This window comes from Rathayibacter sp. AY2B5 (assembly GCF_002931645.1).
Lineage (GTDB): Bacteria > Actinomycetota > Actinomycetes > Actinomycetales > Microbacteriaceae > Rathayibacter.
This window is the reverse complement of sequence record NZ_PSUE01000017.1, coordinates 1-56,234: the sequence shown is the minus strand read 5'-3', so window position 1 is coordinate 56,234 and position 56,234 is coordinate 1. Positions and strand designations below refer to the sequence as shown.

Below are 56,234 nucleotides of genomic sequence, written 5' to 3'. Positions count from 1 at the left end.
CCCTGGGAAGGACGCCCGATGCTCCACTCCACCCGGACTCCCGCCGAGAAGCGCCGCCTCTTCCGCGAGCGCCTCGCCTCGGGCGAGCTGCTGCAGCTGCCCGGCGCGTTCACTCCGCTCTCCGCGCGCCTCATCGAGGCGAAGGGCTTCGACGGGATCTACGTGTCGGGCGCCGTGCTCTCGGCCGAGCTGGGGCTGCCGGACATCGGGCTCACCACGCTCAGCGAGGTGGCTGGCCGCTCGCAGCAGATCGCGCGCCTGACCGACCTGCCGGTCCTCGTCGACGCGGACACCGGCTTCGGTGAGCCGCTGAACGTCGCGCGGACGGTGCAGATGCTCGAGGACGCCGGAGTCGCGGGGCTGCACATCGAGGACCAGGTGAACCCCAAGCGGTGCGGGCACCTCGACGGCAAGGCGGTCGTCGACGAGGCGACCTCGGTGCGGAGGATCGTGGCCGCCGTCGACGCGCGCCGCGACTCCGACCTGGTGATCATGGCCCGCACCGACATCCGCGCCCTCGACGGCCTGCCGGCCGCGATCGACCGCGCCAAGCGCCTCGTCGACGCCGGAGCCGACGCGGTGTTCCCCGAGGCGATGCGCGACCTGTCCGAGTTCGAGGCCGTGCGCGCCGCGATCGACGTGCCGATCCTCGCCAACATGACCGAGTTCGGCAAGAGCGAGCTGTTCACCGCGCAGCAGCTCGCCGACGTCGGCGTGAACGTCGTGATCCACCCGGTCTCGCTGCTCCGGATCGCGATGGGCGCCGCGATGCGGGCTCTCGACGCGCTCAAGGCGGAGGGCTCGCTCCGCTCGGAGGTCCCGGGCATGCAGACGCGCGCCGAGCTCTACGAGCTCCTCGACTACGCCTCGTACAGCCGCTTCGACGAGGGCGTCTTCGACTTCTCGCTCGCCGACCACTACGGCGCCTGAGCGCGCCGACCCGCATGAACCGGCGGCGCTCCCCGGCGCCGCCGCCCGCCTCTCGCGAAGGAGCGAAGGATGAGCACGACCGATCAGGACATCCGCAAGGGACTCGTGGGGGTCGTCGTCGACACGACGGCCGTCTCGAAGGTCGACCCGTCGTCGAACTCGCTGCTCTACCGCGGCTACCCCGTGCAGGAGCTCGCGGCGGGGACCTCGTTCGAGGACGTGGCCTGGCTGCTCTGGCACGGCGAGCTCCCCACTGCGGAGGAGGCGGCCGGGCTGGCCGCCGTGGAGCGGGCCCACCGCGCCCTGGCCCCCGAGGTGCGCACCGTGATCGACCTGCTGCCGCTGTCGGCGCACCCGATGGACGTGGTGCGGACGGCGGTGAGCGTCCTGGGCGCGCTCGAGGAGGATCCGGACGCCGACGCTCCCGAGGCCGTGCTGGAGCGCTCCGTGCGGCTCTGGGCGGCACTGCCGGCGATCGTCGCCTACGCCCAGCGCCGCCTGCGCGGCCTCGAGCCGATCGAGCCGCGCGACGACCTCGACTACTCCGAGAACTTCCTCTGGACGACCTTCGGCGAGGTGCCGGAGCCGGTCGTCGTCGACGCGTTCCGCGTCTCGCTGGTGCTCTACGCCGAGCACTCCTTCAACGCCTCGACCTTCACGGCCCGCGTCGTGACGTCGACGCTGTCGGACGTCCACTCCGCCGTGACCGCCGCCGTCGGAGCGCTCAAGGGACCGCTCCACGGCGGGGCGAACGAGGCCGTGCTGCACGTGCTCGACGAGGTCGGCACCGGACCGGAGGCGGACCGGCGGTCCCGCGAGTGGCTCGCCGAGGCGCTCGGGCAGCGCCGGAAGGTCATGGGGTTCGGCCACCGGGTCTACAAGTCGGGCGACTCGCGGGTGCCGACCATGGACGCCGCTCTCCGGCGGCTCGCCGAGCACGAGGGGGCCGGCGAGATGATGGAGCTGTACGACGCCCTGGCCGCGGCGATGGCCGAGCGGACGGGGATCCTGCCGAACCTCGACTACCCGTCCGGCCCCGCCTACCGGCTGATGGGCTTCGACACCGGGATCTTCACTCCGCTGTTCGTCGCCGCGCGGGTGGTGGGCTGGACGGCCCACGTGATCGAGCAGCGGGGCTCGAACGCGCTCATCCGGCCGCTGTCCGCCTACGACGGGCCGGAGCGCCGCTCGGTCCCGCAGCGCTAGGCGCCGGGAGCGGGGAGAGCCGTCCGGTCCCGCAGCGCCGAGCGCCGGGGACCGGGCGGCTCATTGTCAGCCCCGGGTGTCGCGCTCCTGGGCGCGGAGCGCACGCTCCACGCCGGCCAGGTTCTCGATCACGAGTCGGCGCAGCGCCGGGACCTCCGGGTTCGCGTCGAGCCAGGCGCGGGTGGCGTCGACGATTTCCTGCGAGGGCGTGGCGGCCGGGTAGAAGCCGACGACCAGGTACTCGGCGATCTTGTAGCTCTTCGACTCCCAGAGGGAGCGGAGGGCGTCGAAGTAGACCGGGACCATCGCGTCGAGCAGGCGCGGGTCGGCGGCGCGCTGGAAGCCCAGGCCCGTCGAGCGGACGATCGTGTTCGGTGCCGAGTCGTCGGCCGTGACGGAGTCCCAGGCCGCGCGCTTCGCCTCCGCGGTCGGCAGTGCGGCACGGGCGTGCGCGGCCGACTGCTGGCCGGTCGCCGTGTTGTCCGAGGCGAGCGCCGCGTCGATGTCGTCCGCACCGGCCCGCCCGCCGGCGACGAGAGCGATCAGCAGCTCCCAGCCGAGGTCGGTGTCGATGTCGAGGCCGCCGAGGGCGGTGGAGCCGTCGAGCAGCGCCTGCACGGCCTCGAGGTGCGCCGGGGTGGACGCGATCGCGGCGAAGAACTTCACGAACTGGAACTGCGCGTCGCTGCCCGGCTCGGCGCTCTGCGCGAGCGTCCACAGCTGATCGCCCGCCTCCTCGACGACCTCGGCCCGGTACTCCGGAGCGACGTACTGGGTGGCGGTGGCGACGAGCTGGTTGAGCACCGTCCGCAGGGTCGTGGACTCGGTCTCGGTCGCGACGTTGCCCAGGACGAGGCGGACGAAGTCGCGCGGCGCCGACTCGGCGTCGCGAGTCGAGTCCCAAACCGAGCCCCAGACCAGCGAGCGGGCCAGGGGGCTGTCGATGCTCGCGAGGTGCTCGACGGCCACGGCGAGCGAGGCGTCGTCGAGGCGGACCTTCGCGTAGGCGAGGTCGTCGTCGTTGAGCAGCACGAGCGCCGGACGGGTGCGGCCGATCAGCTCGGGCACCTCGGTGCGCTCCCCGTCGACGTCCAGCTCGAGGCGGTCGACGCGGACGAGGCGCTCGCCCTCGAAGTCGTACAGGCCGATCGCCAGGCGGTGCGGGCGGATCGTCGGGTACTCCTCGACCGCGGTCTGCAGGATCGCGAAGGACGCGATCGCTCCGCTCTCGTCGACCGCGATCTCGGGGCGGAGCGTGTTCACGCCGGCCGTCTCGAGCCACTGCGCCGACCACTCGGTGAGGTCGCGCCCGCTGGTGGCCTCCAGCTCGACCAGCAGGTCGCGCAGCTCCGTGTTCGAGAAGGCGTGCTTGACGAAGTACTCGTGGACGCCGGCGAGGAACTCCTTCTCGCCGACCCACGCGACGAGCTGCTTGAGCACCGAGGCGCCCTTGGCGTAGGTGATGCCGTCGAAGTTGACCTGGACGTCCTCGAGGTCGTTGATGGTCGCGACGATCGGGTGGGTCGAGGGCAGCTGGTCCTGGCGGTAGGCCCAGCTCTTCTCCATCGCGGCGAAGGTGGTCCACGCCTCGGTCCACTCCGTCGCCTCCGCGGTGGCGAGGGTGGAGGCGTACTCGGCGAACGACTCGTTGAGCCAGAGGTCGTTCCACCACTTCATCGTGACCAGGTCGCCGAACCACATGTGGGCGAGCTCGTGGAGGATCGTGACGACCCGGCGCTCCTTGATCGCGTCCGTCACCTTCGAGCGGAACACGTAGGTCTCGGTGAAGGTCACCGCTCCCGCGTTCTCCATCGCGCCGGCGTTGAATTCGGGGACGAACAGCTGGTCGTACTTCGCGAACGGGTACGGGACGCCGAACTTCTCCTCGTAGAAGGCGAAGCCCTGCTTCGTCTTCTCGAACACGTAGTCGGCGTCGAGGAAGGGCGCGAGCGAGGCCCGGGCGAAGACCCCCAGCGGGATGGTGCGGCCGTCGGAGGAGACGAGCGAGTCGGTCTCGACCACGTAGGGTCCGGCGACGAGGGCCGTGATGTAGGAGGAGATGCGCGGGGTGGGCTCGAAGCTCCAGGTCGCGATCCCCTCGCCCGCCGGGACCGGCTCGGGAGTGGGCTGGTTCGACACGACCTGCCACTGCGCGGGTGCGGTGACGGTGAAGCGGAACTCGGCCTTGAGGTCCGGCTGCTCGAACACCGCGAAGACGCGGCGGGAGTCGGGCACCTCGAACTGCGAGTACAGGTACACCTCGCCGTCGACGGGGTCGACGAAGCGGTGCAGGCCCTCGCCCGTGTTGGTGTAGAGCATGTCGGCGACGACGGTGAGCTCGTTGTCCGCAGCCAGGGAGTCGAGGCGGATCCGGACGCCGTCGGCGACGTCGGCGGGGTCGAGCTCCGCGCCGTTGAGGGTGACGGAGTGGACCGTGCCCGTGACGGCGTCGATGAAGCTCGAGGCGCCCTCGGTGGCGGAGAAGCGCACCGTGGTGGTGCTGAGGAAGGTCTCGGCTCCCCGGGTCAGGTCGAGGGCGATGTCGTAGTCGTGGACCTGGATCAGCGAGGCGCGCTCCTGCGCCTCGCTCCGGGTGAGGTTGTCTCCTGGCACGGGGGTGCTCCATCCGTTCGTCTCGGGCGCTGCCGCGGGCGCCGGGGTGCGGGCGCCGCCGATCCACCCTAGAGCTGCCGGGACCCGCCGTGGAGCCCCGTGGCGCCGATCCTGCGGAGCCGCCGGGGAGCGCGGACGCGGCCCCGGCGAGCGGCGTAGCGTGTCCCCATGACCTCTGTGGACTTCTGGTTCGACCCCTCCTGCCCGTGGGCCTGGATGACCTCGCGATTCGTGGACGAGGTGACCCCCGCGCGCGACCTCGACGTGCAGTGGCACATCATGAGCCTCGCCGTCCTCAACGAGGACAAGGACGTGGACGACTCGTACCGCGCCTTCCTCCCGCGCGCGCTGCGCTACACGCGCCTGGTCGCCGCCGTCGCCGAGCGCGAGGGCCGCGAGCACGTCAAGCCGCTCTACGACGCGCTCGGCACCCGGATCCACCCGGGCGGGCGCACCGACGTCGACGCGGTGATCGCCGAGTCGCTCGCCGAGCTCGGCCTGCCCGCGGAGCTCGCCGCCCACGCCGACTCGGACGAGTACGACGAGCCGATGCGCGCCTCCCACTTCGACGGGATCGAGCGGGTCGGCCAGGACGTCGGCACCCCGGTCATCGCGATCGGCGACGTCGCCTTCTTCGGCCCCGTCATCTCGCCGATCCCGAGGGGCGAGCAGGCGCTGACCCTCTGGGACGGCATCGTCGCCGCCGCCTCCTTCGACGGCTTCTTCGAGCTCAAGCGCTCGCGGACCCGCGACCCGCAGTTCGACTGAGCCGACCCGCGGTACTCTGGCTCCCGGCCCGGGCACCGCGGGTCCCAGACGGCTCTTCCGGAGGAGTTCTCTCGTGCGCATCCACATCGCCACGGACCACGCAGGGCTGGACTTCAGCCGTCACCTGATCGAGCACCTCGGCGCCGCCGGTCATGACGTGATCGACCACGGCCCCACGTCCTACGACCCGCTGGACGACTACCCGTCCTTCTGCATCAACGCCGCCGCCGCGGTCGTCCGCGATCAGGAGGCGGGGGTCGAGGCTCTCGGCGTCGTCTTCGGCGGCTCGGGCAACGGCGAGCAGATCGCGGCGAACAAGGTCGCGGGCGTGCGCGCGGCGCTCGTGTGGAATCTGAGTACCGCCGTGCTGGCCCGCCAGCACAACGACGCGAACGTCATCTCGATCGGGGCCCGCCAGCACTCCGTCGAGGAGGCCACCGGCTTCATCGACGCGTTCGTCGCCGAGCCCTTCACCTTCGAGGAGCGGCACGTGCGCCGCATCGCGCAGCTCGCCGAGTACGAGGCCACCGGCGACATCGCCGGCCGGGTCGTCGACTCCGCCGCGAAGGAGCGCTGAGTGCCCGAGGGGCACTCCGTCCACCGGATCGCCCTGCAGTTCGAGCGCGACGTCGTCGGGCACCGCGTCGCGACCAGCAGCCCCCAGGGTCGCTTCACCGAAGGAGCCGCGCTCCTCGACGGGCGCGAGGTCCTCGAGTCCACGGCCGTCGGCAAGCACCTGCTGCTGCGCTTCGAGGGCGACCTGACGCTGCACGTCCACCTCGGCCTCTACGGTGCGTGGGACTTCCTCGGGCACGTCTCGCCGCTGTTCCCGGACGGCAAGGCCGGCAGCAGCATCGGCGCTCCCCGGCGCCGCCGCGCCGTGCGCCTCTCCGAGACGGAGCACGAGACCGACTCCGACCTCGACGAGTTCCCGCCGCCGCCCGTGGGCGCGGTGCGCGTGCGCATCATGACGGAGGAGACGGTCGCCGACCTGCGCGGCCCCACCGCCTGCGAGGTGATGGACCCCGCCCAGGTGGAGGCCCTCCTCGCCCGCCTCGGTCCGGATCCGGCCGTCGACGACTCCGACGAGGCGCGCGACCGCTTCGTGAACCGGCTCCGTAGGACGGCGACGCCGGTCGGGCTGGTGCTGATGGACCAGTCCGTGGTCAGCGGCATCGGCAACATCTACCGCGCGGAGCTGCTCTACCGCGCCGGCCTCGACCCGCACACTCCCGGCAAGCAGGTGCCGCTGGAGCTCGCACAGGAGCTGTGGCGGGACTGGGCGGACCTGCTCGAGGACGGCATCCGGACCGGGATGATGATCACGCGCCGCGGCCTGACGAAGACCGAGCGCTCGAAAGCCGTCCGCAGCCGCGCCGAGCGCAACTACGTCTACAAGCGCGAGGGTCTGCCCTGCCGCGTCTGCGGCACGAACGTGCTGCTCGAGGAGATCGGCGCGCGCAAGCTCTACTGGTGCCCGGTGTGCCAGTCGTGAGCGCCGGTGGAGAGACGCCGGCCCGGTCCCGCGCCCGCCGAGCCGTCCGCCCCGCGCTCCGCGAGGCCGCCCGATGACCGGCGGTGTCCTTCTTCGGGGCGCCCGCCTCCTCGGCTCGTCCCGACCCGGTGCCGTGCTCCTGCGCGACGGCCGCGTGGAATCTGTCGGACCGGACGCCGCCGCCGCCCCGGGCGACGAGGTGCGCGACCTCGATGGGCGCTGGGTGCTCCCCGGCCTCTGGGACGAGCACGTCCACTTCTCCCAGTGGGCGATGACGGCACCGCGCCTGGACGTCTCGTCAGCCGACTCGGCCCGCGGAACGGCGGACGCGGTCCGACGTCGCCTGGCGGAGGAGCCCGGTACCGGCACGCTGATCGGCTTCGGCTTCCGCGACGGCCTCTGGCCGGAGCCGCCCACGACCGCGCTCCTGGACGAGGTCTCTCCGGAACGGCCCGTCGTGCTGATCAGCGGCGACCTGCACTGCGCCTGGCTGAACTCCGCCGCGTACCGGCGCTACGCCGTCGCTCCCGAGCCCGAGCTGCTGCGCGAGGACGCCTGCTTCGAGCTCGTCACCGCACTCGGCGCCCTCGGCGACGACGAGCTCGACGCACTCGCCGACGCGGCGGCGCGGCGGGCTGCGGCTCGCGGGGTGGTCGGCGTCGTCGACCTCGAGATGCGCTGGAATGTGGGGGACTGGCCCCGTCGCGTCGCTGGCGGAGCACGCTCCCTCCGCGTCGACACCGGCGTCTACCGCGACCACCTCGACCGCGCCCTCGCTGAGGGACTGCGCACGGGCGACGAACTCGACGGCGGTGACGGCCTGCTGCGGATGGGCCCGCTCAAGGTCCTGATCGACGGCTCCCTCAACACGAGGACCGCCTACTGCGCCCACCCCTACGCCGACCACGACGGCAACGGCGTCCTCACCGTGGAGCCCGCCGAGCTGGACGAGCTGCTCGCCCGCGCGGCCGCCGGGGGCATCCGCTCCACCGTGCACGCGATCGGAGACGCCGCGGCGACGCTGGCTCTGGACGCGCTCGGCCGGGTCGGCGGGGGCCGGATCGAGCACGCTCAGCTGCTCGCGGAGACCGACCTTCCGCGGTTCGCCGCGCTCGGCGTGGAGGCCGGAGTGCAGCCCGCGCACGCGCTCGACGACCGCGAGGTGGCGGAGCGGTACTGGCCGGGACGCACCGGCCGGGCGTTCCCGCTGCGCTCGCTGCTCGACTCCGGGGCCCGCGTGGTGCTCGGCTCGGACGCTCCGGTCGCTCCGCTCGACCCGTGGGTCGCGATCTCGGCCGCGGTCGCGCGGGCGCTGCCGGGCGACGAGCCCTGGCATCCGGAGCAGCGGGTGAGCGTCGAGGAGGCGATCGTCGCCTCGACCCGGGTGCGCCGGCTCACGCCCGCGGCCGGCGATCCCGCCGATCTGGTGGTGGTCGACCGCGATCCGCTCGCCGCCGATGCAGGAGCCCTCCGATCCATGCCGGTCGCCGCGACCCTCCTGGCGGGCCGCTTCACGCACGGCGGCTGACCCGCGCCCGTCGCGACTCCGGCTGCTCCGGATCGCGCGGACGGGCCGGGAAACGACGACGGCCCGCGGGATCCGAGGATCCGCGGGCCGGTCGAGGCGTGGTGCTCAGCTCTCGCTGACGTGGGCGAAGAGGAACCAGCGGTCCTTCTCGAGGCCGCGGCCGATCTCGATCGCGACGTCCTGGCTGCTCGCGTCGATCTCGGCGAGCTCGGCGATCGCCGTGTTGACGGTCGCGATGGCGACGTCCATCTGGCGGATGATCTCGACGATCGCGTTCTCGGAGCGCTGGAAGCCGGGGGTGAGGGGTTCGGACTGCGTCGCCGAGGCGACGGTCTGGATGCGGGCGTCGACCGGGAGGCCGAGGGCGACGACGCGCTCCGCGGCGAGGTCGGCCCACTCGATGGCGCGGCCGACGATCGCGTCGAGCAGCTCGTGGACGCCGATGAAGTTGGCGCCGCGGACGTGCCAGTGCGCCTGCTTGCCGTTGACGGCGAGCGCGGTCATCTCGACGACGACGGGGCTGAGGAACTGGGCGACTCCGGATGCGACATCCGGGTTCGACGAGGTGAGCGACGTGACGGACGTGGTGGACATCGTCTGGTCCTTTCGAGAGGGGGTGACTGATCGTCAACAGTACGCAGATCCCTCGGCGCCGCAAGGAAGCGCAGGCTCGGCTCATTCCGGTGAAGGACAGGCTCACCTCTGTCGCGGAGGGGCGTCACGGGGGCTTCCCCCCGGGTGCCCGGAGCCGTGCCGCCGGTACGCTCGACCGGGTCGCGGCGGCGGCGGGAGCGGACAGGAGGCGCGGATGAGCGGAGCATCGACGGCCCTCGGCGAGGCCTCGCGGGCCTACCTCCGGCTCTGGCGCGGACTGCCCCGGGAGGTGCTCGCGCTGGTGGCCGCGATCCCGGTCGCGCTCCTCGGCGCCTTCTGCGCCGGCGTCGCGCTGGCCGTCGCGCTCGGGCTCGTCGGAGTCCTGATCGGCCTGGTGTTCCTGCCCGCCGCCCTCTACACGGCGCGCTTCTTCTCGCGGGCCGCCGTCGGCCTCGACGTGCTGGCCGGACGGCCCGCCGTCCCCCGGCCGCAGTGGCGGCGACCGCCCTCCGCCGTCACTCCCTCGACCTTCGCCCTCTACGGTCCGGTGATCGACGGGCACTACTGGCTCGCTCTCCTGCACACGCTCGTCGTGGCTCCGGTGCTCGCGCTGCTGTCCGGACTGCTCCTCGCGCTGTGGACCTGGGCGGGCCCGGGCACGGTGGCCGCCGCGCTCACGGGGGCCCCCGGTCCGGCCCGCCTGCTGGCCGAGAGCGGAGCAGCTCTGCTGGGCGCCCCGCAGCCTCCGGCGGGACTGGTCGCCGCGGCGACGGTCGCCACGACCGTCCTCTTCGTCTCGACCCTGCCGTTCGCCACCCGCGGCCTCTCCCTCCTGCACTGGCTGGTCGACCGTCTCCTGCTCGGCCCGTGGGAGTCGGAGGCGCTCCAGCGCGAGGTCGCCGAGCTGAGCGCCTCCCGCGGCGCAGCCGTCGCCGCCGAGGACCGCGCGCTGCGCCGGCTCGAGCGCGACATCCACGACGGCCCGCAGCAGCGCCTGATCCGGGTCCAGATGGACCTGGCCTCGGCCCGCAACCGACTCGCCGCCGACCCGGAGTCCGCCGCCCGCCTGGTCGACGAGGCTCGCGAGCACGTGCGCGCCGCGCTCGACGAGCTGCGCGCCCTCTCCCGCGGAGTGGCGCCGCCGATCCTGCAGGACCGGGGCTTCGAGGCGGCGGTGCACTCGCTCGCCGAGCTCAGCCCGGTGCCGGTCGAGGTCCTCACCGAGCACCCCGTGGCGGACGTGCCGCCCGAGGTCGAGCGCAGCGTCTACTTCGTCGTCGCCGAGCTGCTCGCCAACGTCTCCAAGCACTCCGGTGCCCGATCGGTGCGGGTGCATCTCGACACCCGCGACTCCGGCACTCCGGGGGAGCGCTGGCTCGACGCCTGGGTGGTCGACGACGGAGTCGGCGGGGCGTCGCCGGTCGCCGGTCACGGTCTCGAGGGGGTGGGCGGGCGCGTCCGGGGCCTGCGCGGGATCCTGAGCGTGGAGTCGCCGGTCGGCGGGCCGACCACGGTCGGGGTGCACGTCCCCTACCGCCCGGCCGCCCTATCCTGAGGGCGTGCCCGTGATCCGCGTCGCCATCGCCGAGGACTCGGTCCTCCTGCGCGAGGGCCTGGTCCGCCTCTTCGAGGACGCGGGGTTCGCCTCCGTCGGCGCCTTCGGGGACGCGGACGCCCTGCTCGCCGATCTGGCGCGGGACCCGGCCGGGGTCGACGTCGCCGTGCTCGACGTCCGGATGCCGCCGACCTTCCGCGACGAGGGCGTCCGCGCGGCGCTGGAGATCCGCCGGCGCTACCCGCAGGTGTCGGTTCTGCTGCTCAGCCAGTACGTCGAGGTCACCTACGCGCAGGAGCTGCTCGGCTCCGGCGACGGCGGACTCGGCTACCTCTTGAAGGACCGGGTCGCCTCCGTGGAGGAGCTGCGCGACGCCGTCGAGCGCGTCGCAGCGGGCGGAACAGTCCTCGACCCGCAGGTCGTCGCCTCGCTCCTGCAGCGCAACCGCGACCCGCTCGCCTCGCTGACCCCGCGGGAGCGGGAGGTGCTGGAGCAGATGGCCCAGGGGCGCACGAACGCGGGCATCGCCTCCGCTCTCTTCGTCGGCGTGGGCGCCGTGGAGAAGAACGTGACCGCGATCTTCCAGAAGCTCGGGCTCGAGGACTCGGGCTCCGACCACCGGCGGGTGCTGGCGGTCCTCGCCTTCCTGCGCGCCGGGCGCTGACCACCGGAGAAGAGGAGAACCCGATGCCGTCGAGTCCTGCGGAGGGCGCCCGCGTCCTCGCCCTGACCGGGGGACGCGCCCCGGAGATCGCCGACACCGCGTGGGTCGCTCCGGGCGCCACCGTGATCGGCTCCGTGCGCCTGGGGGAGCGGGCGAGCGTCTGGTACGGCGCCGTCCTGCGCGCGGAGCACGCGCGGATCGAGCTCGGCGCCGGCAGCAACCTCCAGGACGGCGTCGTCGTCCACGTCGACGCCGACTACGACGCGGTCATCGGCGCCGGAGTCTCGGTCGGGCACAACGCCGTGCTGCACGGCTGCACCCTCGAGGACGACGTGCTGGTCGGCATGAGCGCGACCGTCCTGAACGGGGCCGTCATCGGCACCGGCTCGCTGATCGCCGCGGGCGCCGTCGTCCTCGAGGGGACGGTCGTCCCGCCGGGCTCGCTCGTGGCGGGCGTCCCCGGGAGGGTCCGGCGGGAGCTGACGGAGGAGGAGCGCGAGGGCATCCGCCGGAACGCCGCCTCGTACCTCGCCCTGACGGAGGAGCACCGCGGCGCGGTCGGCTGAGCACGCCCGGAACGCCTCGGAACGACGAAGAGCCCCGGACGTCCGGGGCTCTTCGAGAGGAGAGGGGCTGACGAGAATCGAACTCGCATCATCTGTTTGGAAGACAGAGGCTTTACCACTAAGCTACAGCCCCGAATCGATGGTCTGACGACCGCGAACCGGTGCGACCGGGTCTCTCGACCAGGCACCAGGACAGCGTAGTACATCGCGCGAGCACCGTGGACACCCCGGTCGTCCTCCGCCGCGCGGTTCCGGTCGCCGCTGCCGCGGTGCAGTACACTTGCGAAGGCCATTTCGGCGTGTCGCGCAAGCGCACGTGCGGGGACGGCTCGACGAGAGTCTCACGCACGGTGCCCAGGCCCGCGCATCCGGGGCGTAGCTCAGCTTGGCTAGAGCGCCCGCTTTGGGAGCGGGAGGTCGCAGGTTCGAATCCTGTCGCCCCGACCACGAGTACTCATCGTGACGACATCGACCCGTGACGACCGTCATCCGGCGCCGACACCAACCAGCACAGGAGATCCCCTCACGTGAAGACCACGGTAGAACAGCTGAGCCCGACCCGCGTGAAGCTCGCGATTTCGGTCACCCCGGACGAGCTCGGCCCCAGCATCACGCACGCCTACGGCCACATCGCCGAGCAGATCAACGTCCCCGGCTTCCGCAAGGGCAAGGTCCCGCCCGCCATCGTCGACCAGCGCGTCGGCAAGGCCGCGGTGCTCGAGCACGCGGTCAACGAGGGCCTCGACGGCTTCTACCGCGAGGCCGTCCGCGAGACCGAGGTCCGCCCCCTGGGCCGCCCGCAGGCCGACATCGTCGCCTGGCCGAGCGACAAGGACTTCACCGGCGACCTCGAGCTCGCCATCGAGGTCGACGTGCGCCCCGAGATCACCGTCCCGGACTACGACGGCATCGAGCTCACCGTCGAGGCGGCCGAGGTCACCGACGCCGACGTCGACGCCGAGCTGGACAAGCTCCGCAGCCGCTTCGGCACCCTGGTCACCGTGGACCGCCCGGCGAAGACCGGCGACTTCGCGCAGATCGACCTGGTCGCCTCCATCGACGGCGTCGAGGTCGACACCGCCAACGCCATCTCGTACGAGCTCGGCTCGGGCGAGCTGATCGAGGGCATCGACGAGGCGCTCGACTCGCTCACCGCGGGCGAGAGCACCACGTTCACCGCTCCGCTGCTCGGCGGCGACCACGCCGGCGAGCAGGCCGAGATCGCCGTCGCGCTCACCGCCGTCAAGGAGCGCGAGCTCCCCGAGGCCGACGACGACTTCGCGCAGATCGCCAGCGAGTTCGACACCATCGCCGAGCTGCGCGAGTCGCTCAAGGAGCAGGCCGCTCAGCAGAAGACCTTCGGCCAGGGCGGCGAGGCCCGCGAGAAGCTCGTCGAGGCGCTGCTCGCCCTCGTCGAGGTCCCCGTGCCCGCCGGTCTCGTCGAGGACGAGGTGCACCGCCACCTCGAGGGCGAGAACCGCCTCGAGGACGACGAGCACCGCGCCGAGGTCAAGGAGGCCAGCGAGAAGACCTTCAAGACGCAGATCCTCCTCGACCACGTCGTCGAGCAGGAGAAGGTCCAGGTCAGCCAGGACGAGCTCACGCAGTACCTCATCCAGGGTGCGGCGCAGTACGGCATGGAGCCGAACGAGTTCATCAAGATCCTGTCCGAGAACAACCAGATCGGCCAGATGGTCGGCGAGGTCGCCCGCAACAAGGCGCTCGCGATCGTCCTCGGCAAGGCGAAGGTCACCGACACCGAGGGCAACGCCGTCGACCTGACCGCGTTCACCGCGGTCCCCGGTGACGACGAGGCCGTCGAGGCCTCCGACGAGGCCGTCGCCTCGGACGAGACCGAGGTCGCGGAGGAGGCTCAGGCCGACGCCGACGCCGAGGTCCCCGCCGAGCCCGTCGCCGAGGAGCCCGCCGCCGAGGAGGAGCCCGCCCCGGCCCCCAAGAAGAAGCGCGCGCCGGCCAAGAAGAAGGCCGCCGCTCCCGCCGAGGAGACCCCGGCCGCGGAGTAGTCGCCGCGAGCACGTCAGGAGCCGCCCCCCGATCCGTCGGAGGGCGGCTCCTCTCGTTGGGGGGGCTCCGGTCCGCCCCGGGCGAACACGGGCGACTCCCGCTCCGCCCCGGGCGAACACGGCCGGATCGGCCTGGCGGCGTCCGATAGATTCGCCTCCGAAGCGACAACTGAAACGGAGCAATACATGGCCGACATGGTTATGCCCAACAGTGTTTTCGACCGCCTGCTCAAGGACCGGATCATCTGGCTCGGTTCCGAGGTGCGCGACGAGAACGCGAACGAGATCGCCGCGAAGCTCCTGCTCCTGGCAGCCGAGGACTCCGAGCGGGACATCTACCTCTACATCAACTCGCCCGGCGGCTCCATCACCGCGGGCATGGCGATCTACGACACGATGCAGTTCGTCCCGAACGACATCGTGACCGTGGGCATCGGGATGGCGGCCTCCATGGGCCAGCTGCTCCTCACCGCCGGAACCCAGGGCAAGCGCTACATCACCCCGAACGCGCGGGTGCTCCTCCACCAGCCGCACGGCGGCTTCGGCGGCACGGCCTCCGACATCCAGACCCAGGCGCAGCTCATCCTCGACATGAAGAAGCGCCTCGCCGAGATCACCGCCAAGGCGACCGGCAAGACCGTCGAGCAGGTCAACGAGGACGGTGACCGCGACCGCTGGTTCAGCGCCGAGGAGGCCCTCGCCTACGGCTTCGTGGACCACATCCGCTCGTCGGCGACCGACGTGGCCGGCGGTGGCGGAACCGCCATCGACGAGTAGTCCAGCGAACGCGCCGAGAGATCAGGAACAGACAATGACCACACCCACCTTCGGCGGAACGGCGTTCGGCTCCGGAGCCGCACCGTCCTCGCGCTACATCCTCCCCACGTTCGAGGAGCGCACGGCCTACGGCTACAAGCGCCAGGACCCGTACGCCAAGCTCTTCGAGGACCGCATCATCTTCCTCGGAGTCCAGGTCGACGACGCCTCCGCGGACGACATCATGGCCCAGCTCCTCGTGCTCGAGAGCCAGGACCCGGACCGCGACATCGTCATGTACATCAACTCGCCCGGTGGCTCCTTCACCGCGATGACGGCGATCTACGACACGATGCAGTACATCCGCCCGCACATCCAGACGGTCGTGCTCGGCCAGGCCGCCTCGGCCGCCGCCGTGCTCACCGCCGCGGGAACGCCCGGCAAGCGCCTCGCGCTGCCGAACGCGCGCATCCTCATCCACCAGCCCGCCGTGCAGCAGGGCGGGGGCCAGGCCTCGGACATCGAGATCCAGGCCGCCGAGATCATGCGCATGCGCGAGTGGCTCGAGGAGACGCTGTCGCACCACTCGAACCGCTCGATCGAGCAGGTCAAGAAGGACATCGACCGCGACAAGATCCTCGGCGCGAGCGACGCGCTCGAGTACGGGCTGATCGACCAGGTGCTCACCAGCCGCAAGAGCCTCCCGGCTCTCACGGCGTAGGGCGTCCAGGAGGGGCCGGGTGGCGGAGCGATCCGCCGCCCGGCCCCTCTCTGCGTCCTCCGTCGCCGTAGCAAAGCGCCACACGAGGCGCAAGGCACGGCGAATCCGGCCCGCCTGCCGAGCCCTCGCGGCTCAGCGGCTAGGCTCGGAGCAGTGTCAGGGGGCTCGTCCCGCTCGCACCGGCCGGAGCTCCGGGCTCCGTTGCACGACCGACCGACGCACGACAGACGCACGACAAGGAAGTGGGGCATCCCCGTGGCACGTATTGGCGAAAGCGCCGACCTGCTGAAGTGCTCCTTCTGCGGCAAGAGCCAGAAGCAGGTCCAGCAGCTCATCGCGGGACCGGGCGTCTACATCTGCGACGAGTGCGTCGAGCTCTGCAACGAGATCATCGAGGAGCGCCTCTCCGAGTCGAGCGAGGAGACGAGCCACGAGTTCGACCTCCCGAAGCCGAAGGAGATCTTCGGCTTCCTCGAGGAGTACGTGATCGGGCAGGAGCAGGCCAAGAAGGCCCTCGCCGTCGCCGTGTACAACCACTACAAGCGCGTGCGGGCCCGCAACACCATCACCGCCGCCGACGCGATCCACGACGAGGTCGAGATCGCCAAGAGCAACATCCTGCTCATCGGCCCCACGGGCTGCGGGAAGACCTACCTCGCCCAGACCCTCGCGAAGCGCCTCAACGTGCCCTTCGCCGTCGCGGACGCCACGGCCCTCACCGAGGCGGGCTACGTCGGCGAGGACGTCGAGAACATCCTCCTCAAGCTCATCCAGGCCGCCGACTACGACGTCAAGCGTGCCGAGACCGGCATCATCTACATCGACGAGGTCGACAAGATCGCGCGGAAGGCCGAGAACCCCTCGATCACGCGCGACGTCTCGGGCGAGGGAGTGCAGCAGGCGCTGCTCAAGATCCTCGAGGGCACCGTCGCCTCCGTGCCCCCGCAGGGCGGGCGGAAGCACCCGCACCAGGAGTTCATCCAGATCGACACGACGAACGTCCTCTTCATCGTCGCCGGCGCCTTCGCCGGACTCGAGGACATCATCTCGTCGCGGGCGGGCAAGCGCGGCATCGGCTTCGGCGCCCCGCTGCACAACAAGGAAGACGAGATCAACATCTTCAGCGAGGTCCTCCCGGAGGACCTGCACAAGTTCGGGCTGATCCCCGAGTTCATCGGGCGCCTCCCCGTCGTCACGACGGTCACGCAGCTCGACCAGGTCGCGCTCATGCAGATCCTCACCGAGCCGCGCAACGCGCTCGTGAAGCAGTACCAGCGGATGTTCGAGATCGACGGCGTCGAGCTCGAGTTCGACCGGGGCGCTCTCGAGGCCATCGCGGACCTGGCGGTCCTCCGCCAGACCGGAGCTCGCGGACTGCGCGCCATCCTCGAGGAGGTGCTCGGCCCGATCATGTTCGAGGTGCCCTCCTCGGACGAGGTGGCGCGCGTCGTCGTCACCCGCGCCGCGGTGCTCGACAACGCGGCCCCGACGATCGTGCCCCACGCTCCCCGTCGCCAGGAGAAGAGCGCCTAGTCGCTCCCCGCCCCGCTCTGCCAGTTCACCGCGATTGGCCCGGCGGATCGTCGGGCGAGGCGCTCCCGCTTCCCTAACCTGGCGGAGCGCGTCGACGGCGCGTCCGGTCGCCTCGGTGCCGGTCGATCCTCCGGGAGGCTCCGCCATCGTCCAGCCGCTGCTCGCCGGGATCGTCGCCGCCCTGACCGGCTTCTCGAGCTCGTTCGCGATCGTGCTCGCCGGGGTGGTCGCGGTGGGCGCCACCGACGTGCAGGCCGCGTCGGGCCTCCTCGCCGTCTGCGTGCTGCAGGGGGTCCTCTGCATCGTGCTGAGCATCCGCTACCGCGTGCCGATGACCTTCGCCTGGAGCACGCCGGGCGCCGCCCTGCTGGCCGCGACCGCGACGCTCCCCGGCGGCTTCGACCGCGCGGTCGGGGCGTTCCTGGTCGCCTCCGCTCTGCTGGTGGTCACCGGGCTGTGGCCGGCGCTCGGGAGGCTCGTCGCGCGCATCCCGCGGCCGCTCGCGAACGCCATGCTCGCGGGCATCCTGTTCCCGCTCGTCCTGGCGCCGGTGCGCGCGGCGGTCGAGATCCCCGCGCTTGCGCTGCCGGTGATCCTGCTCTGGCTGCTGCTCCTGCGGCTCCTGCCCCGCTGGGCGGTGCCGGCCGCGATCGCCCTGGCGATCGTGCTGCTGATCGTGACGGACGGCGCGGCACTCGCCGGTGCGCCGCTGCTCCCCGTGCCGCAGTTCGTCGCTCCGGTGTTCGAAATCGGAGCGATGGTCGGGATCGGCCTGCCGCTCTACGTGGTCACCATGGCCGGGCAGAACATCCCGGGCATCGCGGTGCTGTCGAGCTTCGGCTTCGCGGCCCACTCGCGTCCCGGGATCGTCTCGACCGGCGCTCTCTCCGGGGTCTCGGCGGTCTTCGGCGGAGTGCCGATCAACTACGCCGCGCTCAGCGCCGCGCTGACCGCGGGTCCCGAGGCCTCGCCGCGGCCGGAGCAGCGCTGGGTCGCCTCGGTCTCGGCGGGCGCCTCCTACCTCGTGCTGGGCGTGTTCGCCGGAGCGGCCGCCGCGCTGGTGTCCTCCGCGAGCCCGCTGCTGATCGAGGCGGTCGCCGGTCTGGCGCTGCTGGGGGTGTTCGTGTCGGCGGTGCAGGCCGCTGTGGAGGACGCGCGGCTGCGGCTGCCGGCGGCGGCGACGCTCCTGGTCACCGCCTCCGGCACGACCATCGCGGGGATCGGATCGGCGTTCTGGGGCCTGGTCGTGGGACTCGTCCTCCTCGCCTGGCTCGTCCCCCGGCGCCGCTAGAGGAGGCCGCGGCGCGCGAGCAGCGGCTCGGTCCGCGCATCCCGCCCGCGGAACGCGCGGTACGCGTCGAGCGGATCGCGGGAGCCGCCGAGCTCGAGCACCCCGCGGCGGAAGCGCTCGCCCGCCGAGCGGTCGAGGCCGCCGTTCTCCTCGAACCACTCGACCGTGTCCGCGTCGAGGATCTCGCTCCAGATGTAGGAGTAGTAGCCCGCGGAGTAGCCGCCGGAGAAGACGTGCGCGAAGTACGTGCTGCGGTAGCGGGGCGGCACGGCGGGAAGGAGGAGGCCCGCGCCGTCGAGCACGTCGCGCTCGAAGGCGGCTGCGTCGCGCGGCTCGACCGGGGCCGCCAGGGAGTGCCAGGCGAGGTCGAGCAGGGCGGACGCCAGGTACTCGCTCGTCGCGAAGCCCTCGCCCCACAGCGCGGACGCCTCGAGGCGCTCGACGGTCCCCGCGGGCAGGGCCTCGCCGGTCTCGACGTGGCGGGCGTACTCGGCGAGGAGCCCGGGGCGGCGCACCCACGTCTCGTTCACCTGGCTCGGGAACTCGACGAAGTCCCGGAACACCGCGGTACCGGCGAAGCGCGGGTACCGCGTGCTCGCGAACAGGCCGTGCAGGGCGTGCCCGAACTCGTGGAACAGCGTCTCCACCTCGTCGAGGCTGAGAAGGGCGGGCTCGCCCGGGCCCGGAGCCGACAGGTTCAGGTTGTTCACGACGACGGCGGAGTCACCGAGCAGCGACGTGCGGCTGGAGAGGGAGTTCATCCACGCCCCGCCGCGCTTCGAGTCGCGGGTGAAGGGATCGAGCAGGAACAGGCCCAGCGGGGTCCCGTCCTCCTCGTGCACCTCGAACACGCGGACGTGCTCGCTGTAGCCGGCCAGGTCGCTCCGCTCCGAGAAGCGGACGCCGTAGAGACCGGTGGCGGCGGCGAACACGCCGCGGCGGAGCACCCGCTCCAGCTCGAAGAAGGGACGCAGTGCGCTGGAGTCGACGGAGTAGCTCTCCGACCGCACGCGCTCCTCGTAGTAGGCGCGATCCCACGCCTCGATCGTGAAGCGCGGCGCTCCGGCGGCGTCCTGCTCGGCGTCGGCGGAGGCCTGCATCCGCTCGAGCTCGATCCTCGCGTTCCGGGCGGCGGGAGCGGCGAGCTCGCGCAGCAGCGACAGGACGCGCTCCGGCGAGCCCGCGGTCTGGCCCGAGATCACGAAATCGGCATGCGAGGCCGCGCCCAGCAGAGCTGCGCGCTCGGCCCGCAGCGCGACGATCTGCTGCAGAGTCGCGGTGGTGTCGTGCGGCCCGCCTTCCGCACCGCGGCCGACAGAGGCGCGCAGGACGCGCTCGCGGACGCCGCGGTCGCGCAGACGCGCGAGCCAGGGGTGGCCGGAGTAGAGGGGCAGGGTGATCAGCCAGCCGTCGACGCCGCGGTCGGCGGCGGCGCGCGCGGCGGCCGAGACGTCGGACTCGTCGAGCCCGTCGAGGCCGGCGACGTCCTCGAGGAGGACCGCCCGGTCGTTCGACTCGGCGAGCAGGTCCTTCTCGAAACGCGTGGTCAGGGTCGAGAGCTGCTCGTTCAGCTCGCCGAGCCGTGCCTTCCCCACGTCGTCGAGGAGCGCACCGGAGCGCTCGAACCCGGTGATCCTCCGCTCGAGGAGGTAGGCCGTCTCGGCGTCGAGGTCGAGCTCCGTCGACTGCTCGGCGAGAGCGCGGAGCCGCGCGAAGAGGCGCGGGTCGAGGCTGATCGCATCGCTGTGGGCCGAGAGCAGCGGAGCGAGCTCGGCCTCCAGAGCGTCGGTGAGCGGAGTGCGGTCGGAGGCGGCGACGGTGAAGAAGACGGCGCTCACCCGGCGCAGCTCGCGCCCCGCCCGCTCGAGGGCGACGAGGGTGTTCTCGACGGTCGGCGGCTCGGAGGCACCGGCGATCGCGTCGATCTCGGCGCGGTGCCGGCGGAGGGCCTCGAGGAACGCCGGGCGGTAGGCCTCGGGGTCGACGGCGGCGAAGTCGGGGAGCCCGTGGGGGAGTCCGCTCGGCTCGAGCAGGACGGCGACGGGATCGGGAGCGCTCATCCTGCGAGCCTAGAGCTCGAGCGGGGGAGCGGGCTCCGGCTCAGGATCGCAGGACGCGCGCTCACCGGGCTCGGCGACCGCGCCGCGAAGGGGCGTCAGCCCCAGTCGTCGTCGTCCTCCCCCTCCACGCGGCCCTGCGGCTGCGTGATGTAGGCAGCGTCCTCGTCGGGACGGTGGGTGATCGTCGTGCCGTCGTCGAGTTCGAGGACGGGCCTGCCCTCGAGCCAGGTGAGCGTCCAGCGCCAGTCGGCGGTCGCCGTGCCGGCCGCGGCGAGCTCGCCCTCGACGTCGCCGATGGCGGTGACGACGATCTCGGGGAGGGTCTGCGGCGGCACTTGGCCGACCGACCAGCGGGTTCCGAGCTGCATGGGAGGGGTCCTCTCGACGGTGGGGAGGGAGGCGGGACGGTTCCCGCCTCCCGGGGGCGGCGCTACGCCTCGGTCTCGAGCTCGATGCCGACTGTGAGGGCGTCGCCCTCGGCGAAGTCGAGCGCCGCGATCCTGCCGACGGCCGCGAGGTCTCCCGCGGCGAGCCGGAGGGACGCGACGAGCTCGGCGGGCGCCGTCACCAGGGCGGAGCGGGCCGGCGTCTTCTGCGAGGCCTTCGCATCGGTCTTCGCGCGCCGGATGGCCGTGAGGACCGAGCTCGCCGCGGCCAGGACGGCGGGGTCGCCGCCCAGGCCCTCGACGGTCGGCCAGGGGCGCAGGTGCACCGAGTCGTCGTGCGACCACGACCAGGTCTCCTCCGTCGCGAACGGCAGGAACGGCGCGAACAGGCGCTGGAGGACGTCGAGCGCCCGGTGCAGGGCGGCCGCGGCGGACGCGCCGTCCTCGCTGTACGCGCGCTCCTTCACCAGCTCCAGGTAGTCGTCGCAGAACGTCCAGAAGAACGCCTCCGTCGTCTCGAGGGCGCGGGCGTGGTCGTAGTTCTCGAGCGCCGTCGTCGCGTCGGCGACCACGGTGTCGAGGGTGGCCAGCATGCTGAGGTCGAGCGGGTCGGTGACCTCGGCGCCCTCGGCGAGAGGGAAGCCGTGGATGAACTTCGCCGCGTTGAGGATCTTGATCGCCAGTCGGCGGCCGATCTTGATCTGCGTCGGGTTCTGCGGGTCGAAGGCCGCGTCGGTGCCCAGGCGCGAGGAGGCGGCCCAGTAGCGGACCGCGTCCGAGCCGTGCTGCTCGAGCATCGCGGCGGGAGTGACCACGTTGCCCTTCGACTTCGACATCTTCTTGCGGTCGGGGTCGACGATGAAGCCGGACACGGTCGCCGTGCTCCACGGGGCGCGGCCGTCCTCGAGCTGCGAGCGCAGGAGGGTAGAGAAGAGCCAGGTGCGGATGATGTCCTGGCCCTGCGGGCGCAGGTCGTAGGGAGCGACCAGCTGCCAGAGCTCGTCGTCGCGCTCCCAGCCGCCCGCGAGCTGCGGGGTCAGCGAGGAGGTCGCCCAGGTGTCCATCACGTCGAGCTCGCCCTGGAAGCCGCCCGCCGCTCCGCGCTGGTCCTCCGAGTAGCCGGGGGCCGGGTCGCTGGAGGGATCCACCGGCAGCGCCGCCTCGTCCGGCACGATCGGGGAGTCGAAGACGGGGTTGCCGTCGCCGTCGAGCGGGTACCACACCGGGATCGGCACGCCGAAGAAGCGCTGGCGCGAGATCAGCCAGTCGCCGGAGAGGCCGTTCACCCAGTTCTCGTAGCGGACGCGCATGAACTCCGGCACGAAGCGCACGTCGCGGCCGAGCTCCAGCAGGCGCTCCTTGAGCACCGCGTCGCGAGCGCCGTTGCCGATGTACCACTGGCGGGTCGACACGATCTCGAGCGGCTTGTCGCCCTTCTCGAAGAACTTGACCTGGTGGGTGATGGGGCGCGGGTCGCCGACCATCTCGCCGGACTCCTTCAGCAGCGCCACGACGGCCTGCTTCGCGGAGAAGACGGTCTTGCCGGCGAGCTGCTCGTACGCGGCGCGGCCCCCGTCGCTCGTGATCGCGGCGGGCGCCTCCGAGATCAGGCGGCCGTCGAAGCCGATGATCGCGCGGTTGGGCAGGTCGAGCTCGCGCCACCAGACCACGTCCGTGATGTCGCCGAAGGTGCAGATCATCGCGATGCCCGAGCCCTTGTCCTTCTGCGCGAGGTGGTGCGCGAGCACCGGGACCTCGACGTCGAAGAGCGGCGTGCGGACGGTGGTGCCGAACAGCGGCTGGTAGCGCTCGTCGTCGGGGTGCGCGACGAGGGCGACGCAGGCCGGCAGCAGCTCGGGACGGGTCGTCTCGATGAAGACGTCCTCGCCGCCCTCGCGGTGGAAGCCGAGGCGGTGGTAGGCGCCGGGCTGGTCCTTGTCCTCGAGCTCCGCCTGGGCGACGGCGGTCCGGAAGGTGATGTCCCAGAGCGTCGGGGCCTGCGCCTGGTAGGCCTCGCCTCGGGCGAGGTTGCGGAGGAAGGCGCGCTGCGAGGCGGCCTGCGACTCGTCGCCGATGGTCCGGTAGCTCTGCGACCAGTCGACGGACAGGCCGAGGGCCCGCCAGACGTCCTCGAACTGCTTCTCGTCCTCGACGGTGAGGCGCTCGCACAGCTCGACGAAGTTGCGGCGCGAGATCGGCTTCTGGTCGGCGGCCTTGCTGCTCTTGTTGTCGCCGCCCTCGAACGGAGGCGTGAAGCCGGGCTCGTAGGGGAGCGTCGGGTCGCAGCGCACACCGTAGTAGTTCTGCACGCGGCGCTCGGTGGGCAGGCCGTTGTCGTCCCAGCCCATCGGGTAGAAGACGCTCTTGCCGCGCATCCGCTGGAACCGCGCGACGACGTCGGTGTGCGTGTAGGAGAAGACGTGCCCGATGTGCAGCGACCCGGACGCGGTGGGCGGCGGGGTGTCGATCGAGTAGACGTCGGCGCGGGTGAGGCCGGTGCGGTCGAACCGGTAGGTCCCGTCGATCTGCCAGCGGAGGCCCCACGTGCCCTCCAGGCCCTCGAGGGCGGGCTTCGCGGGGAGGCGGTCGGCGAGGGTCATGATGCTCCGGTTCGCTATGGGCGGCACCGTGTCGGTGGTGATGGTGCCTGGATGGGGGCTCCGGGGCGAGTCGCCCGCCGGCCGCGACGATTCTACCGGAGCGGCGGGAGCCGGGTCAGTCGACGACGGGGGTGAAGCCGGGTCAGTCGACGACGGGGGTGAAGCCGGCGCGGACGGGCGCGAGCGCCTCGTCGAGATAGGGCACGAGCTCGCCGCGGGTGGGGCCCGCCGCGGCCCACGCCTGCACGGCCGCCACCGCGGCTCCGACGCTCGCGTAGGCGATGGCGCGCGAGAGGTGCGAGGGCAGCGGGCGCGCGCTCCGCTCCTCCACGAAGCGGGCGATGACGGCCGCCTGCCGGGCGAGGCGGCCGAGGGCCGACGCCTGCAGCTCGTGGACGCTGCCGATCATCTCGGACTGGGTGAGCACCCACGGCACCGTCGCGGGTCCGAAGCCGGAGCCGATCGCGAGCAGCGCGTCGCCGAGCGCGTCCATCACCGGCGCCTCTGCCGCCGTCTCGGCCAGCGCCTCCGGGAGCTCGGCCAGCCGGTCGTCGACCAGCACCCAGAAGACGTCGCTCTTGGACTCGAAGTAGTTGAAGAAGGTGTTGCGCGAGACCCCCGCCCGCTGGGCGATCTGCTCGATCGTCGTGCCCGCGTAGCTCTGCTCGACGAAGAGGTCCAGTGCGGCGTCCTCGAGCATGGAGCGCGACGACGCGCGGGGCCGTCCGCGCTGCACTCCTCGCACCATGAACCGCTCCTGCTCCGCTTCCCCCGACGCGCTAGGATAGCGCCGGACGACTTCGACCCGGCCATCACCGGTGAGTCTCCGGAAGAACGGCGCCGGCTCCGGCCTGCGCCCAGTAGACCCGGACGGGTGCGGCCCGTGACAGCCGATCGAGTGGGAACGCGTCAGCGGGCACTCCTCCGGGAGCGACCGGCCGACCGGTCCAAGCGAGGTGGTACCGCGACCCGGCCCGGGGTCTGAGATCCGGGCGGGCCGTCCTCGTGCAGACCAGCAGCACTGCCAGGAGACCGCACGTGACCTACCCCCTGACCCCGCCCACCCCGCACGGAGCCGAGCCCGCCGAGGGCTCCGCGTTCGGCCGGGGCGTGTCCCCGTCGCCGCGCTTCCCCGAGATCGAGGAGCGCGTGCTCGCGTACTGGAAGGCGGACGACACCTTCCAGGAGTCGATCCGGCAGCGCGAGGGAGCGCCGGAGTGGGTCTTCTACGACGGCCCGCCGTTCGCCAACGGCCTGCCGCACTACGGGCACCTCCTCACCGGCTACGCCAAGGACGTCTTCCCCCGCTTCGAGACCATGCGCGGACGGCAGGTGCACCGCCGCTTCGGCTGGGACACCCACGGCCTGCCCGCCGAGCTCGAGGCGGAGCGGCAGCTCGGCATCACCGACAAGTCCCAGATCGACGAGATGGGCGTCGCGGCCTTCAACGCCGCCGCGAAGGAGTCGGTGCTGCGCTACACCGGGGAGTGGCAGGACTACGTCACCCGCCAGGCGCGCTGGGTCGACTTCGACGACGACTACAAGACGCTCGACCCCACCTTCATGGAGTCGGTGATCTGGGCGTTCAAGCAGCTCTACGACAAGGGCCTCGCCTACGAGGGCCACCGCGTGCTGCCGTACTGCTGGCGCGACCAGACGCCGCTCTCGAACCACGAGCTGCGGATGGACGACGACGTCTACAAGATGCGCCAGGACCAGACGGTCACCGTCACCTTCCCGCTGGTCGGCGAGACGGCGGAGGCGCTCCAGCTGACGGCGGTCCGCGCTCTCGCGTGGACGACGACGCCGTGGACGCTGCCGACGAACCTCGCGCTCGCCGTCGGGCCCGACATCGAGTACGCGGTCGTCCCCGCCGGCCCGAACGGCGCGGCCGACGGCAGGGGCGAGCCCGAGGAGCGCGAGCTCTCGGCCGAGTACCTGCTCGCCATCGACCAGGTCGGCGCCTACGCGAAGGACCTCGGCTATCCGGACGCGGAGTCGGCCCTGGCCGCCGTCTCGCGCACCCACCGGGGCTCCGAGCTCGAGGGGATCAGCTACGACCGCCTCTGGGACCACTACGCGGACACCGAGGCCTGGGGCACGCAGAACGCGTGGCGCATCCTCGTCGCCGACTACGTGACCACCAGCGAGGGCACCGGCATCGTGCACCAGGCGCCCGCCTACGGCGAGGACGACCAGAAGGTCTGCGAGGCGGCGGGCATCCCCGTCATCATCTCGGTCGACGACGGCGGCCGCTTCCTGCCGCAGATCAGCGAGGTCGCCGGCCTCCAGGTCTTCGACGCGAACAAGCCCCTCACGCAGCTCCTGCGCGCGGGCCACCGGCTGCTCCGCCAGGCGAGCTACGAGCACTCGTACCCGCACTGCTGGCGCTGCCGCAATCCGCTGATCTACAAGGCGGTCTCGAGCTGGTTCGTCCGCGTCACCGCGATCCGCGACCGCATGGAGGAGCTCAACCAGGAGATCACCTGGGTCCCCGAGAACGTCAAGGACGGCCAGTTCGGCAAGTGGCTCTCGGGCGCGCGCGACTGGTCCATCAGCCGCAACCGCTACTTCGGCTCGCCGATCCCGGTGTGGAAGAGCGACGACCCGGAGTACCCGCGGATCGACGTCTACGGCTCGCTGGACGAGCTGGAGCGCGACTTCGGCGAGCGCCCGGACGACCTGCACCGGCCGTTCATCGACGAGCTGACCCGCCCGAACCCCGACGACCCGACCGGGCGCTCGACGATGCGCCGGATCAGCGACGTCCTCGACGTCTGGTTCGACTCCGGATCGATGCCCTTCGCCCAGGTGCACTACCCGTTCGAGAACGCGGACTGGTTCGACACCCACAACCCGGCGGACTTCATCGTCGAGTACATCGGGCAGACGCGCGGCTGGTTCTACACGCTGCACGTGCTCTCCACCGCGCTCTTCGACCGCCCGGCGTTCCGCAACGTGGTCAGCCACGGCATCGTGCTGGGCAACGACGGGCAGAAGATGTCCAAGTCGCTGCGCAACTACCCGGACGTGGCCGAGGTCTTCGACCGCGACGGCTCCGACGCCATGCGCTGGTTCCTGATGTCGAGCCCGGTCCTCCGGGGCGGCAACCTCGTCGTGACGGAGGAGGGCATCCGCGAGGGCGTCCGCCAGGTGCTGCTGCCGCTGTGGAGCACCTGGTACTTCTTCTCCCTCTACGCCAACGCCTCGGCGGGCGGCGGCTACGAGGCGACCAGGCGCACCGGCTCCGAGGACGTCCTCGACCGCTACCTGCTGGCCAAGACCCGCGATCTGGTCGAGACCGTGACCGGCCGGCTCGAGGCGCTGGACTCCACGCTCGCGGCCGCCGCGCTCCGCGACTTCAGCGACGTGCTCACGAACTGGTACGTGCGCCGCTCCCGCGACCGCTTCTGGCAGGGCGTCGACGAGGACGGCCGCGGATCGGAGGCGTTCGACACGCTCTACACGGTCCTCGAGACCGTGTGCCGCGTCGCCGCCCCGCTCCTGCCTCTCGTCACGGAGCAGATCTGGCAGGGCCTGACCGGCGGCCGTAGCGTCCACCTCACCGACTGGCCGGAGGCGGACGAGTTCCCCGCCGACCCGGCGCTCGTGCATGCGATGGACGCGGTCCGCGGCATCTCGTCCACCGCGCTCTCCCTCCGCAAGCAGGCCGGGCTCCGCGTCCGCCTGCCGCTCGCGCGCCTGACCGTGGTGGTCGCCGACGCCGCCGAGCTCGCGCCGTTCGAGGCGATCCTCCGCGACGAGCTGAACGTGAAGGAGGTGTCGCTGGTGCCGCTGGTCGACTCCAGCGCCGCCGACTACGGCGTCACCTCCCGTCTCGCGGTCAACGCGCGCGCCGCCGGGCCCCGGCTCGGCAAGGGCGTGCAGACCGTGATCAGGGCCGCCAAGGCCGGCGACTGGAGCGAGACGGACGGCGTCGTCACCGCCGGCGGCGTCGAGCTGGTCGAGGGCGAGTACGAGCTCACGCTCGAGGTCGGCGGCTCGGCCGGCGACGACCGCGCCATCGCCCTGCTCCCGCGCGGGGGCTTCGTGCTCCTCGACACGGCGACCACCCCCGAGCTCGAAGCGGAGGGGCTCGCCCGCGACCTCATCCGCGCGGTGCAGGACGCCCGCAAGGCGGCCGGGTTCGAGGTCAGCGACCGGATCGTCCTGGAGGTCGTGCTCGACGAGCCGAGCCTGCAGGCGCTCGAGCCGCACGCGCTCTGGATCGCGGAGGAGACCCTCGCGACCGGATGCGCGTTCACTCCGCTCACCACGGCTCTCGAGGGCGGCGAGGGCGCGATCGCCTTCGGCCCCGCGGGCACCGCCATCATCCGCGTCGAGAAGGTCGAGGCCGCCGATGCCTGATCCGTTCGAGCCGGACGACGCCGACCGCGCGGCCGCCGACGCCGTCTACGCCGCGCTGCTGGAGCGCCTGGGCGAGGCGAGCGTCCGCCCGCGCCTCGCTCCGACCCGGCGCGCCGTCGAGATCCTCGGCGACCCGCAGCGCGCCTACCCGGTGATCCAGATCGCCGGAACCAACGGCAAGACCTCGACCAGCCGGATGATCGAGAGCCTGCTGCGCGCCCACGGGCTGCGGGTGGGCCTGTTCACCAGTCCGCACCTCGAGCGCTTCAACGAGCGCATCGTCATCGACGGAGAGCCGATCTCGGACCGGAGCCTCGCCGACAACTGGCAGGACGTCGAGCCGTACCTGCGGATGACCGACGCAGAGCTGGCCGAGCAGGGCGAGGCGCCGCTGTCCTTCTTCGAGGCGATCACCGTCCTGGCCTACGCGGCCTTCGCCGACGCGCCGGTCGATGTGGCCGTCGTCGAGGTGGGGATGGGCGGCGAGTGGGACTCGACGAACGTCGCCGACGCGCAGGTCGCCGTCTTCACGCCGATCGCCCTCGACCACATCGACCGCCTCGGCTCGACGATCGAGGAGATCGCGCGCACCAAGTCGGGCATCGTCAAGCCGCTCGCCTCGGTGGTCTCCGCGAGGCAGGTCCCGGAGGCGGAGGCGGTGCTGCGGCACGCGGCCGAGGCCACCGAGTCGACGATCGTCGTCGAGGGGGCGGAGTTCGACGTCGAGTCGACGACCGTCGCCGTCGGCGGCCAGGTCGTCACCGTCCGGGGACTCGTCACCACGTACGAGCAGCTGCTGCTGCCGTTCTTCGGCGACCACCAGGCCGAGAACGCCGCCGTGGCCGTCGCCGCGGTCGAGACGTTCCTGGGAGGCGGGACGCAGGAGCTCACCGGCGACGTCCTCGACGAGGGCTTCGCCGCCGCGACCTCCCCGGGCCGCCTGCAGCTCGTCGGACTCGCTCCGCGCACCGTCGTCGACGCGGCGCACAACCCGCACGGTGCCGCGTCCCTCGCCGCCGCTCTCGGCCGCTACTTCGACTTCGACCGCGTGACGGCCGTCCTCGGCGTGCTGGCCGAGAAGGACGCCGAGGGGATCCTCCGGGAGCTCCGCCCCGTGGTGGACGAGCTGATCGTGACCACAGCGCCGAGCGATCGGGCGATGCCCGCCGAGGAGCTCGCCGCACTCGCCCGCACCGTGTTCCCGGAGGAGGCGGTCCGCGTCGCCGACGACCCGCTCGGTGCTCTCACGGCCGGTCGCGTCCTCGCGGCGCGCACCGACAAGGGCGCCCTGCTGGTCACGGGCTCGATCACCCTCGTCGGCCGCACGATCACCGCGGCCCGCGACGAGAACTGGCTGGGCGCGTGAGGGCCGGACGCCCGCGGCGCTCGCGGACCGTCCGGGAGAGCCTCGGCTCGATCGTGCTCGGCTTCGAGGCGGTCATCGTCTTCCTCGCCACCCTGGTGGCCTTCGGGCTGAAGGCGGCCGACCCCGTGGTCGTGCTGGTCGGGGGAGCGGTGGTCTGCCTCGCGCTCGTCGCCACTCTGGGCCTGCTGAACCGGCCGGTCGGCTTCCGCATCGGCTGGGTGCTCCAGTTCGTTATCGTGGCCTCGGGCCTGCTGGTCCCGATCATGTACGTGATCGGCGCCGCCTTCGTGGCGCTGTGGACGTACTGCATGGTGACCGGCACCCGCCTCGACGCTCAGACGCGCCGGGCGGCGGAGCCCACCGACCCCACCGAAGGAGACCGCTGAACCATGGCCACCCAGGAGACCCTCGTCCTCGTCAAGCCCGACGGCGTCGCCCGCAACCTCACCGGCGAGATCCTCCGCCGCATCGAGGCGAAGGGCTACTCCCTCGTCGACGTGAAGCTCGTCGAGGCCGACCGCGAGCTGCTCGCCGCCCACTACGCCGAGCACGAGGGCAAGCCCTTCTACGAGCCGCTCGTCGAGTTCATGGAGAGCGGCCCGATCATCGCCCTGCGCATCGCGGGCGACCGCGTGATCGAGGGCTTCCGCGCCCTCGCCGGCACCACCGACCCGACCACGGCCGCTCCCGGCACCATCCGCGGCGACCTCGGCCGCGACTGGGGCCTCAAGGTCCAGCAGAACCTCGTGCACGGGTCCGACTCCGAGGAGTCGGCCGCGCGCGAGCTCGGCCTCTGGTTCGCCTGAGCCGCTCGGCCGCCTGCCTCTGACGACGTCCGTCAGAGGTAGGCGAGCACGTTCAGCCTCACCTGCGCGATCACCGCGATCAGCAGGTAGCAGAGCAGCGTGATGAACGGGACCCAGCCGTAGGCGGCACCGGCGAAGCGGCGCACCCCGGCGCGGACGGGGAACACGCCCTCACGGAGGTTGCGGAGCGTCACCAGCCAGAAGCCCGGGATGACGACGGCCCAGGTGAGCATGCACCAGGGGCAGAGCGTTCCGAGCGCGAAGACGCTCGTCGCGATGAGCCAGCCCACGAACACCAGGGCCAGCAGGAAGCCGACGTTGAAGGCCGCCCAGAACCACCGGTCGAACCGGGCGCCCGCGAGCAGGCCCAGCCCCACCACGATCGGCGCGATCCAGGCCGCCAGGCCGATGAGGGGGTTCGGGAAGCCGAAGACCGCGCCCTGCGCCGAGTTCAGGTTCGCACTGCACTGCACGAGCAGGCTGAAGTCGCAGCCGAGGCCCGCATCGGGGTTCTCGAGAGCGGCGAACTTGTCGTTCGTGAGGGCGAAGGCGGCGGTCCAGCCGATCACGCCGAGGACGATCAGCAGGACGGCGAAGAGGACGGGGCGCTGCTGCATGGGGGCGTCGCGCACCCCGGGATCGCTGGACACCGGGGGATTATGGCACGCGCCGGATCGGCGCCTCTGGGAATGCGTGCGATAATCGGAGCCGTCGGTCCGGGGGACCCCGCATCGACGCGAAGAAGGTTTACCGGGCGAGCACCGGGCCACAGGAGATCGACAGCGTTCCGCGAATGGACGCGCCGGATCTCCGCTCCGCCGGGAGTCGACCGCAGGTCGCACCGCGGAGGAGCGCGTGTCGGATAGTCAGTTCCGAGAGTGCAGCTGCAACCGGAGTCCCGCGCCACGAGCGCGACGGGACCGGGGGAGCGGAAGGATTCGCGGCGGGCCGAGGCCCCTCGCACGAGAGAAGCATCCGGGAAGACGACGCGGCGGACGACCCGGCCGAGGAGTGCACCAGGAATGGTGGAAGACAACAGTACGAGCGGATCCGATCCGGACCGCGACGGGCCCCGCAGCGGGGCCAGGAAGATCAGCCGCCTCTTCGGTGGCCGCCGGGCGAGCCGGCGGACCGAGTCGAGCGCGCCAGCGACAGGGGAGACGATCATCGACAGCAACGAGACCGACCAGACCGGAGCCGAGGGCACCGAGCTGCCCGAGACCGGGAGCGCCGCGGAGGCGGCCGAGCCGTCGACGTCGACGGGCGCGGTGTTCTTCAACGCCCTCCCGCAGACCCCGGGCGCCGACCAGGAGGAGCCGCGACGGCCCGCACTGCCGAGCCCGTCGCTGCTGTTCCAGGCGCCGGTCCTGCCCGACTACGTCGAGCTGGCTCCGCTGCCTCCCCGCGGTGCGCCGCTGGGCGTCCAGGAGGAGCGCGAGAGCCCGGCCGAGGAGCAGGGCTCCGTCCGCCGCCGCTCGCGCCGCCGCAGCGGCGAGAGCGAGAGGTCCGGCTCCGACGACCCCGAGAACACCGTCGTCCGGGTCCGCCAGCCGCGCGAGCAGCGCGAGGCCCGCGAGCCCGAGCTCATCACCGAGCCGCAGCGCATCAAGGGCTCGACCCGCCTCGAGGCCAAGAAGCAGCGCCGCCGCGACGGCCGCGACGCCGGCCGGCGCCGCACGGTCGTCACCGAGTCCGAGTTCCTCGCCCGCCGGGAGGCCGTCGACCGCGTCATGGTCGTCCGCTCCAAGGAGGACAGCATCCGCATCGGCGTGCTCGAGGACGGCGTCCTCGCCGAGCACTACGTCGCCCGCTCGCAGGAGGCGTCGCTCATCGGCAACGTCTACCTCGGCCGCGTGCAGAACGTCCTCCCGAGCATGGAGGCCGCCTTCGTCGACATCGGACGCGGGCGCAACGCCGTGCTCTACTCCGGCGAGGTCGACTGGGACGCCGCGAACAACGCCGGCGGCCCCCGCCGGATCGAGCTCGCGCTCAAGCCCGGCGACCGGGTCCTCGTCCAGGTCACGAAGGACCCCGTCGGCCACAAGGGCGCCCGTCTCACGAGCCAGATCTCGCTCCCCGGCCGCTACCTCGTCTACGTGCCCAACGGCTCGATGAACGGCATCTCGCGGAAGCTCCCGGACACCGAGCGCGCCCGCCTGAAGAAGATCCTCAAGGAGGTGCTGCCCGAGAACGTGGGCGTCATCGTCCGGACCGCGGCCGAGGGCGCCACGGAGGAGCAGCTGACCGTCGACGTCGAGCGCCTGACCGCGCAGTGGACGGCTCTCAGCGCGAAGGCCGCGACCGGGCAGGCTCCCGCTCTCCTGCACAGCGAGCCGGACCTGCTGATCAAGATCGTCCGCGACGTCTTCAACGAGGACTTCGAGAAGATGGTCATCGCCGGCGACGACGCCCGCGAGACCATCGAGCTCTACCTCAGTCAGGTCGCACCCGATCTGCTCGAGCGCGTCGAGGTCTACACGGGTGAGAAGGACGCGTTCGACGAGTTCCGCATCACGGAGCAGATCGAGAAGGCGCTGGAGCGCAAGGTGTGGCTGCCCAGCGGCGGCTCGCTCGTGATCGACCGCACCGAGGCGATGACGGTGGTCGACGTCAACACCGGCAAGTTCGTCGGCTCGGGCGGGAACCTCGAGGAGACGGTCACGAAGAACAACCTGGAGGCGGCCGAGGAGATCGTCCGCCAGCTGCGCCTGCGCGACATCGGCGGCATCATCGTCGTCGACTTCATCGACATGGTGCTCGAGTCCAACCGCGACCTCGTGCTCCGCCGCCTGGTCGAGTGCCTGAGCCGCGACCGGACGAAGCACCAGGTCGCCGAGGTCACCTCGCTCGGCCTCGTGCAGATGACCCGCAAGAAGCTGGGCCTGGGCCTGCTCGAGACCTTCAGCGAGAACTGCGAGATCTGCGCCGGGCGCGGCGTCATCGTCCACCACGACCCCGTGCTCAAGCACCGGTCGACCGCCGCTCCGCAGCAGGAGCAGCGCCGCCGGGGCAAGGGCGGCGAGCAGCAGCCCGCCGCCTCCGGGCGCTCGAACGGCGGGCAGAACGGGCAGGGCGCGCCGGCGACCAAGCCGATCAGCACCCACGCCATCACGGACGACGCGAAGAACGCGCTCGCGCAGATCGCCGCCAGCACCATCCACCCCCAGGCCGTGCGCCAGGCGGCGGAGGAGGCGGCCGCGCTGGTCGAGGACGCCGCCGAGACCGTCGCGGCCCAGGCGCCGGAGGAGTCCGCGACGGCACCCGAGGAGCAGCCGTCCGAGCCGAGCCGTCGCGGCGAGCGTCCCGCCCGGGGCGAGCGCCGTCGTCGCAGCCGCGACCGCGAGCCGCGCCAGGAGGCCGCCGAGACGGCGGCCGTCGAGCCGGCTCCCGTTGAGCCGGCTCCCGTCGAGACCCCGGTCGAGAAGGAGATCGAGCCGGCCGCTGCCGCGCCGATCCTCGACATCCCGATCGCGCCGGTCACGCCTCCGCGCCGCGTCCGCAGCGAGGTCGCCGAGCACCTGCTCGACTCCGTGCTCGACGCTCTGCCGGCCCCGAAGCAGCCCGGCCAGGGCCGTGCGAAGAGCCGTCGCGTCACGACGGCCGCGCTCACCGGAGTCGCGGTCATCCCCGAGCAGACCCCGCGCCGCGCCGACCAGTAGCGCGACCCGGTGTCAGGAGGGCCCGGTGCCCGGCGAGAGCCGGCGCCGGGCCCTCTCGGCGTCCCGGTCGCGCCCGCGGACGCGGAGCCCGCTCCGCCTCAGCCGCTCGACCAGCTCCCGCGCGCCGACGGGGACCGCGCCCGCGGCGACGAGCTCGTCGATCCGCTCGTCGGACACGTCGTAGTGGTCCAGGTCGAAGCCGCGCTCGGGCACGCCGAGACGGCGCGCGAAGTCGTGGAGCTCCTCGAGCGAGACGTCGCTCACGAGGTGCGCCCACAGCCGGCCGTGCGCCGGCCAGCGCGCGGCGTCGACGAGGATGGCCATTCCCCGATCGTAGGCGGCGCGCCGTCCGTCCACGTGCCTCCTCCTCGACTATCGTGACGGGGTCGCCGGTCGGGTGGACACGGCTTCGCAGTCGTGTGCGTTTGACCGTGGAGCGCGGATCCCGTACTCTTGACCGTTGGTGTGGCGCGATCCATGTGCTCACGCAGATTTCCGTTGTCGCTCCGCCCCTCACGGGGCGCGGGCCGCGGTGCCGGTTCCCTCGTGTCGTGAGGAGACGGGTACGAACCGGAAGACCGGGGCTCAGCCCCGTCCCTACAAGCCCCGGACGAGGCCTCCGCTCCGTCCAGACGAGAAACAGGTACGAGAAGTGGTTTACGCAGTTGTGCGCGCCGGCGGTCGGCAGGAGAAGGTCGAGGTCGGCACCATCGTGACGATGGACCGCGTCAAGGCCGACGAGAACGGCACCGTGCAGCTTCCTGCCGTGCTGCTCGTCGACGGTGAGTCGATCACCTCGGACGCGGCGACCCTCGCGGGCGTCACCGTCACCGCCGAGGTGCTCGAGGACCTCCGTGGTCCGAAGATCATCATCCAGAAGTTCAAGAACAAGACCGGTTACAAGAAGCGCCAGGGGCACCGTCAGGACCTCACGCGCGTCAAGGTCACTGGCATCAAGTAGTCCTGCAAAGGAATTGAGCTGACCTGCGGAGCGAGCCATCGCCCTGCAGGGCAACAGCACGGGGCTGCGGCCCCCCGGTCTCGAGGAGATGAGAAATGGCACACAAGAAGGGCGCGAGCTCCACTCGCAACGGTCGCGACTCGAACGCGCAGCGTCTCGGCGTCAAGCGCTTCGGCGGCCAGGTCGTGAACGCGGGCGAGATCATCGTCCGCCAGCGCGGCACCCACTTCCACCCCGGCGCGAACGTCGGACGCGGTGGCGACGACACCCTGTTCGCCCTCTCGGCGGGCGCTGTCGAGTTCGGCAGCAAGGGTGGCCGCAAGGTCGTCAACATCGTGGCGGCCGCCCAGTAGGGTCGACCTCCTCGGCCGCACAGGCACAGGACGCAAGGGGCGGGCTTCGGCTCGCCCCTTGCGCGTTTACCGGGGCATAGCCCCCCGGCGCCGGCATCCCGGCGCCGCACGCACTCACGGACGGATTCACACCATGGTCACCTTCGTCGACAACGTCACGCTGCATCTGCGTGCCGGCCACGGCGGCAACGGCTGCGTCTCCGTCCGTCGCGAGAAGTTCAAGCCGCTCGCCGGCCCCGACGGCGGCAACGGCGGGCACGGGGGCGACATCGTCCTCGTCGCCGACCCGCAGACGACGACGCTGCTCGCCTACCACCGCCACCCGCACCGCAGCTCCGAGAACGGCGGTCCCGGCATGGGCGACCACCGCGCGGGCGGGAACGGCGAGCTCATGGAGCTCCCCGTCCCGGTCGGCACGGTCGTCAAGTCGCCGGACGGCGACCAGCTGATCGACATGGACGAGCCCGGCCTCCGGTTCGTCATCGCTCCGGGCGGGCAGGGCGGGCTCGGGAACGCCTCTCTCGCCACCACGAAGCGCAAGGCGCCCGGCTTCGCGCTGCTCGGCACGCCGGGCTGGGAGGGCGACGTCGTCCTCGAGCTGAAGACCGTCGCGGACGTCGCGCTCGTCGGATTCCCCTCGGCGGGCAAGTCGAGCCTCGTCGCGGCGATCTCGGCGGCCAAGCCGAAGATCGCGGACTACCCGTTCACGACCCTCGCGCCCAACCTCGGCGTCGTGCAGGCGGGGGAGTCGCGCTTCACCGTCGCCGACGTGCCCGGTCTCATCGAGGGCGCGAGCGAGGGCAAGGGCCTGGGCCTGGAGTTCCTCCGCCACGTCGAGCGCTGCACCGCCCTCGTCCACGTGCTCGACTGCGCCACGCTCGAGCCCGGCCGCGACCCGCTGACCGACCTCGACATCATCCTCGGGGAGCTGGCGGCGTACCCCGTCGGCGACGGACAGGTGCCGCTGATCGAGCGGCCGCAGCTGATCGCGCTCAACAAGGTCGACGTGCCCGAGGCCAAGGAACTGGCCGACTTCGTCCGGGCCGACCTCGAGGGCCGCGGCTACCGCGTGTTCGAGATCTCGACGGTCAGCCACTCGGGACTCCGCCAGCTGACGTTCGCCCTCGCCGAGATCGTCGAGAAGCACCGCCTCGAGCTCGCCGCCGTGCCGCGGGTGGAGCGCATCACCATCCGCCCCCGCGCCGTGGACGAGAAGGACTTCGAGATCCGGGTCGAGGGCGGCTCGTACGGCAACGTGTACCGGGTCCTGGGCACCAAGCCCGTGCGCTGGGTCGCGCAGACCGACTTCACGAACGACGAGGCCGTCGGCTTCCTCGCCGACCGCCTGGCCAAGCTCGGAGTCGAGAACGGCCTGTTCTCGGCTGGAGCGGTCGCCGGCTCCACCGTCGTCATCGGCCCCGGCGACGGCGTCGTCTTCGACTGGGAGCCGACCCTCACCTCGACGGCCGAGCTCATCACCGCGCCCCGCGGAACGGACCTCCGCCTCGAGGACAACCGGCGCAAGACCCGCAACGAGCGTCGCGAGGACTACTTCGAGCGGATGGACGCCAAGGCCGAGGCCCGCGCGGAGCTCGAGCGCGAGCGCCAGGGCGGCGTCTGGCGCGTCGCCGACGAGGGCGACGGCACGGAGGCCGGCGAGGAGAGCTGACTCCCGCCGCCGGGGTCGTCTGCCTCTACACTGGCCGGATGCCGCAGACGACCCCCGACAGCAGTGCGCTGACCGAGCGGTTCGCCGCTTCCCGTGCCGCGTCGCGCTCCCTCCGCAGTGCGACCACCGACCTCAAGAACCGGGCTCTGCTCGCCATCGCCGACGCGGTGCGCTCGAGCGCCGCGCGCGTCGTCCCGGCGAACGAGCTCGACCTCCAGCGGGGTCGCGAGAGCGGGATGAGCGCGGGCCTGCAGGACCGCCTCCGCCTCGATGCGGCGCGCCTGGGGTCCCTCGCCGACGCCGTCGTCGCGGTCGTCGGGCTCACCGATCCGGTCGGGCAGACGGTGCGGGGATCGAACCTGCCCAACGGCGCCTCCCTCACCCAGGTGCGGGTCCCGTTCGGCGTCGTCGGAGCGATCTACGAGGCGCGCCCGAACGTCACCATCGACATCGCGGCGCTCGCCCTCAAGAGCGGGAACGCCGTGATCCTGCGTGGAGGCACGGCCGCGGAGAACACGAACCGCGTCCTGGTGGAGCTGCTGCAGGAGGCCGTCGCCTCCGTCGGCCTGCCCGCCGAGCTGGTGCAGACGGTCGACGACCACGGCCGCGAGGGCGCGAAGGCCCTCATGCGAGCGCGCGGCTACGTCGACGTCCTGGTGCCGCGGGGGAGCGCCGGCCTCATCGAGTCGGTCGTGACGGAGTCGACGGTCCCCGTGATCGAGACGGGCGCTGGAGTCGTCCACGTCTTCCTCGACGCCAGTGCCGACGAGCAGTGGGCCGTGGACATCGTCCACAACGCCAAGGTGCAGCGTCCGAGCACCTGCAACGCCCTCGAGACCCTCCTCGTCCACCGCGACGCCGCCGAGCGCCTCCTCCCGCCCGTGCTCGGCCGGCTCGCGGAAGCGGGAGTGACCGTGCACGGCGACGAGCGCGTCGCGGCGCTCTGGCCCGACGCGGTGCCCGCCACCGACGAGGACTGGTCCGCGGAGTACTACTCGCTCGACGTCGCCGTCGCGATCGCCGACGACCTCGACGCCGCGATGGCCCACATCGACCGGTACTCCACCCACCACACCGAGTCGATCGTGACGAACGACCTCCGAAGCGCCGAGCGCTTCCTCGCCGAGGTCGACTCCGCGGTCGTGATGGTCAACGCCTCCACCCGCTTCACCGACGGCGGGGAGTTCGGGTTCGGCGCCGAGGTCGGCATCTCGACGCAGAAGCTGCACGCTCGGGGCCCCATGGGCCTTCCCGAGCTGACCAGCACGAAGTGGCTGCTGCGCGGCGCGGGACAGGTCCGCACCTAGCGCCCGGACCGGCGATCCGGCGTCGAGCGGCGTCCGGGTAGACTCGTCTGAGCCCCGCCGGGGCGACCACGACCTCCAAGGAGCACTGCATGTCCCTCGCGACGACCGTCCTCGCCGAAGCAGCGGCCCACACGGAGCTGCCGTTCCCCCCGATCGTCTTCGGCCTGATCGCCGCCGTCGCCTTCACGGCCCTCGGCTTCGTCACCTGGAGCTACCGGGACGTGGCGAACCGCCACTCGCACAAGACCGGTGCCGGCTCCCACGACCAGCACGGTCACGGACACTAGGCGGGGAGCCCAGCGATCGTGACGTCCGCCGCGAGCGGAGGCCCGCGGCGTCCGCGCATCGGCGTGATGGGCGGCACCTTCGACCCGATCCACCACGGTCACCTGGTCGCCGCCTCCGAGGTGGCCCAGTCGTTCGACCTGGACGAGGTCGTCTTCGTGCCCACCGGCCAGCCGTGGCACAAGAAGACGGTGACCTCCGCCGAGCACCGGTACCTGATGACGGTGATCGCGACGGCGTCGAACCCGCGCTTCACCGTCAGCCGCGTCGACGTGGACCGGATCGGCACGACCTACACGATCGACACCCTGCGGGACATCCACGCCGCGCACCCCGACGCCGAGCTGTTCTTCATCACCGGCGCGGACGCGGTCGCTCAGATCCTGAGCTGGAAGGACTACGACGAGCTGTGGGAGCTGGCCCACTTCGTCGCCGTCAGCCGGCCGGGGCACGTCCTCAATGTTTCGGGATTGCCGGCCCAGGACGTATCCTTGTTGGAGATTCCGGCACTGGCGATCTCCTCGACCGACTGTCGGAGCCGCGTCAACCGGGGTCATCCGGTCTGGTACCTGGTTCCCGACGGTGTCGTCCAGTACATCTCGAAGCACCACCTGTATCGGAGCACGTCATGACAGTTCAGCCCGAGGAGAAGCCGCTCACCCGGCGCGAGATCCGCGAGCGCGAGAGGCGCGAGGCCGGTGCGGCCACGACCGCCGCCGTTCCGACGACGTCCCGCCGGGCTGCCACCGCGACCGCCACCACCGCCGGCGACATGCCGGTGCTGACCCCCACCCAGGCCCTGCGGATCACCCCCGTCGAGCCGAGCCCCGCGAGCGAGCCCGACCTGCGCACCTCCTCGATGGAGATCGTCGCCACCGAGAACGCCACGGGCCGCCAGCTGACCCGTCGGGAGCTGCGCGCACTGCTGGCGCAGCAGCAGGCGGAGAAGGTCGCCGCCGCACCGGAGGCGGAGCCGCCCGCCGACGAGGAGCGGTCCGACGACGAGCGCTCCGACGACGTCGAGGGCGCCCTCGAGCGCGCCTCGGCGCTCCCGCCGACCGGGGCGGTCCCCGTGATCGAGGCGGCCGACGAGTCCCGTGATGCGGAGCCGGCGCCCGAGGGCGCAGCGGAGCAGGAGCCGGAGGGCGACGAGGACGTCGTCACCGAGGACGCCCCCGAGGCGTCCGAGGAGGAGGCGGACGAGTCCGCCACCGATGCGACCGCGGACGCCGACGCGGCCGAGGTGCACGAGGCCGAGATCGAGAGCTCCTCCTCCGACGACGAGACGCCGTCCGCGGACGCCTCCGACGAGCGGGACGCGGACGACGAGCAGCCGACGGCCGGCGAGCAGCCCGAGCAGCCGCACCTGAACACCGCGCTCTTCGCGTCGGTGGGCGGATCCCTCGACATCGCCGACGAGAAGGCCACCGAGATCACCGGGAGCTTCGAGCCGCCGATCGAGCACCTCGCCATCACCGAGGAACTCGACAGCAAGTCGAAGGAGGAGGTGGACGCCTCGTTCGACTCCCTCATCGCGAGCGGAGTCGCCGCCACCGGTGCCGTCACCACCACCAACGCGCTGATCCTGCCGACCACGGGCCCCGGCGCGACAGTCGGCACGGACACGGGGGAGATCCTCGTCACCGGCTCGTTCGACCTCCCGCGCAGCCTCGGCTCCACGGGCCAGCACCCGAACCTCTACGACTCGCCCGATGTGGACCGCTACGTCGACCGCATCGACCGCGAGCAGCCCGTCGGCGAGTCCGAGCCGGTCCGGGCGTCCAGCGCCGTCTCCACCCACGCCGCCGGCACCTCGATGATCGCGCCGCAGAAGCGCGCCGGCGTGAGCGTCCCGGTGGTCCTCGCGATCACCGCGGCCGTCCTGCTGGTCGGCGCGATCGCGCTGTTCATCGGCGGCTTCGTGCTCAACATCTTCTGATCTCCACCACCGACACTGAAGGCTTTATGACTGCGACCGATTCCGCCCGCGCCCTGCTCCAGCTCGCGGCCACCGCCGCCGACTCCAAGGGCGGTGAGGACCTCGTCGCCCTCGACGTCTCGGGGCCGCTGCCGCTGGTCGACATCTTCCTCCTCGCCACCGGCCGCTCCGAGCGCAACGTGGTCGCGATCGCGAACGAGGTGGAGGACCGCCTGAACGATTCCGGCGCCAAGCTGCTGCGCCGCGAGGGCCGTGCGGAGGGCCGCTGGATCCTCCTCGACTTCGGCGACCTCGTCGTGCACGTCTTCCACGAGGAGGACCGCATGTACTACTCGCTCGAGCGCCTCTGGAAGGACTGCCCGACAGTGCCGTTCACCCTCGAGCAGCCTGTCGCCGTCGACTCGTCGACGTCCTCGAACTGACGAACACGCCCGGCGACAGCGCTCGATTTCACTTCACGCGAATCGTGTTGTAGTTTATTCGAGTTGCTTCCGCCGGGCGGAGACAGCGAAAGACAGCATGAAGCAAGACAGAACACAACATGGGTCCGTGGCGCAGCTGGTAGCGCACCTGCATGGCATGCAGGGGGTCAGGGGTTCGAATCCCCTCGGATCCACCGAACAGGTCCGCACTCCTCCGGGAGTGCGGACCTTCGTCGTTCACGGCGCTACAGGGTCTGGTGCCGTCCTGTCCGGCTCAGGCCGGTCATGACCGTACCCGCCCGGCCGCCGGGTCCCCCTGCTGGTCACGCACGCGTCGGCCCGACCGGCTCCACATGGCCGCCGCATCCGGCGAGGAATCCGGAGAGCTCGCCCCAGGCGTCCTCCCCGATCGTGGTGTTCGGGCGCCGTGCGAGATCGGCCAGAGCGTCCGTCAGCTCGTCGACTCCCGTCACGATCCTCGTCCGTGCCGCTCCCGTGCCCTGCCATCCGGGCGCGTACGTCCTGACGTCGGGGTGGCTGTAGAGCACGGCCGTCTCGAACCACGGCGTGGGCAGACCGTTCAGGGCCAGGTGCTCCTTGAGCCTCGCGGCCTGGATCCGGACCTGCCGGGCGGGGACGTGCTGCTCGACATGCGTGCGCACCGTCCACCGCGACACCGTCCCCGGTGCGATCTGAACCGCGAAGGCCTCGGGCAGGGCGTCCTCGTCGAGGAGGACGCCGTAGGAGGGGTGGACAGTACCGGGTCGCACGCCGTCGAAGACGTCCCCCTGCCAGTACTTGGCCTCGATGATGAGCGCGCCGTGCCGGGTGAGCAGCAGATGGTCGATCTGCGCGAGGAAGCGGCGCGTCGTGCGCGCGTCGACCGGTACGAAGACGACGTTCGTGGCGAGGACGCCGGACAGCCCCGCCGAGGCGCACGCCTCCCGGATCAGGGTGTGCGAGACGGCCTCGCTGCTCCAGGTCCTGGCGAGCGCGTCACGGGTCTGCTCGACCTCCTCCTGCGCCGTCTCGAGCTCGTTCCGACTGAGGTCGCGCTCGGCGTCGCGCGCGCGCGTCAGTGCCTTGAGCGCCGCCTCGTGGCTCCGGTCGCGCTCGGCGATCGTGCGCTGGTGCTCCTCCGCGGCCTCCTCCGCGGCCTGCTCCGCCGCCGCTCTCGCCGCAGTGCGCCGTCGGCGGCCGGTGACGACCGTGATGAGGAGGGCCAGGAGCAGGGCGGCCGCGACGGCCCAGGGCAGGTACTCGTTCATGGTCCCCAGGCAAGCACGGACCACCGACCGTGCGCCGCCACGGCTCCTGATCGCGCCGTTCGGCGGACCGGCCGCGGTGCGCTCGCTCGTGCCCTGTCCGGACGTCTTCGTCGGCGTCCGCCTGCGCGCGCGGTGGAGACGCCGACCCTGCGCCGGCCGATCGCGCAGGCGGAGCCCTACCGCCGCCTGGCGGACGCGATGCGCGACCAGCACGAGGTCCGGCTGACCGGCGTCGAGGGCACGCTGCTGGGCTTCGTCGGCCCGCAGCCGTTCCAGGGGATCAGCGTCGCCGGCCTGCGCACGCACGTCGTCGACACCACCGGCGGGATCGGCGGCCACGTGCTCGCCGCCTCCGGAGTCGCGGGCCTGCTCGAGATCGAGCAGTACGGCGGCATCACCGTCCGCCTGCCCGAGTCAAACGACCACCTGCGAGCCGACCTGGACGCGGCGGCCGACGCCGACGCCGCGATCCGAGCCGTGGAGACCGGCCACCCGCGCTGAGCGGCCCTACCCTGGACGCATGCCCTCACTGCGCGACGTCCACGCCGTCATCGACCGTCTCTGGCCCGAGGCGGCCGCCGAGAGCTGGGACGCGCCCGGCCTGGTCACCGGCGACCCCGACGCCGCGGTGGAGCGGATCCTGCTCACGGTCGACGTGGTCTCCGACACCGTCGCGGAGGCCGTCGACGGCGGATACCAGCTCCTGGTCGCGCACCACCCGCTGCTGCTGCGCGGCGTCACCTCGATCGCCGAGGACGGCTACAAGGGCCGCCTGCTCGCGGACCTCGTCCGGGGCGGCTGCGCACTGATCTCGGCCCACACGAACGCCGACATCGTCGCGGACGGCGTCTCGGACGTGATCGCGACCCGCCTCGGCCTGACCGGCACGACTCCGCTCGTCCCGGGCGCCGACCCGTCGGTCGGGCTCGGCCGGGTGGGCGACCTGCCCGAGGAGGTGACGCTCGGACGCCTGGCCGGAGCCGTGGCCGAGCTCCTGCCGGCCACCGCAGGGGGAGTGCGGGTCGCGGGCGCCTACGAGACACCCGTGCGCCGCGTGTCGCTCTGCGGGGGAGCGGGGGACTCCCTCCTGGACGCCCCCGCCGTCCGCACGAGCGACGTCTTCATCACCGCCGACCTCCGGCACCACCCGGCCTCCGAGGCGCGCGAGAAGGCCCTGCACGGCACCGGCCCCGCCCTCATCGACGTCTCGCACTGGGCGAGCGAGTGGCTGTGGCTCGACGTCGCCGCGACCGCGCTGCGGGAGGCCCTGCCCACGGTCACCGTCGAGGTGAGCGAGACCCGCACCGACCCGTGGGATTTCGCGATCGTGCACTGACCCGCCGCGGGCACGGGAGAATGGACGCGGCGCGCCCGTACTGCGCGCCGGGAACGAGGACCGCCACGTGAAAGCCAGCCCCGCACACCAGCGCGAACTCCTGACTCTGGCGAGTCTGGACACGAGGGGCGCGCAGCTGCGCCACGCCCTCGCGACGCTCCCGCAGATCGCGCGGATCCAGGCGATGCAGGCCCGCGACAACGAGACCCGCCGCTCCCTCGCCGAGCGCACAGGGCGCCTCGAGGACGTGCGCACCGAGCTCGGGCGCATCGAGTCCGACGTCAGCGTGGTCGAGAAGCGGCTCACCCGCGATCGCGACCGCCTGCAGACCGCATCCGCGGCCAAGGACATCGCCGCGCTCGAGAGCGAGATCACCTCCCTCGTGAAGCGACGGGGAGACCTCGAGGACATCGAGCTGACCCTGATGGAGCGGATCGAGGGCATCGAGTCCGAGGTCGCCGCGGCTCAGGCCGAGCGCGACGAGGTCGTCGCCTCGCTCGGGACCCTCGCCGAGGAGCGCGACGCGCAGGCCGAGAAGCTCCGCGACAAGCAGGAGGCGCTCGCCCGGGACCGCGCCGATCTGGTGACGACGCTTCCGGAGGACCTGGTCGAGCTGTACGAGAAGCAGCGCGCCCGCTACGGAGTCGGCGCGGCCCTCCTCCGCGGGAAGGTGTCGGAGGGGAGCGGCGTGGCCCTCACCGAGTCGGACCTCTCCTGGATCCGCGCCTCCGCTCCCGACGAGGTCGTCCTCTGCCCCGACAGCGGCTGCATCCTGGTGCGCGGCGAGGAGTCCACCCTCGCCTGAGCCGTACACTGGACGGGCGAACGGGCCGGCAAGACGGTCGCGTCACCGCGGCGAGAGCCGTGGTGCCGAGGAACGTCCGGGCTCCGCAGAGCAGGGCGGTGGGCAACACCCACCCGGGGCGACCCGCGAGACAGTGCCACAGAGAACAGACCGCCGTCGGCTCCGGCTGGCGGTAAGGGTGAAACGGTGGTGTAAGAGACCACCAGGGGCCGGAGTGATCCGGTCCGCTCGGTAAACCTCGCCCGGAGCAAGGTCAGACAGAGGACGATGCGGCTGCTCGTCGGGTCCTCGGGTAGACCGCTGGAGGGTCACGGCGACGTGGCTCCGAGAGAGATGGCCGTCCAGCGCCCGCCGAGAGGCGCGGCGTGAACAGAACCCGGCGTATCAGCCGACCCCTTCGCCACGAGATGCCCCGCCCCGGCGGGGCATCTCGCGTCTCCGCCGGTCGCCGAGGTCGCGCTCCCGCCCGCAGGCAGGGCGACGGCCTGCCGTGGCGGTTCCCGGGTCTCGATACATCCTTGCGCCGCCACTCGACAGGACTGGCGCGGTCCATCTCTCGCGCTGCCTCCTGCGGACGACGCGGTGCAGCACGACGTCCGGCAGGCGCCGATCCCGGAGGACGGTCCTGAGACGCCGCTGCGGATCCCCGCCGAGGACCAGGTGCCCCCGCCCCGTCGTGGCTCACCGCGACCGCTGGACCCCGAAGGTCCGATCACGTCCGTGCGCCACGGCGCCACGCACCAGGCGAACCGGCGAAACGCGTGCCGGCGTTTCGCCGTAGCCGTCCGCACCCCGCTCCCCGGAACGCGTCACCTCCCGAGGCCGACCGCGCCTCGGCGGGCGGGGACCGCCGAGGAAAAAGACTCAGCCCCGCCCTGCGAGCGCGGCCGCGCCGAGGATGCCGGCGTTGTTGCGGAGCGCCGCCGGAATGATCGGGGTGCGCAGGTCGAGCAGCGGGAGGAACTCGTCGTGGTGCTTGGAGATGCCGCCGCCGACGATGAAGAGATCGGGCCAGAGCAGCGCCTCGAGGTGGGAGTAGTAGCGCTGCAGGCGCTTCGCCCAGTGCTTGTAGTCGAGGTCGTCGCGCTCCTTGGCGGCGAAGGAGGCCTTCTTCTCGTAGTCGCCGCCGTGGATCTCGAGGTGGCCGAGCTCAGCGTTGGGGATGAGGATCCCGTCGTGGATCTGCGCCGTCCCGATGCCGGTGCCGAGGGTGGTCATGATGACCAGGCCCTCCTTGTCCTTCGCCGCTCCGAAGCGCGACTCGGCGTAGCCCGCCGCATCGGCGTCGTTGACGAAGAAGATGTTCCGGCCGATCGCGTCCTCGAACAGCTTCTCGGCCTCGAGGCCGATCCACTCGTCCGACACGTTCGCCGCCGACATCGTCCGTCCGTGGACGACGACGGCGGGGAAGCAGATGCCGACCGGGGTGTCCGAGGGCAGGTCCGGGATCTTCTCGAGGATCTGCTGGACGGTGGCGACGATGTCCTTCGGCGTGCCGCCCGGGGGAGTGGCGAGCTTCATCCGGTCGCTGAGCAGGGTGCCCGCGGCCAGGTCCACCGAGGCCCCCTTGATGCCCGTTCCCCCGATGTCGATCCCGATGGCGGTCGCCGCAGCAGTCATAGCGGCCATGCTAGCGAAGGGCGGGGGTGCGGACCGACGCGGGCTGCGGCGTAGGATCGCGGCATGGCTGACGGCGACGCGAACTCCTGGTGGTACAACCTCAAGGCCGGCACGGTGGAGCAGGGATTCGTGTCCCCCTCCGTCGACCGGGTGGGACCCTTCTCCTCTCGCGAGGAGGCGGAGCACGCCCTCGAGCGGCTGCACGAGAACAGCCGCAAATGGGCCGAGGAGGACGCCGCCGAGGACCGCTGACCGCGGCTACTCGTAGCTGTGCTCGGCGCCGGGGTAGGCGCCGGACTCCACGTCGTCCCGGTACGCGGTGACCGCTCCGGTGAGCACGCCGCGCAGATCTGCGTACTGCTTCACGAAGCGGGGGATGCGGCCGGTGGTGAATCCGGCGAAGTCCGTCCACACGAGCAGCTGTCCGTCGACGTGCGGTCCCGCTCCGACTCCGATCGTCGGGATGCGCAGCTCCTCCGTCACCTGACGTGCCGCGTCCGCGGGCACCATCTCGAGGACGACGGCGAACGCCCCGGCCTCCTGGACGGCTCGCGCGTCGGCGAGCAGCTGCTCGATGCCCTCGCCGCGCCCCTGGACCATGTGGCCGCCGAGCCCGTGCTCGCTCTGCGGCGTGAAGCCGATGTGCGCCATCACGGGGATGCCCGCCTCGACGATGCGCCGGATCTGCTCGGCGGAGCGGACCCCGCCCTCGAGCTTCACCGCGTGCGCGTGCGTCTCCTTCATGAAGCGGAACGCCGTGTGCAGCGCGTCGTCGGCACCCGACTCGTAGGAGCCGAAGGGCATGTCGGCGACGACGAAGGCGCGCTCGACGGCTCCGGCGACGGCACGCGCCAGCGGGATGAGCTCGTCGACGGTGACGGGCAGAGTGGTGTCGTAGCCGAGCACCGTGTTGCCGGCGGAGTCGCCCACGAGAAGGAAGTCGATCCCGGCGTCGTCGAAGATCTTCGCCGTGAGCTGGTCGTAGCTGGTCAGCCCGGTGATGCGGACACCGGAGTCCTTCGCGTTCTGGAAGTGGCGGGTTCGAACGCGTTTCACGGGCTGCGCTGACATGGGCGCCAGTCTACGGCGCACCTCGGGCGCCCCGCGGGCCCCGGTCGGAGGCAGTAGCCTGAGGGTCGAAACAGGAGGGGTCTGGATGGACAAGCAACGGGACTTCGTTCTTCGCACCATTGAAGAGCGAGGGATCAAATTCGTTCGCCTCTGGTTCACCGACGTCGTCGGCACGCTGAAGTCGGTCGCGATCGCGCCGGCCGAGGTGGAGGGCGCGTTCGCGGAGGGGCTCGGCTTCGACGGCTCCGCCATCGAGGGCCTCACCCGCTCCTTCGAGGCCGACGTCCTCGCGCATCCGGACCCGTCGACCTTCCAGATCCTCCCGTGGCGCGGAGAGATCGACCCGACGGCGCGGATGTTCTGCGACATCACGACGCCCGACGGCCAGCCCGCCGTCGCCGACCCGCGCAACGTGCTCAAGCGCACGCTGGCGAAGGCGGCCGAGCGCGGGTTCACCTTCTACACGCACCCCGAGATCGAGTTCTACCTCCTCAAGTCGTCGTCCTTCGGCGCCGAGGGTCCGGAGCCGGTCGACTCCGCCGGGTACTTCGACAACGTCCCCGGAGGCACGGCGCACGACTTCCGCCGCCGCTCCGTGCGCATGCTGGAGGATCTGGGCATCTCGGTCGAGTTCAGCCACCACGAGGCGGGCCCCGGCCAGAACGAGATCGACCTCCGCTACGCGGACGCGCTCACCACGGCCGACAACATCATGACCTTCCGCACCGTGATCAAGGAGGTGGCGATCGAGCAGGGCGTCTACGCGACGTTCATGCCGAAGCCGCTCTCCGGGCACCCCGGCTCGGGCATGCACACGCATCTCTCGCTCTTCGAGGGCGACGTGAACGTGTTCTACGAGCAGGGCGCCCAGTACCAGCTCTCGAAGCTCGGCCGTCAGTTCATCGCGGGCCTGCTCAAGCACGCCCCCGAGATCACCGCCGTGACGAACCAGTTCGTCAACTCCTACAAGCGGCTCTGGGGCGGCGACGAGGCGCCCAGCTACGTCTCGTGGGGCCACAACAACCGGTCCGCCCTCGTGCGCGTCCCGCTCTACAAGCCGAACAAGGGGCAGTCCTCGCGCATCGAGTACCGGGCGCTGGACTCCGCGGCGAACCCCTACCTGGCGTACTCGCTGCTCCTGGCGGCCGGGCTCAAGGGCATCGAGGAGGGCTACGAGCTCCCGGCCGAGGCCGAGGACAACGTGTGGGCTCTCTCGGACGCGGAGCGCCGGGCGCTCGGCTACGGCGCTCTGCCCGCCAGCCTCGACCGCGCCATCTCGCTGATGGAGGAGTCCGAGCTCGTGGCCGAGACGCTGGGCGAGCAGGTGTTCAACTTCGTGCTGCTCAACAAGCGGAAGGATTGGGCCGAGTACCGCGCCCAGGTCACGCCGTACGAGCTGCGCAGCAATCTCGAGATGCTCTGACGCCTCGGCCATGCCCCGTGAACGCTCCCTCCGCGATGTCGCACGCCTCGGCTTCGCCGCGCTCGGCGAGACCGGGGCGCGGCTGGCCGAGGCGGAGGAGCTCGCCGGGCGGCAGCTCGAGTCGGTGCTGCCCTCCTTCGCCCGGGTGGCGGACCCGGACGAGGCGCTGCTCGCTCTGATCGACCTGCTGCGGCGGCACCGCGACCGCATGGACGCGGTCCTCGCCGACGACGAGGCACTGACCCGGCTGCTTCTGGTGGTGGGGGCCTCCTCCGGCCTCGCCGACTTCCTCCAGCGCCGGCCCGACGAGCTGGCCAGCGTGCTCGAGCCGGTGCGCACGCTCCCCGGGCGCGCCGAGATGAAGGCCGAGCTGCTCGAGTCGGTCGGCGCCGTCGACGGCTTCTCGTCGCTCCGGGAGGAGGCGGGCTGGACGGCGCTGCGCGTCCGGTACCGCCGCCTCCTCACCAGGATCGTCGTCCACGATCTGAGCCAAGCCGACCCCGTCGCGGCGATCGACCGGGTGACGAGGGCGCTGGCCGACCTCGCCGGAGCCGCGCTGGAGGCGTCCCTCGCCGTGGCGCGGACCGAGCTGGTCGAGGGCACGGGCCCAGGCCGCTTCGGCCGGGACGAGGTCGCCGCCACCCGCTTCGCCGTCATCGGCATGGGCAAGGCGGGAGCGTCCGAGCTCAACTACGTCAGCGACGTCGACGTGATCTTCGTCGCCGAGGGCGACCCGGAGAAGGAGCTGACGAACGCCCGTGCGATCGACGTCGCCACCCGGCTCGCCGTGCTCCTCATGCGCGGGACCTCTGCGCTGGCGATGGAGCCGGAGCTCTGGGAGGTCGACCCGAACCTGCGCCCGGAGGGCAAGCAGGGCGCGCTCGTGCGCACCCTCGAGTCGCACATCACCTACTACGACCGGTGGGCGAAGAGCTGGGAGTTCCAGGCGCTGCTCAAGGCGCGTCCGCTCGCCGGCGACCAGGAGCTGGGGCGGGCGTACGTCGACGCGGTCGCGCCCAAGGTCTGGTCGAGCGCCTCCCGCGAGAACTTCGTCGAGTCGGTGCAGCGGATGCGGGAGCGGGTCACCGAGAACATCCCGCAGAACGACGTCCACTACCAGATCAAGCTCGGGCCCGGCGGCCTGCGCGACATCGAGTTCACGGTGCAGCTGCTTCAGCTCGTCCACGGGCAGACCGACGACGAGATCCGCATGCCCGGGACTCTCCTCGCCCTGGGCGCCCTCGCCGACCGCGGGTACATCGGCCGCTCCGCCGCCGAGGAGTTCGCGCAGGACTACCGGGCACTCCGGCTGCTCGAGCACCGCCTCCAGCTGCGGCGCCTTCGGCGTACGCACCTGATGCCGCGGGACGAGCACGAGCTGCGGACCCTCGCCCGCTCCAGCGGGCTCGCCCGCACGGCGGAGGAGCTGCTGAGCGTCTGGAACGGGATCAAGCACCGCGTCCGGGGCCTGCACGAGCGCCTGTTCTACCGTCCGCTGCTCTCCGCGGTCGCCGCGCTCTCCGACGGCGGTGCCGAGCTGTCCACCGGCCAGGCGGAGGCGCGCCTCGCCGCCATCGGCTTCGCAGACGCCCGCGGGGCGCTCGGTCACATCGCCGCGATGACCTCGGGCGTCTCGCGCCGCGCGAGCATCCAGCGCCACCTCGTGCCGGTGATGCTGCAGTGGTTCGCCGACGGACCGGACCCCGACTACGGCCTGCTCGCGTTCCGGCGCCTCAGCGACGCACTGGGCGGGACGCCCTGGTTCCTCCGGATGCTGCGCGACTCGTCCGGAGCCGCCAAGCGGCTCACCACGGTGCTCTCCGGATCGCGCTTCGTCGGCGAGCTGCTCGACCGCATCCCGGAGTCGGCGGCCTGGCTCGAGGACGACGACGCCCTCCGCCCCCGCAGCGCCGCCCAGCTCGCCGAGGAGGTGCGCGCCGTGCTCGCCCGGCACGAGACGCCCGACGCGGTCGCCTCGGTCCTCCGCTCGATGCGCCGGCGCGAGGTGCTGCGGACCGCCATGGGTGGCGTGCTCGGCCTCAGCTCGATCGAGGAGATCGCGACCAGCCTCACCGACATCATCAGCGCACTGCTGGGCGGCGTGCTCGCCGCCATCCGGCGCGGCAGTGCGACCCGGCCCGGCGCCGACGCGGAGTTCGCGATCATCGGCATGGGCCGGTACGGAGGGGCGGAGCTGGGGTTCGGCTCCGACGCCGACGTGATGTACGTCCAGCGACCCGGCACCGCCGAGCCGCACCAGGCCCAGCTCTACTCGCAGTTCGTCGTCGCCGAGCTGGTCCGGCTCACGGAGGACTCCCGCCTGCCACTCGACCTCGACGCCGACCTGCGGCCCGAGGGCAAGAACGGGCCGCTCGTGCGCTCCCTCGACTCCTACCGCGCCTACTACGCCCGCTGGTCGCTGACGTGGGAGGCGCAGGCGCTGCTCCGGGCGCGGGGAGTAGCGGGGGACCAGGCGCTCATCGAGGACTTCGAGGAGCTGGCCGACGGGGTCCGCTACCCGGGAGCGGTCTCCGACCGTGACATCCGCGAGGTGAAGCGGATCAAGGCACGGGTCGAGAGCGAGCGTCTGCCGCAGGGCGCCGACCCGCGCCGTCACCTCAAGCTCGGCCGCGGATCGCTGAGCGACGTCGAGTGGCTGGTGCAGCTCCTCCAGCTGCAGCACGCGCGGCGGACCCCGGCGCTCCGGACGACCTCGACCCTCACCGCCCTCGCGGTCGCGGAGGAGGAGGGCATGATCGGCCCGCAGGACGCGGATCGGCTGCGCGCCGCGTGGATCCTCGCGTCCCGTGTCCGCTCGGGCACCACGCTCTGGGGCAACCGCACCAGCGACGTCCTCCCGACCGACCGCCGGCAGCTCGAGGGCGTCGCGCGCCTGCTGGAGTACCCGGCCGGGTCCGCGACGGCGCTCGAGGACGACTACCTCGGCGTGACCCGCCGCTCCCGCGCGGTCTTCGAGCGCCTGTTCTACGGGCCGGCCGCGGGAGACGCTTCCTCCTACCGCTGACGCCCGCGCGCCGGGGACGGCGAAGGGCCGCCCCTCCGAGGAGGAACGGCCCTTCGGCAGTGCTGCGGGATCAGACCCCGTAGTACAGCTCGAACTCGAACGGGTGAGGACGCTGCGCGAGGGGCTTGATCTCCTTCTCGCGCTTGTACTCGATCCAGGTGTCGATGAGCTCCTGAGTGAACACGCCGCCCTGGAGGAGGAAGTCGTGGTCGGCTTCGAGGGCGTCGAGAGCCTCGCCCAGGGTCGCGGGGACCTGCGGGATGAGCTTCGCCTCCTCGGGGGGCAGCTCGTAGAGGTCCTTGTCGACCGGCTCGTGCGGCTCGATGCGGTTCTTGATGCCGTCGAGACCCGCCATCAGCTGCGCGGCGAACGCGAGGTACGGGTTGCCGGAGGCGTCGGGCGCACGGAACTCGATGCGCTTGGCCTTCGGGTTCGTGCCGGTGATCGGGATGCGGATGGACGCGGAGCGGTTGCCGGCCGAGTAGACCAGGTTGACCGGCGCCTCGAAGCCCGGGATCAGGCGGTGGTACGAGTTGACCGTCGGGTTCGTGAACGCGAGGACGGCGGGGGCGTGCTTGAGCAGGCCGCCGATGTACCAGCGCGCGAGGTCCGAGAGACCGCCGTAGCCGTTCTCGTCGTAGAAGAGCGGCGTGCCGTCGTTCCACAGCGACTGGTGGGTGTGCATGCCCGAGCCGTTGTCGCCGAAGAGCGGCTTCGGCATGAACGTGGCGGTCTTGCCCCACTGCTCGGCCGTGTTCTTGACGATGTACTTGAACTTCAGGATGTCGTCCGCCGCGTGGACCATCGTGTCGAAGCGGTAGTTGATCTCGGCCTGGCCGCCGGTGCCCACCTCGTGGTGCGAGCGCTCGAGGATGAGGCCGGCGTCGATCAGCTTGAGGCAGATGTCGTCGCGGAGGTCGGCCTGCTTGTCGACGGGGCTCACCGGGAAGTAGCCGCCCTTGTAGGGCGTCTTGTTGCCGAGGTTGCCGCCCTCCTCGACGCGTCCCGAGTTCCAGGCGCCCTCGACCGAGTCGACGGAGTGGAACGCGGAGTTCTGCGTGATCTCGTAGCGGACGTCGTCGAAGATGTAGAACTCCGCCTCGGGGGCGAAGAACGCGGTGTCGGCGATGCCGGTCGACGCGAGGTACTTCTCGGCCTTCTTCGCGACCTGACGCGGGTCCTTGGAGTAGATCTCGCCGTTGCGCGGGTTGTAGATGTCGAAGACGAGGATCAGCGTGCGCTCGACGCGGAACGGGTCCACGTAGGCGGTGGTCACGTCAGGGATCAGCTGCATGTCCGATTCGTGGATGTTCGCGAATCCGCGGATCGAGGACCCGTCGAAGAGCTGACCAACGGAGAAGAACTCCTCATCGACAGTCGAGGCGGGGATGTTGAAGTGCTGCTGGACACCGGGGAGATCGGTGAACCGGATGTCGAGGAACTTGACGTCCGTGTCCTTGATGAACGAGAGCACCTCGGAAGAATCTTTAAACATGCAAAGGTCTCCAATGGCGTGACGGGGTGCTGCAGAGCGCAGCCGTTCCAGGGTAGTGACGGGGGGTTTCCCCACCGTGTCCCTGTTGTTTCCGACATGTTACGGGGCCGGTCCGGGGTCGGGCTCCACGTCGTCTGCCGGACCACCCGCTCCTCGGTCCGCTCCGAGACGCCGCGGATAGGATCGGAGGATGCCAGCCGCCGACCGCAGGACCTTCGCCGACGCCGCCCCGAGCTCGTACCCGGGGGAGCGTCTCGGCCTCCCCCGAGAGGGCCGCCTCTCGGTCGGACGGTCCGGCCGCCGCATCGCCGCCCTGGCCGTCGACTTCGCCGTCGCCGCTCTGCTGTCGCTCGCGTTCTTCGACTACGACCGCTGGGCGAGCCTGCTGCTGTTCGTCCTGCTGCAGGTCGTCTTCATCCCCACCATCGGCGGCAGCATCGGGCACCGCCTGCTCGGGATGCGCGTCATCCGTCTCGGCGGGGGCTGGGTCGGCGTGTGGCGCCCGATCGTGCGCTCTGTGCTGCTGGCCGTGCTGGTGCCGGCGCTCGTCTGGGACTCGGACCAGCGCGGCTTCCATGACAAGGTGGCCGGGACGGTTCTCGTCCGCTACTGACGTGCCGCAGACGAAGCAGGCCGGCCGGGAGAGATCCCGACCGGCCTGTCGCGTCGTGCGTCAGCGCGATCGCTGAGGGCGCACCTTGAAGGGGTCGACGCCCTTCGGGATGGGCAGCGACGTGTTGAGCGAGGAGAGCCGGTTCTTCACCGCGAGGACCTCGGCCTTGGTGAGGACCTTCTTCGTCTTCGAGAGGCGGCTCGGCACCTTGTGCAGCGGAGTCGCATCGGCGTCGGAGCCGACGTGCACGAAGGTGACGGGGACGTTCGGCAGGATCCGCGACACCTTGCGCCGCTCGTCCTCGAGCATGCGCTTGGTCCGGGAGGCGGGGCCCTCCGCGATCAGCACGACGCCTCCGCGGCCGACGGCGCGGTAGACGGCGTCCTGGGTCTTGCCGTTGACGGCGACGGGCATCTCGCCGCCGGTCCAGGTGCCGCGCAGTCCGCTGCGCAGGACGGCGCCGACCGCGCCGGGCTGCCCGGCGATCTGCCCGTAGGCGGCGCGCTCGGCGCGGCGCGAGAGCACGGCGAGTCCGGCGACCAGGCCGGCCATCACGCCCACGATGATCCACAGCGCGATCACGAAGCCGTTGCCGTTGCCGAGCAGGATGCCGAGGAGCACGCCGAGCAGGATCGGGAGCAGGAGCGCGAGGAGGATGATCCAGACGGCGCTGCTGTCGTAGCGGCGGGTCATCTGGAACACCTGCCACATCTGCTTGAGACGTCCGGGTTCCTTGACCGCCTTCGTCGACGGTTCCGTGCTGCGTGCCATGACGTCAAGGATACCGAGCGGGAGCGCGGCGGCGGACCCCGGACGCGGATCCGACTCCTCCACAGAGGGCACGTGCGCCGATCCCTCCACCGATCGGGATCGGCGGGCGTCCTCCGCCTCGGCCTGCGGTCAGGCTCGCCTCATGACGAGCAGCGGGACGGTCCAGGGCCGGAGGATCGGCGGAGCGCAGACGGGGAGGCGGTGGACGCCTGCGCCGGACGCCGCACCGTCGGCCGAGCGGACGATGCGGCCGCGGGAGGCCGAGGCGCTGCAGGCGTCGCCGGTGGCTCGGCTCGCCGAGCACCGCCACCGCGAGAGCATCGTCCGGGTGGAGTCGTCTCCGAGGAGGTGCATCGTGTCGACCGCCCCTCCCGTCGTCGCCACGCTCGAGAGGTTCCTGCGGGTCGAGCGGGGGATCGGACTCGGCGCCGCGGTCACCCTCCTCGCCCCCGTGGTGGGCGCGGTCCGCTCGGCCGCGCTCGAGGGAGCATGGCTGGCTCCGACGACGGACGACATCGGCTTGACGGAGAAGGGTCGGCCCCTGCTGCTGCTGACGACGCCCGCCGTCGACACCCCGCGTGCGGCGCGCGACGCGCTGCAGCGGGTCCTGGAGCGCCTCGGGATGCTCTGCCCGGAGCTGCCGGTCGCCGCCCTCGCGCGGCACCGCGACCTGCTGGCGCTGGAGGGCAACCTCTACGGACTCGCGGATCCGCAGGGGATAGGCGAGGCGGTGCGGGCGCTGCCGACGTCCGGCGCGGATGCACGGGGTCGGGAGGCGGTGCCTGCTCCGACTGCCCGGCACCGGCGGGTCCATCCGCTCGACGGCTGGCAGGACCGCCTCCGGGCGTTCGTCGTCCGGCGTCGGGGACCGCTCTCGGTCGGGACGGCGATCGTGCTGGGAGCGGTGCTCGCCGGTTCGCTCGCGGGCGGGCCCGATCGGCAGGTGCAGGATGCGGAGGCGTCGACCGCAGCCGCGCCCGTTCCGGCTCGGTCGGCTCCGCCGGCGGTGGCGACCGCGGCACCGCCGGCTCCGGTCGCGGCGACCTCACTCGACGCCGAGCAGGCGGCGGAGGTGCTGATCGACGCGGTTCGCGCGTGCGGGGACCGGGAGTGCGCCCGCGGTCTGGTCACGGCGGACTCGCCGCTCGGCGACGCAGCGGACGGCCCCGCCTCCGCTGTCCCGGCGACGGGGGAGGCGTCGGCCGTCCTCGTCGACGTGAACGGGGCATCGGCGGTCGTGCACCTCCGGACGGCCCCGGGGACGACAGCGGCCTCCGTCCTGATCATCAGGACGGAGGCCGGCTGGCTCATCCGCGACGTCTACACCGGAGCGACCTCGTGAGAGGCGCGCTCAGGGGGAGCGTGTCAGATGCCGAGGTCGTTCTCGAACGAGCCCTCCTCGAGGCGCTCCTTGATCGCGACCAGGAAGCGCGCCGCGTCGGCTCCGTCGACCGTGCGGTGGTCGTACGAGAGCGCGAGGAAGACGGTCGAGCGGATCGCGATGGCGTCAGCACCGTCCACCTGCACGACGGCCGGCTTCTTGGTGACGATGCCGGTGCCGAGGATCGCGGTCTGCGGCAGGAACACGACGGGAGTGTCGAACAGGGCCCCGCGCGAACCGGTGTTGGTCAGCGTGAAGGTGCCGCCGGCGAGCTCGTCGGGCTTCAGCTTGTTGTTGCGGGTGCGCTCGGCCAGGTCTCCGATGGTGGAGGCGATCTGCGCGAGGTTCAGCTCGGACGCGTTCTTGAGGACCGGGGTCAGCAGGCCGCGCTCGGTGTCGACAGCGATGCTGATGTTCTCGTGGTCCGGGTAGACGATCGACTCGCCGTCGAGGGTCGAGTTGATCACCGGGTAGGCCTTGAGCGCCTCGGCCGCCGCGAGGGCGAAGAACGGGAGGAAGGACAGCTTGGCGCCGGTCTTCTCCTGGAAGCTCTTCTTGACCGAGTCGCGGAAGCGGGCGACCGCCGTGACGTCGACCTCGATGACCGAGGTGAGCTGGGCGCTCGTCTGCATCGACTCGACGGCGCGCTGCGCGAGGACCTTGCGCAGGCGAGACATCGGCTGCGTGGTGCCGCGGAGGGGGGAGGTCTCGAGCGGGGTGCGCGCGGCCTTGGCGGCGGCGGCGGCGGGCGCCGAGACCGGGGCGGCCGGAGCCGACTTGGCGGCCTCGACCGCGTCGAGGACGTCCTGCTTGCGGATGCGGCCGCCGACTCCGGTTCCCGTGAGGGTGGAGAGGTCGATGCCGTTCTCGCCCGCGAGCTTGCGCACGAGCGGGGTGACGTAGCCGGGGTTGGAGTCGGTGGGCTCCGGGGAGGCGGTGGGCGCGGCGGCAGCGGGCGCAGGCGCGGCGGCGGCCGGGGCGGGAGCCGACGGAGCGGGGGC

50 protein-coding genes, 3 tRNA genes and 1 other RNA gene are annotated in these 56,234 nt (G+C 71.9%); 38 read left to right on the top strand and 16 right to left on the bottom strand.

Annotation, left to right across the window (positions count from 1 at the left end; translation table 11 throughout):
- Positions 1-18 precede the first annotated feature (18 nt).
- Together prpB and C5C30_RS11620 are read left to right on the top strand one after the other, a co-directional pair.
- Entirely contained in the window at positions 19-930 is a 912-nt protein-coding gene (gene prpB / locus C5C30_RS11625; protein ID WP_104333775.1) for a methylisocitrate lyase, read from the top strand.
- Positions 931-999: 69 nt separating this feature from the next.
- Positions 1,000-2,136, top strand: coding sequence for a bifunctional 2-methylcitrate synthase/citrate synthase (locus C5C30_RS11620; RefSeq protein ID WP_104333774.1), 1,137 nt, complete (start codon positions 1,000-1,002; stop codon positions 2,134-2,136).
- 66 nt (positions 2,137-2,202) lie between these two features.
- Here the strand turns inward: C5C30_RS11620 and pepN are convergent, their stop codons facing one another.
- The gene (gene pepN / locus C5C30_RS11615; RefSeq protein ID WP_104333773.1) at positions 2,203-4,749 is read right to left on the bottom strand and encodes an aminopeptidase N; all 2,547 of its coding nucleotides are present in this window, start codon (positions 4,747-4,749) and stop codon (positions 2,203-2,205) included.
- 168 nt (positions 4,750-4,917) lie between these two features.
- Between pepN and C5C30_RS11610 the strand changes: the two genes are divergently transcribed.
- The 4 genes from C5C30_RS11610 to C5C30_RS11595 all read left to right on the top strand — a co-directional run bounded on the left by C5C30_RS11610 (position 4,918) and on the right by C5C30_RS11595 (position 8,540).
- The gene (locus C5C30_RS11610; RefSeq protein WP_104223701.1) at positions 4,918-5,517 is read left to right on the top strand and encodes a DsbA family protein; all 600 of its coding nucleotides are present in this window, start codon (positions 4,918-4,920) and stop codon (positions 5,515-5,517) included.
- 73 nt (positions 5,518-5,590) lie between these two features.
- Positions 5,591-6,094, top strand: a complete 504-nt coding sequence (locus tag C5C30_RS11605) for a ribose-5-phosphate isomerase (protein ID WP_104223700.1) — start codon at positions 5,591-5,593, stop codon at positions 6,092-6,094.
- On the top strand, positions 6,095-7,012 hold the full coding sequence (locus tag C5C30_RS11600) for an Fpg/Nei family DNA glycosylase (RefSeq protein WP_104328457.1): 918 nt from the start codon (positions 6,095-6,097) through the stop codon (positions 7,010-7,012).
- 73 nt (positions 7,013-7,085) lie between these two features.
- Positions 7,086-8,540, top strand: coding sequence for an amidohydrolase (locus C5C30_RS11595; RefSeq protein WP_104333772.1), 1,455 nt, complete (start codon positions 7,086-7,088; stop codon positions 8,538-8,540).
- Positions 8,541-8,645: 105 nt separating this feature from the next.
- On the opposite strand, the gene C5C30_RS11590 is transcribed toward C5C30_RS11595, so the two are convergent.
- Positions 8,646-9,134 carry a Dps family protein gene (locus tag C5C30_RS11590; RefSeq protein ID WP_104226731.1) on the bottom strand — a complete coding sequence of 163 codons (489 nt, stop codon included), beginning with the start codon at positions 9,132-9,134 and terminating at the stop codon, positions 8,646-8,648.
- Positions 9,135-9,348: 214 nt separating this feature from the next.
- On the opposite strand from C5C30_RS11590, the gene C5C30_RS11585 reads away from it, so the two are divergent.
- From C5C30_RS11585 to C5C30_RS11575, 3 genes are read left to right on the top strand one after another with little or no spacing between them, the layout of a single operon-like run.
- Positions 9,349-10,689 carry a histidine kinase gene (locus C5C30_RS11585; protein ID WP_104335680.1) on the top strand — a complete coding sequence of 447 codons (1,341 nt, stop codon included), beginning with the start codon at positions 9,349-9,351 and terminating at the stop codon, positions 10,687-10,689.
- 4 nt (positions 10,690-10,693) lie between these two features.
- Positions 10,694-11,353 (top strand): response regulator transcription factor, encoded by a 660-nt coding sequence (locus C5C30_RS11580; RefSeq protein ID WP_104247297.1) that lies wholly within the window; start codon positions 10,694-10,696, stop codon positions 11,351-11,353.
- A 23-nt stretch (positions 11,354-11,376) separates the two neighbouring features.
- Positions 11,377-11,919 (top strand): gamma carbonic anhydrase family protein, encoded by a 543-nt coding sequence (locus C5C30_RS11575; protein WP_104226728.1) that lies wholly within the window; start codon positions 11,377-11,379, stop codon positions 11,917-11,919.
- A 62-nt stretch (positions 11,920-11,981) separates the two neighbouring features.
- Here the strand turns inward: C5C30_RS11575 and C5C30_RS11570 are convergent.
- Positions 11,982-12,052: transfer RNA gene (locus C5C30_RS11570), tRNA-Gly, on the bottom strand.
- A gap of 236 nt (positions 12,053-12,288) precedes the next feature.
- On the opposite strand from C5C30_RS11570, the gene C5C30_RS11565 reads away from it, so the two are divergent.
- The 6 genes from C5C30_RS11565 (at position 12,289) to C5C30_RS11540 (ending at position 18,244) form a co-directional block, all read left to right on the top strand.
- Positions 12,289-12,366 (top strand) — tRNA-Pro (locus tag C5C30_RS11565).
- Between the two features lie 80 nt (positions 12,367-12,446).
- Positions 12,447-13,943 (top strand): trigger factor, encoded by a 1,497-nt coding sequence (gene tig / locus C5C30_RS11560; protein ID WP_104247279.1) that lies wholly within the window; start codon positions 12,447-12,449, stop codon positions 13,941-13,943.
- A gap of 186 nt (positions 13,944-14,129) precedes the next feature.
- Complete coding sequence (locus C5C30_RS11555) at positions 14,130-14,720, top strand: ATP-dependent Clp protease proteolytic subunit (RefSeq protein WP_097165884.1); 591 nt, start codon at positions 14,130-14,132, stop codon at positions 14,718-14,720.
- Positions 14,721-14,754: 34 nt separating this feature from the next.
- Positions 14,755-15,420, top strand: a complete 666-nt coding sequence (locus C5C30_RS11550) for an ATP-dependent Clp protease proteolytic subunit (protein ID WP_068253282.1) — start codon at positions 14,755-14,757, stop codon at positions 15,418-15,420.
- A gap of 255 nt (positions 15,421-15,675) precedes the next feature.
- Entirely contained in the window at positions 15,676-16,953 is a 1,278-nt protein-coding gene (gene clpX / locus C5C30_RS11545; protein WP_104223693.1) for an ATP-dependent Clp protease ATP-binding subunit ClpX, read from the top strand.
- A 115-nt stretch (positions 16,954-17,068) separates the two neighbouring features.
- Positions 17,069-18,244, top strand: coding sequence for a benzoate/H(+) symporter BenE family transporter (locus tag C5C30_RS11540; RefSeq protein ID WP_104309938.1), 1,176 nt, complete (start codon positions 17,069-17,071; stop codon positions 18,242-18,244).
- On the opposite strand, the gene C5C30_RS11535 is transcribed toward C5C30_RS11540, so the two are convergent.
- From C5C30_RS11535 to C5C30_RS11520, 4 genes are all read right to left on the bottom strand, one after another.
- Positions 18,241-20,304, bottom strand: a complete 2,064-nt coding sequence (locus tag C5C30_RS11535) for a M3 family metallopeptidase (protein ID WP_104333771.1) — start codon at positions 20,302-20,304, stop codon at positions 18,241-18,243. The genes C5C30_RS11540 and C5C30_RS11535 overlap by 4 nt on opposite strands.
- Before the next feature lie 95 nt (positions 20,305-20,399).
- Positions 20,400-20,672, bottom strand: a complete 273-nt coding sequence (locus C5C30_RS11530; RefSeq protein ID WP_104333770.1) for a hypothetical protein — start codon at positions 20,670-20,672, stop codon at positions 20,400-20,402.
- A 62-nt stretch (positions 20,673-20,734) separates the two neighbouring features.
- The gene (gene valS / locus C5C30_RS11525; protein WP_104333769.1) at positions 20,735-23,290 is read right to left on the bottom strand and encodes a valine--tRNA ligase; all 2,556 of its coding nucleotides are present in this window, start codon (positions 23,288-23,290) and stop codon (positions 20,735-20,737) included.
- A 142-nt stretch (positions 23,291-23,432) separates the two neighbouring features.
- Entirely contained in the window at positions 23,433-24,038 is a 606-nt protein-coding gene (locus C5C30_RS11520; protein ID WP_104223688.1) for a TetR/AcrR family transcriptional regulator, read from the bottom strand.
- 290 nt (positions 24,039-24,328) lie between these two features.
- Between C5C30_RS11520 and ileS the strand changes: the two genes are divergently transcribed.
- The 4 genes from ileS to ndk are packed head-to-tail and all read left to right on the top strand — an operon-like array spanning position 24,329 to position 29,830.
- Positions 24,329-27,658, top strand: coding sequence for an isoleucine--tRNA ligase (gene ileS / locus C5C30_RS11515; RefSeq protein ID WP_374955305.1), 3,330 nt, complete (start codon positions 24,329-24,331; stop codon positions 27,656-27,658).
- Entirely contained in the window at positions 27,651-29,024 is a 1,374-nt protein-coding gene (locus C5C30_RS11510; RefSeq protein WP_104333768.1) for a folylpolyglutamate synthase/dihydrofolate synthase family protein, read from the top strand. Before ileS ends, C5C30_RS11510 begins: the two co-directional genes overlap by 8 nt.
- Positions 29,021-29,410: a DUF4233 domain-containing protein gene (locus C5C30_RS11505; protein WP_104262805.1), complete on the top strand. Its 390-nt coding sequence runs from the start codon at positions 29,021-29,023 to the stop codon at positions 29,408-29,410. The genes C5C30_RS11510 and C5C30_RS11505 overlap by 4 nt, the downstream gene beginning before the upstream one ends.
- Before the next feature lie 3 nt (positions 29,411-29,413).
- Positions 29,414-29,830: a nucleoside-diphosphate kinase gene (ndk, locus tag C5C30_RS11500; protein ID WP_104267223.1), complete on the top strand. Its 417-nt coding sequence runs from the start codon at positions 29,414-29,416 to the stop codon at positions 29,828-29,830.
- Between the two features lie 32 nt (positions 29,831-29,862).
- Here ndk and C5C30_RS11495 read toward each other — a convergent pair whose 3' ends face one another.
- On the bottom strand, positions 29,863-30,480 hold the full coding sequence (locus C5C30_RS11495) for a vitamin K epoxide reductase family protein (protein WP_374953285.1): 618 nt from the start codon (positions 30,478-30,480) through the stop codon (positions 29,863-29,865).
- Between the two features lie 372 nt (positions 30,481-30,852).
- Here C5C30_RS11495 and C5C30_RS11490 point away from each other — a divergent pair, with 372 nt between their 5' ends.
- On the top strand, positions 30,853-33,489 hold the full coding sequence (locus C5C30_RS11490; RefSeq protein WP_104333767.1) for an Rne/Rng family ribonuclease: 2,637 nt from the start codon (positions 30,853-30,855) through the stop codon (positions 33,487-33,489).
- A 12-nt stretch (positions 33,490-33,501) separates the two neighbouring features.
- Here the strand turns inward: C5C30_RS11490 and C5C30_RS11485 are convergent, their stop codons facing one another.
- Positions 33,502-33,813 carry a DUF4031 domain-containing protein gene (locus tag C5C30_RS11485; protein WP_104288250.1) on the bottom strand — a complete coding sequence of 104 codons (312 nt, stop codon included), beginning with the start codon at positions 33,811-33,813 and terminating at the stop codon, positions 33,502-33,504.
- A 328-nt stretch (positions 33,814-34,141) separates the two neighbouring features.
- Between C5C30_RS11485 and rplU the strand changes: the two genes are divergently transcribed.
- The 9 genes from rplU (at position 34,142) to C5C30_RS11440 (ending at position 40,619) form a co-directional block, all read left to right on the top strand.
- Positions 34,142-34,450 (top strand): 50S ribosomal protein L21, encoded by a 309-nt coding sequence (gene rplU / locus C5C30_RS11480; protein WP_104223682.1) that lies wholly within the window; start codon positions 34,142-34,144, stop codon positions 34,448-34,450.
- A 95-nt stretch (positions 34,451-34,545) separates the two neighbouring features.
- Entirely contained in the window at positions 34,546-34,803 is a 258-nt protein-coding gene (gene rpmA / locus C5C30_RS11475; protein ID WP_068209107.1) for a 50S ribosomal protein L27, read from the top strand.
- Between the two features lie 133 nt (positions 34,804-34,936).
- Positions 34,937-36,472, top strand: a complete 1,536-nt coding sequence (gene obgE / locus C5C30_RS11470; RefSeq protein ID WP_104333766.1) for a GTPase ObgE — start codon at positions 34,937-34,939, stop codon at positions 36,470-36,472.
- A 38-nt stretch (positions 36,473-36,510) separates the two neighbouring features.
- Positions 36,511-37,779: a glutamate-5-semialdehyde dehydrogenase gene (locus tag C5C30_RS11465; protein WP_104333765.1), complete on the top strand. Its 1,269-nt coding sequence runs from the start codon at positions 36,511-36,513 to the stop codon at positions 37,777-37,779.
- 89 nt (positions 37,780-37,868) lie between these two features.
- Complete coding sequence (locus C5C30_RS11460) at positions 37,869-38,066, top strand: hypothetical protein (RefSeq protein ID WP_104223679.1); 198 nt, start codon at positions 37,869-37,871, stop codon at positions 38,064-38,066.
- Positions 38,067-38,084: 18 nt separating this feature from the next.
- Positions 38,085-38,696, top strand: coding sequence for a nicotinate-nucleotide adenylyltransferase (gene nadD, locus C5C30_RS11455; protein WP_104223678.1), 612 nt, complete (start codon positions 38,085-38,087; stop codon positions 38,694-38,696).
- Entirely contained in the window at positions 38,693-40,003 is a 1,311-nt protein-coding gene (locus C5C30_RS11450; RefSeq protein ID WP_104333764.1) for a hypothetical protein, read from the top strand. The genes nadD and C5C30_RS11450 overlap by 4 nt, the downstream gene beginning before the upstream one ends.
- 26 nt (positions 40,004-40,029) lie before the next feature.
- Complete coding sequence (gene rsfS, locus C5C30_RS11445; RefSeq protein WP_104223676.1) at positions 40,030-40,425, top strand: ribosome silencing factor; 396 nt, start codon at positions 40,030-40,032, stop codon at positions 40,423-40,425.
- A gap of 121 nt (positions 40,426-40,546) precedes the next feature.
- Positions 40,547-40,619 (top strand) — tRNA-Ala (locus C5C30_RS11440).
- 129 nt (positions 40,620-40,748) lie between these two features.
- Here the strand turns inward: C5C30_RS11440 and C5C30_RS11435 are convergent.
- Complete coding sequence (locus tag C5C30_RS11435) at positions 40,749-41,693, bottom strand: nuclease-related domain-containing protein (protein WP_146081523.1); 945 nt, start codon at positions 41,691-41,693, stop codon at positions 40,749-40,751.
- Between the two features lie 132 nt (positions 41,694-41,825).
- Here C5C30_RS11435 and C5C30_RS17690 point away from each other — a divergent pair, with 132 nt between their 5' ends.
- The 4 genes from C5C30_RS17690 (at position 41,826) to rnpB (ending at position 44,234) form a co-directional block, all read left to right on the top strand.
- Positions 41,826-42,194 (top strand): acetolactate decarboxylase, encoded by a 369-nt coding sequence (locus tag C5C30_RS17690; protein ID WP_181074578.1) that lies wholly within the window; start codon positions 41,826-41,828, stop codon positions 42,192-42,194.
- A gap of 19 nt (positions 42,195-42,213) precedes the next feature.
- Positions 42,214-43,029, top strand: coding sequence for a Nif3-like dinuclear metal center hexameric protein (locus C5C30_RS11430; protein ID WP_104333762.1), 816 nt, complete (start codon positions 42,214-42,216; stop codon positions 43,027-43,029).
- Positions 43,030-43,096: 67 nt separating this feature from the next.
- Complete coding sequence (locus C5C30_RS11425) at positions 43,097-43,834, top strand: zinc ribbon domain-containing protein (protein ID WP_104226713.1); 738 nt, start codon at positions 43,097-43,099, stop codon at positions 43,832-43,834.
- Between the two features lie 21 nt (positions 43,835-43,855).
- An RNA gene (gene rnpB / locus C5C30_RS11420) (RNase P RNA component class A) lies at positions 43,856-44,234 on the top strand.
- A gap of 464 nt (positions 44,235-44,698) precedes the next feature.
- Here rnpB and ppgK read toward each other — a convergent pair.
- Positions 44,699-45,454 carry a polyphosphate--glucose phosphotransferase gene (gene ppgK / locus C5C30_RS11415; RefSeq protein WP_104239180.1) on the bottom strand — a complete coding sequence of 252 codons (756 nt, stop codon included), beginning with the start codon at positions 45,452-45,454 and terminating at the stop codon, positions 44,699-44,701.
- Positions 45,455-45,517: 63 nt separating this feature from the next.
- On the opposite strand from ppgK, the gene C5C30_RS11410 reads away from it, so the two are divergent.
- A complete protein-coding gene (locus C5C30_RS11410; RefSeq protein WP_104223671.1) occupies positions 45,518-45,706 on the top strand; it encodes an SPOR domain-containing protein in 189 nt (62 codons plus the stop codon).
- Positions 45,707-45,712: 6 nt separating this feature from the next.
- On the opposite strand, the gene panB is transcribed toward C5C30_RS11410, so the two are convergent.
- The gene (gene panB, locus C5C30_RS11405; protein ID WP_104226711.1) at positions 45,713-46,525 is read right to left on the bottom strand and encodes a 3-methyl-2-oxobutanoate hydroxymethyltransferase; all 813 of its coding nucleotides are present in this window, start codon (positions 46,523-46,525) and stop codon (positions 45,713-45,715) included.
- A gap of 85 nt (positions 46,526-46,610) precedes the next feature.
- Here panB and C5C30_RS11400 point away from each other — a divergent pair, with 85 nt between their 5' ends.
- Together C5C30_RS11400 and C5C30_RS11395 are read left to right on the top strand one after the other, a co-directional pair.
- Positions 46,611-47,948, top strand: coding sequence for a glutamine synthetase family protein (locus tag C5C30_RS11400; protein WP_068253236.1), 1,338 nt, complete (start codon positions 46,611-46,613; stop codon positions 47,946-47,948).
- A gap of 10 nt (positions 47,949-47,958) precedes the next feature.
- Positions 47,959-50,973, top strand: coding sequence for a bifunctional [glutamine synthetase] adenylyltransferase/[glutamine synthetase]-adenylyl-L-tyrosine phosphorylase (locus C5C30_RS11395; RefSeq protein ID WP_104273170.1), 3,015 nt, complete (start codon positions 47,959-47,961; stop codon positions 50,971-50,973).
- Positions 50,974-51,043: 70 nt separating this feature from the next.
- On the opposite strand, the gene glnA is transcribed toward C5C30_RS11395, so the two are convergent.
- Positions 51,044-52,468: a type I glutamate--ammonia ligase gene (glnA, locus tag C5C30_RS11390; RefSeq protein ID WP_104223668.1), complete on the bottom strand. Its 1,425-nt coding sequence runs from the start codon at positions 52,466-52,468 to the stop codon at positions 51,044-51,046.
- Positions 52,469-52,658: 190 nt separating this feature from the next.
- Between glnA and C5C30_RS11385 the strand changes: the two genes are divergently transcribed.
- Complete coding sequence (locus C5C30_RS11385) at positions 52,659-53,081, top strand: RDD family protein (RefSeq protein WP_104223667.1); 423 nt, start codon at positions 52,659-52,661, stop codon at positions 53,079-53,081.
- A gap of 60 nt (positions 53,082-53,141) precedes the next feature.
- Here the strand turns inward: C5C30_RS11385 and C5C30_RS11380 are convergent, their stop codons facing one another.
- Positions 53,142-53,852 (bottom strand): DUF4191 domain-containing protein, encoded by a 711-nt coding sequence (locus C5C30_RS11380; RefSeq protein WP_104223728.1) that lies wholly within the window; start codon positions 53,850-53,852, stop codon positions 53,142-53,144.
- Between the two features lie 129 nt (positions 53,853-53,981).
- Positions 53,982-54,206 carry a hypothetical protein gene (locus C5C30_RS11375; protein WP_146081522.1) on the bottom strand — a complete coding sequence of 75 codons (225 nt, stop codon included), beginning with the start codon at positions 54,204-54,206 and terminating at the stop codon, positions 53,982-53,984.
- 1 nt (position 54,207) lies between these two features.
- On the opposite strand from C5C30_RS11375, the gene C5C30_RS11370 reads away from it, so the two are divergent.
- Positions 54,208-55,194 carry a hypothetical protein gene (locus C5C30_RS11370; RefSeq protein WP_104333760.1) on the top strand — a complete coding sequence of 329 codons (987 nt, stop codon included), beginning with the start codon at positions 54,208-54,210 and terminating at the stop codon, positions 55,192-55,194.
- 23 nt (positions 55,195-55,217) lie between these two features.
- On the opposite strand, the gene sucB is transcribed toward C5C30_RS11370, so the two are convergent.
- On the bottom strand, positions 55,218-56,234 hold a 1,017-nt coding region (sucB, locus tag C5C30_RS11365; RefSeq protein ID WP_104333759.1), incomplete at its 5' end, for a 2-oxoglutarate dehydrogenase, E2 component, dihydrolipoamide succinyltransferase.

Excerpts from the sequence above, each read along its gene's own strand:
- C5C30_RS11485 (WP_104288250.1), bottom strand. The coding sequence starts at position 33,813 with ATGGCCATCCTCGTCGACGCCGCGCGCTGGCCGGCGCACGGCCGGCTG.
- C5C30_RS11380 (WP_104223728.1), bottom strand. The coding sequence starts at position 53,852 with ATGGCACGCAGCACGGAACCGTCGACGAAGGCGGTCAAGGAACCCGGA.
- C5C30_RS11385 (WP_104223667.1), top strand. The coding sequence starts at position 52,659 with ATGCCAGCCGCCGACCGCAGGACCTTCGCCGACGCCGCCCCGAGCTCG.
- C5C30_RS11555 (WP_097165884.1), top strand. The coding sequence starts at position 14,130 with ATGGCCGACATGGTTATGCCCAACAGTGTTTTCGACCGCCTGCTCAAG.
- C5C30_RS11595 (WP_104333772.1), top strand. The coding sequence starts at position 7,086 with ATGACCGGCGGTGTCCTTCTTCGGGGCGCCCGCCTCCTCGGCTCGTCC.
- C5C30_RS11590 (WP_104226731.1), bottom strand. The coding sequence starts at position 9,134 with ATGTCCACCACGTCCGTCACGTCGCTCACCTCGTCGAACCCGGATGTC.
- C5C30_RS11375 (WP_146081522.1), bottom strand. The coding sequence starts at position 54,206 with ATGCACCTCCTCGGAGACGACTCCACCCGGACGATGCTCTCGCGGTGG.
- C5C30_RS11550 (WP_068253282.1), top strand. The coding sequence starts at position 14,755 with ATGACCACACCCACCTTCGGCGGAACGGCGTTCGGCTCCGGAGCCGCA.
- C5C30_RS11575 (WP_104226728.1), top strand. The coding sequence starts at position 11,377 with ATGCCGTCGAGTCCTGCGGAGGGCGCCCGCGTCCTCGCCCTGACCGGG.
- rpmA (WP_068209107.1), top strand. The coding sequence starts at position 34,546 with ATGGCACACAAGAAGGGCGCGAGCTCCACTCGCAACGGTCGCGACTCG.
- panB (WP_104226711.1), bottom strand. The coding sequence starts at position 46,525 with ATGTCAGCGCAGCCCGTGAAACGCGTTCGAACCCGCCACTTCCAGAAC.
- C5C30_RS11450 (WP_104333764.1), top strand. The coding sequence starts at position 38,693 with ATGACAGTTCAGCCCGAGGAGAAGCCGCTCACCCGGCGCGAGATCCGC.
- ndk (WP_104267223.1), top strand. The coding sequence starts at position 29,414 with ATGGCCACCCAGGAGACCCTCGTCCTCGTCAAGCCCGACGGCGTCGCC.
- valS (WP_104333769.1), bottom strand. The coding sequence starts at position 23,290 with ATGACCCTCGCCGACCGCCTCCCCGCGAAGCCCGCCCTCGAGGGCCTG.
- C5C30_RS11535 (WP_104333771.1), bottom strand. The coding sequence starts at position 20,304 with ATGAGCGCTCCCGATCCCGTCGCCGTCCTGCTCGAGCCGAGCGGACTC.
- C5C30_RS11400 (WP_068253236.1), top strand. The coding sequence starts at position 46,611 with ATGGACAAGCAACGGGACTTCGTTCTTCGCACCATTGAAGAGCGAGGG.
- prpB (WP_104333775.1), top strand. The coding sequence starts at position 19 with ATGCTCCACTCCACCCGGACTCCCGCCGAGAAGCGCCGCCTCTTCCGC.
- ppgK (WP_104239180.1), bottom strand. The coding sequence starts at position 45,454 with ATGACTGCTGCGGCGACCGCCATCGGGATCGACATCGGGGGAACGGGC.
- obgE (WP_104333766.1), top strand. The coding sequence starts at position 34,937 with ATGGTCACCTTCGTCGACAACGTCACGCTGCATCTGCGTGCCGGCCAC.
- glnA (WP_104223668.1), bottom strand. The coding sequence starts at position 52,468 with ATGTTTAAAGATTCTTCCGAGGTGCTCTCGTTCATCAAGGACACGGAC.
- C5C30_RS11510 (WP_104333768.1), top strand. The coding sequence starts at position 27,651 with ATGCCTGATCCGTTCGAGCCGGACGACGCCGACCGCGCGGCCGCCGAC.
- C5C30_RS11410 (WP_104223671.1), top strand. The coding sequence starts at position 45,518 with ATGGCTGACGGCGACGCGAACTCCTGGTGGTACAACCTCAAGGCCGGC.
- rsfS (WP_104223676.1), top strand. The coding sequence starts at position 40,030 with ATGACTGCGACCGATTCCGCCCGCGCCCTGCTCCAGCTCGCGGCCACC.
- C5C30_RS11435 (WP_146081523.1), bottom strand. The coding sequence starts at position 41,693 with ATGAACGAGTACCTGCCCTGGGCCGTCGCGGCCGCCCTGCTCCTGGCC.
- C5C30_RS11430 (WP_104333762.1), top strand. The coding sequence starts at position 42,214 with ATGCCCTCACTGCGCGACGTCCACGCCGTCATCGACCGTCTCTGGCCC.
- C5C30_RS11520 (WP_104223688.1), bottom strand. The coding sequence starts at position 24,038 with ATGGTGCGAGGAGTGCAGCGCGGACGGCCCCGCGCGTCGTCGCGCTCC.
- C5C30_RS11585 (WP_104335680.1), top strand. The coding sequence starts at position 9,349 with ATGAGCGGAGCATCGACGGCCCTCGGCGAGGCCTCGCGGGCCTACCTC.
- C5C30_RS11460 (WP_104223679.1), top strand. The coding sequence starts at position 37,869 with ATGTCCCTCGCGACGACCGTCCTCGCCGAAGCAGCGGCCCACACGGAG.
- C5C30_RS11530 (WP_104333770.1), bottom strand. The coding sequence starts at position 20,672 with ATGCAGCTCGGAACCCGCTGGTCGGTCGGCCAAGTGCCGCCGCAGACC.
- C5C30_RS11395 (WP_104273170.1), top strand. The coding sequence starts at position 47,959 with ATGCCCCGTGAACGCTCCCTCCGCGATGTCGCACGCCTCGGCTTCGCC.
- C5C30_RS11620 (WP_104333774.1), top strand. The coding sequence starts at position 1,000 with ATGAGCACGACCGATCAGGACATCCGCAAGGGACTCGTGGGGGTCGTC.
- C5C30_RS11490 (WP_104333767.1), top strand. The coding sequence starts at position 30,853 with ATGGTGGAAGACAACAGTACGAGCGGATCCGATCCGGACCGCGACGGG.
- C5C30_RS11465 (WP_104333765.1), top strand. The coding sequence starts at position 36,511 with ATGCCGCAGACGACCCCCGACAGCAGTGCGCTGACCGAGCGGTTCGCC.
- C5C30_RS11610 (WP_104223701.1), top strand. The coding sequence starts at position 4,918 with ATGACCTCTGTGGACTTCTGGTTCGACCCCTCCTGCCCGTGGGCCTGG.